Below are 57671 nucleotides of genomic sequence, written 5' to 3'. Positions count from 1 at the left end.
TCCAGTACTTGCTCGCCTTCGTTAAGGCGTAGCAGGCCGTTATCCACAAATACGCACGTGAGCTTGTCGCCAATCGCGCGGTGAACCAGCATTGCCACTACTGAGGAATCAACGCCACCAGATAGGCCAAGGATCACTTCATCATCACCGACTTGCTCGCGAATACGCTCAACCGCATCTTCGATGATAGATGCAGGAGTCCATAGGCGCTCACAACCACAGATGTTCATCACAAACTGCTCTAGCATGCGTTTGCCTTGGCGAGTATGCGTGACTTCCGGGTGGAACTGTACGCCGTAGAAGCGCTTCTCTTCGTTAGCCATCGCCGCAAACGGACAGGTGTCGGTTTCAGCGATTTTGACGAAATCTTCTGGGATAGCGACCACTTTATCACCGTGGCTCATCCACACATCCAATAGCGCGGTGCCATCTTCGGCGATCGCATCTTCAATACCATCAAACAAAGCACTGTTGGCAACACGCTTAACTTGGGCATAACCAAATTCGCGGTGCTCAGAGCCGGCCACTTTACCGCCCAGTTGCTCAGCCATGGTTTGCATACCGTAGCATACGCCAAGCACCGGCACGCCAGCATTAAAGACATACTCAGGCGCACGCGGTGAGCCAGCTTCAGCGACACTTTCAGGGCCACCGGAAAGGATGATGCCATCAGGGGCAAAATCACGAATATCTTGCTCTTCTACATCCCAGCTCCACAACTCACAATACACACCGATTTCACGGACACGACGTGCGATCAGTTGCGTGTACTGGGAGCCAAAGTCGAGGATCAAAATACGTTGAGCATGAATGTTTTTGGTCATTATCTGGCTTTCTCAATTAAGTGGAACAAAGGGGCGTTGTCAGCCCTCTTGGACGAATAGAAAGCGGTGTGGCCCTTAAGCCACACCGCCATACATTATCCGAGGCGATAGTTAGGCGCTTCTTTGGTGATGGTCACATCGTGAGCGTGTGACTCTTTCATGCCCGCGCCAGTCACGCGAACAAATTGCGCCTTGGTGCGTAAATCGTTGATGGTGGCAGAGCCCGTCAGACCCATGCATGAACGCAAACCACCCATTTGTTGGTGGATGATTTCTTTCATCATGCCTTTGTAATCTACGCGGCCTTCAATGCCTTCTGGGACCAATTTGTCGGCAGCATTGTCGCTTTGGAAATAACGGTCAGATGAGCCTTTTGACATCGCGCCCACCGATCCCATACCACGGTACGATTTGTACGCGCGGCCTTGGTAAAGCTCAACTTCACCCGGTGATTCTTCCGTCCCTGCCAGCATGGAGCCAACCATCACGCAGGATGCGCCAGCGGCAATCGCTTTACACATATCGCCCGAGAAGCGAATGCCACCGTCAGCAATGACCGGAATGCCATATTCTTGCGCGACGGCTGCTGCATCACTGATGGCTGTGATTTGTGGTACGCCAACCCCGGTCACAATACGGGTGGTACAAATCGACCCTGGGCCAATTCCCACTTTAACGGCATCAACACCAGCTTCAATCAGAGCACGAGCACCGTCTGCCGTGGCAACGTTACCCCCTACGATTTGCAGGTTTGGATACGCGGCGCGTGTATCACGAATGCGTTGCAGCACACCTTCAGAATGGCCGTGTGATGAGTCAATCAAAAGAACGTCGACACCGGCTTCCACCAAGGCGGCAACACGCTCTTCATTACCTGCGCCAGCACCGACGGCGGCACCCACGCGCAGACGGCCTTGCTCGTCTTTACAGGCGTTTGGTTTGCTTTCTGCTTTCTGGAAGTCTTTTGCGGTGATCATGCCGCTTAGGTGGTGGTCTTGATTGACGACCAAGATTTTTTCCACGCGGTGCTGCTGCATCATTTGCTGAACTTGCTCTCGATCCGCACCTTCTTGCACCGTGGCTAAGCGCGACTTCGGCGTCATCACTTCATCAACACGCTTGCTCAAATCAGACACAAAACGCACATCACGACCGGTGATAATACCGACAAGCTCTTTTTGCGCGTTAACCACTGGATAGCCGGCGAAACCGTTGCGTTCGGTGAGTGCTTTCACATCCGCAATGGTCATTTCTGGCGTCACTGTCACAGGATTTGTGACCATGCCCGCTTCGTAAATTTTAACCAAGCGAACTTGCTCAGCTTGCTGTTCAATGGTCATGTTTTTGTGGATAAAACCAAGGCCACCTTCTTGCGCAAGTGCAATCGCCAGACGGGCTTCTGTCACCGTATCCATCGCCGCTGATAAAACAGGGATGTTCAGGCTAATAGAGCGAGTCAGTTGGGTTCGCAGATCCGCAGTGTTCGGAAGAACAGTGGAATGGGCAGGGACGAGGAGTACATCGTCAAAGGTTAGCGCTTCTTTCGCGATTCTCAGCATTGCAATATCTCACACCAAAATTTGTGAAGGGGAACAAAATATTGCCGCAGCATTATACGTATAGCGCAAACGTTTGGCTACAGGTTTTTACTGAGAATTTTCATTTATTGGTGTCTTTGATTTTAGGCGCTTAATATTCAATCACTTCGGGTGAAAACGCCCGCTCACACACGGCATACGCTTAGCAATTGGCATCCTCAAAGCAGACAGGTAGTATGCGTGCAGGTGAATGAAAAAGGTTGGCGACGTGAGCACAAACAATCGCAACATTTTGACGGTATCTCGGCTGAATGCCGAAGTTCGGCTGTGTCTTGAGCGCGATATCGGCATTGTCTGGTTAAGCGGGGAAATTTCCAATTTTACCGCCGCAGTCTCAGGGCATTGGTATTTATCGCTGAAAGATAACCAAAGCCAAGTGAAATGTGCCATGTTCCGCGGTAACAACCGTCGTGTTACCTTCAAACCGAAAAATGGCGACCAAGTGTTAGTCCGCGCCCGAGTGTCCTTGTATGAGCCACGCGGTGACTATCAGTTGATCCTCGAAAGTATGCAACCTGAAGGGGATGGCCGGTTACAGCAAGAGTTTGAGCAACGTAAGCAGGCGCTTGCAGCCGAAGGGCTTTTTGCTCAAAGCGAGAAAAAGCCGTTACCCGCTCAACCACGCCGTATTGGTATTATTACCTCCAAAACCGGCGCTGCCTTGCATGATATTCTGCATGTACTCAAGCGACGCGATCCTAGCCTGCCCGTGGTCATTTATCCTACGCTGGTGCAAGGGCGCGATGCCGCGGTCAGCATCGCGCAAGCCATTGGTCGTGCCAATAGCCGTGCAGAGTGCGATGTTTTGATTGTCGGTCGTGGCGGGGGGTCGCTAGAAGATCTCTGGTGTTTTAATGAGGAAATCGTCGCCCGTACTATCGCTGCCAGCACGATTCCTATCGTCAGTGCGGTGGGTCATGAAGTGGATGTAACCATTGCTGATTTTGTCGCTGACATGCGCGCTCCAACCCCTTCAGCCGCTGCGGAGCTGGTTAGCCGCGATCTGAGTTATCGGCTTCAGCAATATCAGCAACGCGAGCAAGCACTCAGTCGCGCGATGGCCGATGTGCTTTATCGTCAGCAACGGCATCTCACTCAATTGTCGCACCGTTTGTCCCACCAGCATCCGCGCACACGCTTACAACAGCAAAGCCAGCGATTGGATGAGCTACAACGGCGCATGCAACAAGCGATGATGACTAAAATTCGTCGTGCTCAGGCGCAATGTAGCCAGTTGGACGGCCGATTGCAGCGTGCAACGCCAATCCACACCATTCATCGCCAGCAAGGGCATGTGAGCCAGCTTGAGCAGCGTCTTAATCACGCCATGGACGCTCACTTGCAGCACGCACAACAGCGGCTGCATACCCTGATGGCAACTTTAGATGCCGTTAGCCCACTGGCTACCCTAACCCGAGGTTATTCCATCACGCGTACGGGCGATGGCAAGGTGGTGACCCAGACCGATCAGCTTAGCGTGGGTCAAACATTACATACCCATCTGCGTGAGGGTGACATCACAAGTACGGTCACCGCGCTGACACCGGCTTCTGTCTCCCCCGCACAGGATTAACCTCTGTACAACCGACTTCTCTCTGATCTGATTGTGATCGCCTGATCGAGGGGTTAATGCCCCTTGATCAGCTTCCTACCCTAAAAAGAATATTTATCAATACACTTCCCGAAAGCATAAGTTACATGTTCTGCATTTGGATTTTAAGCGATATAAAAAACTATTTAGGTGCATATTTTGGACGTGATCCAGAATTAATGAAAAGAGAATAGCGTCAGGTGATGGTTGAATTCTCACCGCTCAAAAACCCGCCTAGCGCGGTATGACAGCGGATCGTTTCACTGACTGTAACCTGCATTTTAATGTGATTTAGATCACTTTATTTCCGCAAAAGATCATGAAAAGGATCATAGAGCGGTAAGAAAGATCAAAAAAAGCCCAGCGCGATGGCTGGGCAAGTGATTACTTTTTGTTTCGGTTTTTCACCATGTCCATCAAGCGCTTGCGCTGTCTGGACTGAGAAAGCGTCAGCTTCTCTTTCTTCCCTTCATACGGGTTTTCACTATTCTGGAACTGGATCTTAATCGGAGTGCCCATAATATCGAGCGTCCGGCGATAGTAGTTCATTAAATAGCGCTTGTAGGAGTCCGGAAGTTCATTGACCAAGTTACCGTGAATTACCACAATCGGCGGGTTATAGCCCCCGGCGTGTGCATATTTCAGCTTCACTCGGCGTCCTCGAATCATCGGCGGTTGGTGGTCGTCCTGCGCCATCTTCATAATACGCGTCAGCATCGACGTGCCTACACGCTTGGTCGCTGACTCATAGGCTTCTTGAATCGACTCAAACAAGTGACCCACACCCGTACCGTGCAGGGCAGATATAAAGTGAACACGCGCAAAGTCGACAAAACCCAGACGGCGGTCGAGCTCTGATTTGACACGCTCTTTCACTTCGCTATCCAATCCATCCCACTTGTTGACCGCTAGCACAATAGAGCGTCCGGCATTCAAGGCAAAACCCAGCAGGCTTAAGTCTTGGTCAGAGATGTTTTCGCGCGCATCAATCACCAGCAACACCACATTGGCGTCTTCAATCGCTTTAAGGGTTTGGATAACCGAGAACTTCTCGACTTTATCCGTCACGCGCTTACGACGTCGTACACCGGCGGTGTCAATCATCACGTATTCGCGTCCATCACGCTCCATAGGAATGTAGATAGAGTCGCGTGTGGTGCCTGGCATATCGTAAACCACCACGCGCTCCTCGCCGAGCATGCGGTTGGTTAGGGTCGATTTACCCACATTTGGACGGCCAATAATCCCGATTTTAATCGGCTGGGCTTGGAGGCGGGCGTACTCGTTTTCCGCTTCCTCTTCGGTCATGGTGGTTTCGTCTACCGGCTCGATATCATCCTCACCGGTGAGATCAACCAAACCAGCTTCTTGGTCTTCTTTGGCTTGTTCCGCGAACGGCATCAGCGCACGGTTGATCAAGGTACTTACACCGCGACCATGTGCGGCCGCAATTTGGTACATGTTGTCCATGCCTAGTTGCCAAAAGTCAGATGCGGCGGTGTCCGGATCCATCCCGTCGACCTTATTAACCACCAAGAAAGATGTTTTTTCACGGGTGCGAATATGCTGCGCAATCTCTTGGTCGGCCGGGGTTAAACCCACACGACCATCAACCATAAACAGGACAACGTCCGCTTCTTCAATGGCGGCCAAAGACTGCTCGGCCATTTTGGTTTCTACGCCTTCCTCGGTGCCATCAATACCGCCGGTATCGATAACGATGAACTCGTGTTCACCTAGCATCGCTTTACCGTATTTTCGATCCCTGGTCAGTCCCGGAAAGTCCGCTACTAGCGCATCACGCGTGCGGGTTAGACGATTAAAGAGCGTCGATTTCCCTACGTTCGGGCGCCCTACAAGGGCAATAACAGGAATCATGTAGACCTCTTCTCTTTCATTCTCTTATCAATGAACAAGGCTCCTCACTGTCAGAGCAGTCAGGAGCCCAAAATAATTATGTTGGCTAATTCTACTCGATGGTCAGTTTTCTCATTTGACCATCACGTGTGATCACAATATAGCCGTTATCCGTTTGTACTGGCGCAACAGCGATGCCATTACCTTCCAGTGACTGCTGAGCAACAAACTCGCCGGTTTGTGGATCAAGCCAGTGCAAATAACCTTGGCTGTCACCTACCATGATGTAACCGCTGCTCGCCGAAGGTGGCGTGAGAATCCGGTATTCCAGCTCAGTGTTACGCCATTTTTCTAGGCCGTTGCGTGCATCCAATGCCACGACATCGTCTTTATCATCAATCAGATAAACGGTGTTGCCCGCAACCATAAAGTCTGTCGCTGTCGAAAAATCACGCTTCCACGCCGCTTGGCCAGAGCGCAAATCAATCGACACCAATTGACCATTATACCCCACCGCGTACAGGCGGTCGCCTTCAATCACCGGAGTGGCATCCACATCGACCAGACGATCAATTTCGGTCGCCCCTTTCGGCGTGGCAATCGGAATTTGCCAGAGCGAGCGACCATCTTGGATCATCGCCGCGCCCAATCGACCATTGGCCATGCCCCAGAATAAACCGCCAGAGATAGTGACGGGCGCACTGTCACCACGCAAGCTGAGATTGGGTACATCGTTGGTGTTGTTCCATTGCACTTCACCCGATTCGGCATCCAACGCAACTAGCTCACCGCGGCTGGTGTTAACTACCACCAGTCCAGCTTCAACCAAAGGTTTTGACAGGATCTCACCGTTGACGTTTTGTTGCCAAACGAGTTCCCCGTTTTCGGCATCCAGTGCATAAAGCACTCCGGTTTCTGCACCAACATAGACTTTGCCGTAAGACGCACTCAAACCGCCCGAGAGCAAAGCAGGTACATCGGTTTGCACTGATTGTTCCCATACCGACTGGCCGGTCTGTAAATCATACGCGCCGATAAGGCCGTTACGATCTGCGGCAAAGACTTTGTCATAGGCCACGACCGGACGCAGTGCAGAGTAATAATGACCAACGCCATCACCGACTTGTGCTTTCCATTGCAAGCTTGGGGTAAATTGGCTATTCACCGTCGGCAATGGTGCCATTTGCACCACATCTTCTTCACCGGCACAACCGGCGAGCAACGCCAAGGCAGCTGCCATCGCCGCCCCACGCCATAATCCTTTTGTCATACCGCGACCTTACTGACTGAGGTTGTTAAGCTTCATGTTGACGGTTGGGCTCTCTGCCGCTGCAAGTGACGCCGCATAGGCGCTACGTGCCGCATCTTTGTCGCCTTTAAGCAGCATGATATCACCACGGATCTCTTCCACTTTTGCGCGCCAGCTTGGTGCCGTCACGCTATCGAGCTCAGTCACTGCGGTGTCATAATTACCTAACTCCGCCTCAATCCGCGCAAGACGTGTGGCAATTAAGCCATGAATGGCATCGTCTTTAACCCAAGCACTGGCTTGACGAAGCTGTTCGCTCGCTTGCGCAAGCTCCCCTTGTTCAACCAGTTTTTTCGCCAACTGCATGGCAGCTAACGCGCGATAGCCTTCGTGGTCTTCGCTTTTAACCACGTTCTCAAGGGCGGCGGTTTCGCCTTTGTCCAGACCACTAAGCGCTTGAACATATTGCTGTGAGGCTTGTTCCTTGCTCTCAGTCACGTGTGCTTGGTAGTAACGCCATCCATATAGCACACCCAATCCGACTACAGCGCCAATAACAACGGCTTTGCCGTTATCTCGCCACCACTTTTTAATCGCTTCAACTTGCTGTTCTTCTGTGGTGTAGACGTCCACGATCTGTCCTCTCTAAATCAAATCTGCGAGTGTCGCGGCGACCTCGTCTTGTTTCAAGGTTTGCTGCTCGCCGCCTTTCAAATCTTTTACTGCCACGGTGCCATTGGCGACTTCATCTTCGCCAAGCACCAGTGCCACAGACGCACCGACTTTGTCCGCACGTTTAAATTGTTTTTTGAAGTTACCCCCGCCAAAGTGCGACATAACACGTAGGCCCGGGACTTGCTCACGTAAGCGCTCAGCCAGCTGCATACCGGCAACGAGGCTGCCTTCTCCAACCGTGACAACATACACATCCACTGCAGGACGCACATCGTCTTGGTTCAGGGTTTCGAGCATCAGAACGAGACGCTCGAGGCCCATTGCGAATCCAACCGCAGGCGTCGCTTTACCGCCGAGTTGTTCAACCAAACCATCATAGCGACCGCCGCCACATACTGTGCCTTGGGCGCCAAGGCTGTCTGTGATCCACTCGAACACGGTGCGGTTGTAGTAATCAAGGCCACGGACCAAACGGTGGTTAACCTCGTATTGGATGCCTGCTGCGTCCAAGAGTTCACATAAGCCGGCAAAATGCTGCTTCGATTCCTCATCGAGGTAGTCGCTCAGCTTAGGTGCATCCACCAGAATGGCTTGGATGTCGGCATTTTTGGTATCCAACACACGTAATGGGTTGGTTTTCATGCGGCGTTTGCTGTCTTCATCCAAAACAGATTCATGCTGCATCAAAAAATCCACCAAGGCTTGGCGATAGTCAGCTCGCGCTTGTGGCGAGCCAATTGAATTAAGCTCTAAACGGACGTGATCGGCAATGCCTAGCTCACGCCAGAGACGCGCCGTCATCATGATCAGTTCAGCGTCGACGTCTGGGCCATCAATACCGAACACTTCCACGCCAAATTGGTGGAATTGACGATAGCGACCTTTTTGAGGACGCTCGTGACGGAACATTGGGCCCGTGTACCAAAGGCGATGCTCTTGGTTATACAGCAAGCCATTTTCAATGCCGGCACGCACACAGCCCGCCGTCCCTTCCGGACGCAGTGTGAGGCTGTCACCATTGCGATCATCAAAGGTGTACATTTCTTTTTCGACAACGTCGGTGACTTCACCGATGGCGCGACTAAAAAGGTGTGTCGCTTCCACGATAGGCATGCGTACTTCGCTATAGCCGTAAGCACTGACCACCTGCTTGACCGTGTTCTCTAGTTTTTGCCATAGGGGAGACTGAGACGGGAGGCAATCGTTCATGCCTCGAATTGCTTGAATTGTTTTAGCCACGTTAACTTCCGTTACCGATTAAAGAGTGAGAATGGAGAAGGCGGCCGTTAGGCTTCGCCTTCCTTTTCAATTTGTGAGACGTCGATGCGGTTTTTTTCATCCATCATCGCCGCTTTCGCGCGAATTTTTGCCTCAAGTGCGTCGACAAGGTTCTCGTTATCGAAACGCTCTTTCTGACGCTTGCCATCGAGGTAATAGGCGCTGCGTTTGTTGCCTCCTGCCAAACCTAGGTGAGAGACTTCGGCTTCACCGGGTCCATTCACCACACAGCCAATCACAGAAACATCCATCGGCGTGGTGATGTCTTCAAGGCGCTGTTCGAGCGCATTCACGGTTCCTATCACATCAAATTCTTGACGCGAACAGCTTGGGCAGGCAATAAAGTTCACCCCGCGTGAACGAATCCGCAGTGATTTTAAAATATCAAAACCGACTTTGATTTCTTCTACCGGATCGGCGGCAAGAGATACGCGCAAGGTATCACCAATGCCTTCCGCTAATAGCATCCCTAGGCCCACCGCAGATTTAACCGCACCCGCACGGGCGCCACCCGCTTCGGTAATGCCAAGGTGCAGCGGTTGATCGATTTGCTGCGCCAATTTTCGATATGACTCAACAGCTAAGAATACGTCTGAGGCTTTCACGCTGACTTTAAATTGATCAAAGTTGAGCCGATCCAGGATATCGACATGGCGCATCGCTGACTCAACTAGCGCGTCTGGGGTCGGTTCGCCATATTTTTCTTGTAAATCACGCTCCAGTGATCCGCCATTCACGCCAATACGGATCGGGATATTCTTATCTCGTGCAGCATCCACCACGGCACGAATGCGTTCTTCACGGCCAATGTTACCTGGGTTGATGCGCAAGCAATCCACACCGTATTCTGCGACTTTTAAGGCAATACGGTAGTCAAAGTGGATATCCGCGACCAACGGGATCGCGGTCTGCGCCTTGATCAGTTTAAAAGCTTCAGCCGCATCCATCGTCGGTACCGAGACACGTACAATGTCGGCGCCCACTTTTTCTAGCGCTTTAATTTGCGCCACCGTGGCATCTACATCTGTGGTGCGCGTATTGGTCATCGATTGCACCGCTATCGGCGCACCATCACCAATGGGAACATTACCGACGTAAATACGTTTAGACGGACGGCGTTTAATCGGGGATTCGGTATGCATGTCGACGTTCTCTGATTACTGCGGAAGGCGCAACCGTGCCACTTGGCCGGTTGGATAGCCATCAAGATCAATATTATCGCCATTAAAAGTAATGGTCACCGCACTTGGGGCGCCCAATACCAGTTGATAAGGCGGCTCACCGTTTAAAGTCAGTGCATCGCCGTTGGTTTTAATGCCCGTGGCCAAGCGCGCACCGGTGGCATCACGGACGTCAATCCAGCAATCGCTGCTAAAGCGCATGACCAATGTGTTGTCCGCAGCGACCGGCGCTTCGTTATCATTGCCGACACTGTCATTGGCAACGCGCTGGGCTTCATCGATTTGTTCGCTGATGCTCGGTTCGCTGGTCGTTGACTCTGGCGCCACGGCTTGTGTCGCTTGTTGTCTTTCGCTAGAGGCCGGCACCGATGGCTCTGATTCAGCGTCCGAGATAGGTGCTTGTGCAGGCTCATCGCTTTGTGTTTCTTGCAGTGCGGCTTCTGGAAGTGGCTCAGCCACCGGCATGGTATCGGTGTCATTCGGCGTGGTCACCAACTCGTCCGCTGCTTGCTGTGGCACTATGGGTTCAACGGTTTGTTGATTTTGCCAGTACCAAGCACCCGTGATCCCAACTAAGATCAGCGCAATCACACCCGAGAGCATCATCAAGCGACTCTCGCTTTTCTGACGCCGTGTTTTGCGTGAAAAGCTCTGCATTTTTTGCACCGTTTCAGCACTATTGGCTTCCATATCGCTGGTACCAATCAGACTATCGGCGTCAATTTGCATCAGTTTGGCGTAGGATCGCAAATAGCCACGTGTAAACGTGGCCAATTGTTCGGTATCTGGATTGTTGTTTTCGAGATCTTCAATCACGCTCACGCGCAATCTCAGCCTGTCGGCAACATCGCGAACACTCCAGCCCATTTTTTCACGCGCTTGCTTTAATACTTCCCCGGGCGCAGGTTGAGTATGCGTTTGCGCTTGTTCTTCCGTCTGTTCAGTATTCATTCGCTAGGTACAATTGATATTCTTTGGATTCTGGAAACTGTTGCGCCAATCGTTGTGCATCATGGGCAGCTTGCTCCGCGTTGCCTTGTTGTTGATGTGCCTTCACTAAAAGCAGCAACCCCGCAGGGCGCTCGCCGATCTGTCTTTGCAGACGTTGAATTCGTGCGATAGCACGCGTCTCTTGCCCATCCTCGATTTCAAGTTTGGCAAGTTGCAATCCTGACCGCACTCGAAGTGGGTCATGATCGACGGCTTTTTCAAACAAGGCTTTTGCACTTTGCCTTTCCCCAGCGGTTAGCTGACAAAAAGCGGCATTTTCATAACTGTCTGACACCCGATGATAATACGGTTGCGCAATGGCTTGCAAAAATGCTTGCTTCGCCGCAGCAAAACGCCGCTGCTCACACAAAAATACACCATAATTGTTATATACATCGCCATTATCGGGCGCCTGGCGCAATGCTTGTTGATAAAAACGGTCGGCTTTTTCACTTTCTCCGACACGTTGTTGATAATACGCCATCGACAGCAAGGCACGATAGTAGTCTGGCGCATATCGTAGCGCTTGTTGTAAGTTTTGCTGCGCTTGTTGATAGCGATCACTGTTTAGGTAGCCTAATCCCAGTGATATTCGGGCATCTGCTGCCCGAATACTATCAAATTCTGAACTTTTTTGCTTTTCTACTGGCGTGGCACATCCAGCCAACGTCATGATGAGTAAGAGTACACAGCCAGTACGGTGCATGTCCCTATCCTTTTTCTGAGCCTAACGGTCAGACTGGACGAACAGGGATAACCTCCTGTGCACCCAGTCGCTTCTCGGCGCGTTTGGTTCGATCAATGATATCGCCAGCTAATTGTCCACAAGCGGCATCAATATCATCTCCACGCGTCTTGCGTACCGTCACGGTAAAATCGTATTCCATCAAGGTTTTCATAAACCTATCGATACGAGAATTACTCGGTTTCTTGTACGGAGACTCAGGATACGGGTTAAATGGAATAAGGTTAATCTTCGCTGGCGTATCTTTCAGTAGCTCTGCGAGCTGACGCGCATGCTCCATATAATCATTGACATGATCGAGCAAAATATACTCAACCGTGACACGACCACGGTTCGCGTTCGATGTCGCAATATAGCGGCGTACGGCATCAAGGAATGCCTCAATGTCCCAGCGGTCATTGATTGGCATGATCTGGCTGCGAAGCTCATCGTTCGGCGCATGCAGAGAAATCGCCAACGCAACGTCGATTTTACCGATCATTTGCTCAAGGCCAGATACAACCCCTGAGGTTGAGACCGTCACGCGACGCTTCGATAGGCCATAGGCGTTATCGTCTAGCATCAGGTTCAACGCTGGGATCAGGTTTTTCATGTTCAGTAACGGCTCGCCCATGCCCATCATCACCACGTTAGTGATCGGACGGCGACCGGTTTCTTTTTCAATCCCAATTTCTTTCGCCGCACGCCATACCTGACCGATGATCTCAGACACGCGCAAGTTGCGGTTAAAGCCTTGGGCACCGGTCGAGCAGAATTTACAATCCAGTGCACAACCAACCTGCGAAGAAACACACAAGGTAGCCCGGTCATCTTCTGGGATATAGACGGTTTCAACATTTTGGCCAGCCACACGCATGGCCCATTTAATGGTGCCATCTTTTGAGTACTGGGCCGATGCCACTTCTGGTGCGCGGATCTCAGCCACACGCTTGAGTTTCTCACGCAACTTCTTGTTGATGTTGTTCATCTCATCGAAGTCGTCGCAACCGAAGTGATAGATCCACTTCATGACTTGGTCGGCACGGAATGCCTTTTCGCCGAGCTCGTCAGCAAAATATGCACGGAGTGCCTGCCTGTCAAAATCAAGCAGATTAACTTTCTCTGTTGTCATTGGGGGTTGCCTCGTAAGAACTAGCTGTGTGGTAAAGACAAGTATATTCGCCATTGCGTCACGCTGCTTGTCCGCCCTGTCATGCCGACAAGGGGCTGGCGTGCGCGCTCAAGGCGCGAAATTGTACAGGCTTTAGATCACAGTTTCCACTCTCAGCGAGCAGGGTTATTTGCACTTAAGACGTAAAAAAAGAGGCCAACGCCTCTTTTTAAAACACCCGTGCGCTAAAAGCGGGATTAGCAACGAGGATGGATCTCATCAGCCGTGAAGAAGTAAGCAATTTCACGCTCAGCAGACGCGGGGCTATCCGAGCCATGCACTGAGTTGTATTGCATGCTTTCTGCAAAATCGGCGCGCAAGGTGCCACAGGCCGCTTCTTCTGGGTTGGTTTTCCCCATTAGCTCGCGATAACGGCTAATCGCGCCCTCACCTTCTAGCACTTGGACCATAATGGGACCCGAGGTCATAAACTCAACCAGTGACGCAAAGAACGGTTTGCCTTGGTGTTCGGCATAAAACCCTTCTGCTTGCTCCTTGGTCAGATGCAGCATTTTCGCTGCGACAATACGCAAACCAGCACTTTCGATACGCTGATAGATAGCACCAATGAGGTTACGCTCTACGGCATCAGGCTTGACGATAGAAAAAGTGCGTTCAATGGTCATTCGCTTTTCCTTTCACTCTCTGTAATGGGCCTCAAGGGACGATACGGGCCTACCCTAGCAGACTTTATCCGTGCGCCCTATGGCTAATCAGGCGAAGCGTTAACTGGCACAAAAAAATCAGTGACATGCTTCGCCTATTTTCAGTCAATGAGCAATTATTTCGCCTCATCCAGCAACACACGGGCAAGGGTTTTCACGCCCATACCGGTTGCGCCCACCGCCCATTTGTCATTCGCGGCTTTTCGGTAGGTGCCGGAGCAATCAACGTGCATCCAACCTTTTTGATAATCCTCCACGAAGTAGGACAAGAACGCAGCCGCGGTGCTCGCGCCTGGCATGTATGCACCAGAAGACGCATTGGCAATGTCCGCGAACGATGAAGGCAAGAGTTTCCGGTGGAATTCTGCCAGTGGCAGCGGCCACATACCTTCACCTTCTTGCTGCGCCGCCTCAAGGGTGCGATGCGCCAGCGAGTCGTCAAAACTGAATAAAGCGTGATAGTCATTACCCAACGCGGCTTTCGCTGCACCGGTTAGGGTCGCGCAATCAATCAAGAGTTCAGGCTTGTGTTCACTGGCGTACATCAGACCATCGGCTAAGACTAATCGGCCTTCCGCATCAGTGTTGAGCACTTCGACCGTCACACCGTTTTTGTAGGTAATGATATCCCCAAGCTTATAGGCGCTGCTTGAGATCATGTTTTCTGCGCAGCATAGGATCAGTTTGACGCGCTTATTCAGCCCTTTAGCAATCGCCATTGCTAATGCGCCGGTCGCGGTGGCAGCCCCCCCCATATCGGCTTTCATCGACGCCATAAAGTCAGACGGCTTAATGCTGTAACCGCCCGAGTCGAAGGTGATCCCTTTCCCCACTAAACACGCATAGACAGGGGCAGATTCATCACCAGTTGGGTTGAAGTCAAGCTGCAGCATGGTCGGTTTACGCGCCGAACCACGTCCAACGGTGTAAATGCCGTTCCAACCTTGCTCAAGCAAATCGGTGCCAGAAATAATTTTATAACTGACCGCCTCCGGGGCCATGGATTTGACAAACTCCCCCGCGCGGGCAGCTAGTTGATGAGGGCCCACTTCTTCGGCAGTTTGGTTGATAATGTCGCGCACCCAATCGCCCACTTGCTGGCGCAGGGCGAACTCATCGGCATCGGCGCCACTGAGCACCGCCTGTTCAAATGCGACGGCATTTTTCGGGCCGCGCAAACCTTGATAGAACGCCCACGCCAGTTCCAAGTCCCACTGGTCACCACCAAGCGTTAATGCGGGTACGCCTTGCCCTTCAAGCTTGCGAGCGGCTTGCTGTACTCTATCACGTTGCGTCTCGCCTTTTGGCGCGTGTACAACCGCTTTATCCGCCTCAAATGAGACCAAGGCGTTCTCGCCCCAATGCGCGGCTGCCGGTTCATACGACAAAGTAACCATTAATGTTTCAGACATAGTTGCACTCCTTGTACTATCGCGCTGCTTTTTGCTGCGCAGCGTCATCCGGCTATCTTAATCGAGGTCGATGACAGCCAGTTGAATGTAAAAAAGCGAGCCGATTGGCCCGCTTTTAATAATGTGTTAGATATTTGGCCACAGATACTGTGCCGAGGCAGTGGCTAAAATACAAGTATTATCAGCCACTCACGAGAGTTAACCCTCAGTCTAGCTCATCCATCCAACACATGATGATCGCTTCTAGGATACGCTCATTGGAGCGCTCCGGATCGTCATCAAAATCCTCTAACTCAGTGATCCAACGGTGTAAATCCGTAAAGCGTACCGCTTTAGGATCTACATCTGGGTAAATATCACTCAGTTCAATCGCGATATCGCGTGAATCTGTCCATTTCAAGCTCATCTTGCTTCTCCGTCCTTAGCGGCTTGGATTAATGGTTTTCTGCCGCATGGTTGAGGGTATAACGTGGGATCTCGACCACGAGATCTTCATCCGTGATTTTTGCCTGACAGCCGAGACGCGATTCAGGCTCCAGCCCCCACGCTTTATCCAGCATATCGTCTTCTAGCTCGTCACTTTCGTCGAGTGAGTCGAAGCCTTCACGAACAATGATGTGACATGTGGTACAGGCACAGGACTTTTCACAGGCATGTTCAATCCCAATACCGTTTTTTAGTGCCACGTCGAGAACCGTTTCACCTTCTTTGGCCTCTAATTCTGCGCCTTCTGGACACAAATCTTGGTGTGGCAGAACAATAATCTTAGGCATGATTACACCTCATCAATGGATTGGCCGGCCAACGCATGACGAATCGATTGGTCCATGCGACGTGCCGCAAAAGTCTGGCTTGCTTTATCCAGCGCTTTGATTCCGGCTTCTATCGCAGCGCCATCATCACCGTTGCGCAGAGCGATCAGTTTTTCTATTTCATTCACCAGTGCTTGTTGCTCATCGGCATCAAGCAAGGTATCGCCATCTTGTTGCATCGCAACAAGCAGCCCTTCAATCACGCGGTCAGCTTCAACACGCTGCTCTGCTAAGTAGCGCGCGTCTTTGTCTTCCGCCGCATGGGTAAACGATGATTTGATCATCGTAGCGATCTCGTCATCGCTGAGGCCGTAAGACGGCTTCACTTGGATGGACGCTTCAACCTCGGTCGATTTTTCCATCGCGGTGACAGACAGCAAACCGTCAGCATCCACTTGATAGGTGACGCGCACATGTGCCGCGCCAGCCGTCATAGGTGGAATGCCTTTCAGGCTAAACTGGGCCAGTGAGCGACAGTCGTCGACCATCTCACGCTCGCCTTGTACTACATGCACTTTCATGCCGGTTTGGCCGTCTTTGAAGGTCGTAAACTCTTGCGCTTTGGCGACAGGAATCGTGGTATTACGTGGAATGATTTTTTCCACCAAGCCACCCATGGTCTCAATACCGAGTGACAAGGGGATCACATCCAACAACAACATGTCAGAGTCTGGCTTGTTGCCGACTAAAATATCCGCTTGAGTGGCCGCGCCCATGGCAACCACTTTATCTGGGTCAATGCTGGTGAGGGGCTCACGACCGAAGAATTGGCCAACCTGCTCACGAACCGCAGGCACACGGGTTGAACCGCCCACCATAACCACTTCCAGCACTTCATCAGCACTGACACTGGCATCTTTCAGTGCACGACGGCACGACATCAAGGTTTTCTTGATCAGTGGCGCCACCAGCTGATCGAAGGTTTCTCGCGTCAGCACGCCCTGCCAACCAAGCACATCAATGGCAGTGGTGTCCGCCGACGATAGCGCAATTTTGGCTTGTGTCGCCGCGTGAAGCACCGTACGACGCTCATCACCACTCAGGGTTTCAAATCCGGCTTGCTCGCAGATCCACTGTTCAACCAAGTGGTCAAAATCGTCGCCACCCAGTGCCGAGTCACCGCCCGTGGCCATGACCTCAAACACCCCTTTCGAAAGGCGCAAAATAGAAATATCAAAGGTACCGCCGCCAAGGTCGTACACGGCAATCACGCCTTCTTGACCAGAGTCGAGGCCGTAGGCAATCGCCGCTGCAGTTGGCTCATTAAGCAGGCGCAAGACATTAAGGCCTGCAAGTTTGGCCGCATCTTTGGTCCCTGCGCGCTGCGCATCGTCAAAGTAAGCGGGCACCGTAATGACCACGCCTTCTAAGGCGTCGCCCAGGCTGTCCTCAGCACGCTCACGAACAGCACGTAAAATATCAGCCGAACCTTGAACTGGGTTAATCGCCCCTCGACGCGTCTCGACTTGTGGAAGGCCGTTTTCGGTTTTAGAAAACTGATAAGGCAAATTAGGGTAGCGAGCTTGGACATCTTCCAATGAGCGCCCCATCATACGCTTCACGGACACCAAGGTGTTCGCGCTGTCTGTCTGCACTTTGTCTAGTGCATCGTAACCGACAGAAACAGTCTCTTCACCGTAGTGGACGACGGAGGGGATTAAAGGTCGGTCTTGATGGTCGTTCAAGGTGGTCGCCTTGCCACTTCTCACCGACGCTACCAAGGTGTTGGTGGTCCCTAAATCAATGCCCACCGCGTGTTTGTGCTCGTGCGGCGCAGCACTTTGACCGGGTTCTGAAATCTGTAACAGTGCCATGTCGGATCCTTAAACTTTACTGCGTTGACAGGCGAATAAGTGCAACATCAGCCCATGAGCTGATCTTCAACGCGTTCCACTTCTTGACGAAGTTTGACCGCAAACTTGAGCTTACGAACGATCACCGCAGCATCTTGCCACTGCGATTGTGCTAGCGCAGTTTTAACGTCCGCGATCAAGCTGTCGTAAAGCGCTTGGGCTTTCTCACCAAAATCAAACAATGCCGCGTCGTCATGACTGTCGGTGATTGACTCAAGTTCTTCGCGCAGCATCATTTGCTGCATTAAAAACTCCGGATCCTGCATGGTCTGTTGCTCGTCTTTCAAGTCAATACCCTGCAGGAGCAGCATGTATTCTGCGCGACTCACCGGATCTTTTAAGGTCTGGAACGCATCGTTTATTTGGGATGCTTTCTGTACCGCCTGAAGACGGGTCTTATCGTCTTGGCTAGCCACATTGTCGGGGTGGTACTGACGTTGCAGTTCCCGGAATGTGGAAGAAAGCGAGCTACCGTCCAGCTCAAACTGGTACGGTAGCTCGAAGAGTTCAAAATGATTCATGTGCTCTCACGAATTACACGTTAAAGCTTTCGCCACAACCACACTCGCTGCTCACGTTAGGGTTGTTGAACTGGAAGCCCTCATTAAGGCCTTCTTTCACAAAGTCCAGCTCTGTCCCTTCGAGATAAAGCAGGCTTTTGCTGTCGACAATCACCTTTACACCGTCACGTTCGAACACCTGATCGCCTTCTTGCAGCTCATCAGCAAACTCAAGGACATAAGCCATGCCCGAGCAACCTGACGTTCTGACACCCAGTCGCAGGCCGATGCCTTTGCCTCGGTTATCCAAAAAAGCTCTGACGCGATCAGATGCCGCTTGTGTCATGGTAATCGCCATAGTTACAACAACCCCTTGGTTTTACTGCTGGTGTTTTTTCTTGTAGTCACTCACTGCCGCTTTGATAGCGTCTTCTGCCAAGATAGAGCAGTGCACTTTTACCGGCGGAAGTTCTAGCTCTTCGGCGATCTCTGAGTTTTTGATCGCGGCGGCATCATCAATTGAGCGGCCTTTTACCCACTCAGTCACTAGCGAGCTTGATGCAATCGCTGACCCACAACCGTAGGTTTTAAATTTGGCGTCTTCGATGATGCCTTGGTCGTTCACCTTGATTTGTAGCTTCATAACGTCACCACAAGCCGGCGCACCTACCATGCCGCTACCGACAGACGGATCATCTTTTTCAAACGCACCGACGTTACGTGGGTTTTCGTAGTGGTCAATTACTTTATCGCTGTAAGCCATAATCGTTTCCTCAAATATGATTGCTCACTGTTGCCAGCTGGCGCGTTTTTTGAATTAGTGGTGCGCCCATTCAACGGTACTTAGGTCGATACCGTCTTTGTACATATCCCACAATGGAGACATTTCACGCAGTTTGTTCACCGCTTCGCGGACTTTTTCAACCGCGTAGTCCACTTCTTCCTCTGTGGTGAAGCGGCCAAATGAGAAACGCAGTGAGCTGTGTGCAAGCTCATCGTCACGTCCCAGTGCACGCAATACGTAAGAAGGCTCAAGGCTTGCTGACGTACAGGCTGAGCCTGAAGAAACGGCAAGGTCTTTCAATGCCATCAGCAAAGATTCGCCTTCAACAAACGCAAAGCTCACGTTTAGGTTGTGTGGAACACGCTGTTCCATATCACCGTTGACGTAGACTTCTTCCAGATCTTTGACGCCTTCGTAGAAGCGGTTACGCAATGCCAGTGCATGTTGGTAATCTTTTTCACGCTCTTCTTTGGCAATACGGAAAGCTTCACCCATGCCCACGATTTGGTGGGTAGGGAGTGTACCTGAACGCATACCGCGTTCGTGGCCACCACCGTGCATTTGCGCTTCGATACGTACGCGTGGTTTACGGCGTACATACAGTGCCCCGATACCTTTAGGTCCGTAAGCTTTGTGGGCGCTGAATGAAATCAGGTCCACTTTCATTTCTTGCACATCGATAGGCAGTTTACCGACAGATTGCGCCGCATCGACATGGAACATGATCTTGCGCTCACGACACAGTTCGCCAATGGCCGCGATATCTTGAATCACACCGATCTCGTTGTTCACGTGCATAATGGACACCAAGATGGTGTCGTCACGCATCGCAGCTTCGAGCTTTTTCATGTCTACCAAGCCATTTTCTTCTGGCTCAAGGTAGGTAACTTCAAAGCCCTCACGCTCGAGTTGACGGCATGGGTCCAACACCGCTTTATGCTCGGTTTTACAAGTAATGACGTGCTTGCCTTTCTTCGCGTAGAAGTGAGCGATGCCTTTAATTGCCAAGTTGTCAGACTCGGTCGCACCAGAGGTAAAGACGATTTCACGAGGATCAGCGTTACAGTAGTTCGCGATGTGCTCACGAGCGGTATCTACCGCTTCTTCTGCCTGCCAGCCAAAACGGTGCGAGCGAGAGGCCGGGTTACCAAAGAACCCGTCCATAGTCAGGTACTGACTCATTTTTTCAGCCACACGCGGATCAACCGGACACGTGGCTGAGTAATCAAAATAAATGGGCAATTTCATGTTTTTCTCCAATTACACCGACATGGTCATCAGGAGCGAACATTGACACCAATGGTGACACTGTCTTGCTTTACTTGTGAGCTAAAAGAATGTCTGGGCGCCAAGGTGGCATCCAGTTTAGCGTCCTGACGATCTGCTACTTGCTTCACTTCGTTATCTTGCATCAGCTCACCGAGCGTGATGTCATTTAGAAAACCGCTTATACGGGCACTTAAATCGCGCCACAAGGTATGCGTCAAACAGCGAGTACCGCCTTGACAGTCAGCTTTACCTTGGCACTTAGTGGCGTCTACGGATTCGTCAACCGCCGCGATCACGGCACCTACCGCGATATCAGTGGCTTCTACACCAAGACGATAACCACCGCCTGGGCCACGAACACTGCTCACTAGCCCCGCCTTACGCAGGCGAGAAAAAAGTTGCTCAAGGTAAGACAATGAAATGCCTTGACGCTCAGAAATGTCTGCCAGTGGCACCGGGCCCTGCTCAGAATGAAGGGCGACATCGAGCATCGCGGTTACCGCATAACGGCCTTTCGAAGTCAGTCTCATAACACGCTACCTGTGGTGAATAGATGGTCAAATGGTTACATACTTGAGTGTTTTGGTCAAGTATTTACCTGAGTAATTTAGTCAGGTTTTATTTGCCCTATTACGTCGTGCCAATGAGATCGATCAATGCCGTTATGAATTCTCTTTATTGGATGGTGATGCCTCTGCTGGCTGGGTCCCTTTTTCAACCGACGACAAGACGCCTCGCAGAATATTAAGCTCTTGGCTCTCCAGCCTTGCGCGATTAAACAGACGACGCAATTTGGTCATCACCATGCCAGGATGCTGTTTACGAATAAAACCAGTTTGGGTTAACACCTTTTCAAGGTGTTGGTAAAAACGGCTCAGCTCTTCATTAAGCGGATAGTCTTGAACCTGACTCTCGCCTTGATACGCCTGGCTTTCTAACCATGCCATACGTAGCTCATAGCAGAGTGTTTGCACCGCCATGGCCAAATTCAACGAGCTGTAATCTGGGTTGGCAGGAATAGCGACATGATAATGACAAGTTTGCAACTCCTCATTTGTGAGTCCTGTGCGCTCACGGCCGAACACAATCGCAACCGGATGAGACGGTGCTTCAGACAAGGCCTTTTTCCCACACTCGCGGGCATCTAGCATCGGCCATTCTAGCGTTCGGCTACGTGCACTGGTCCCAATCACCAAGCCACAATCGGCCACGGCTTCTTCAAGCGTGTCCACCACTCGCGCGTTATTGGCGATATCACTGGCACCGGCAGCCAGTGCAATGGCTTGCCCATCAACGTCACATTGAGGTGCCACTAGGGTCATACGGCTTAAGCCCATTACTTTCATGGCTCGTGCCGCCGAGCCGATATTGCCGGAGTGGGAAGTGCCCACTAGCACTACGCGAATTTGATCTAGCATGGTGTTATCGTCGTCTCTTGCACTACTGGGGTAATTATTGGCTTTGACTACCCGCAAGCAGAGGTCTGAAAGATCTGCGCAGTTTATCACAGTGCAATCGATAATACTTCTCAGCTAGGACAAGAGCGACTATTAACGAAAAACATGTTACCGCGCTAATTGTCTGACTCGTGGCGATGAAAAAATAACCACTTTCCTTTTCATCCAGCTCTGTTATACTCGCGCCCGCTTTCGTTCTTTAACATCCGTTGGGAAAATCGTATGCATCCGATGCTAAACATCGCCGTCCGTGCTGCACGGAAGGCTGGCGACTTTATCGCTAAATCTGCAGAACACAGAGACAACATCGAAACCGCGCAAAAAGGCACCAATGACTTTGTCACCAATGTGGACAAAGGTGCTGAGCAAATCATCATCGACATCATCAAAAAGTCCTACCCTGACCACACCATCGTTGGTGAAGAATCTGGCGTTGCGGAAGGTAAAGATAGCGACTATCAATGGATCATCGACCCACTGGATGGCACCACTAACTTCGTTAATGGCTTACCTCACTTCAGCGTTTCTATTGCTGTGCGCATTAAAGGCCGCACCGAAATCGGCTGCGTGTATGACCCAATGCGTAACGAGCTATTCACCGCACAACGCGGTGCTGGCGCGCAACTTAATAACAAACGTATCCGTACCGGCAGCGCAAAAGATCTGAACGGCACCATCCTCGCGACGGGGTTCCCCTTCAAAGCGAAGCAACATGCTGAAGGCTTTATGGCCGTGATCAGTGCTTTGTTTGTTGATTGTGCAGACTTCCGTCGTACCGGTTCAGCAGCCTTGGATCTGTGCTACGTGGCCGCTGGCCGTGTGGACGGTTTCTTTGAGCTTGGCCTTAAGCCGTGGGACCTTGCGGCCGGTGAGCTGATTGCTCGTGAAGCGGGTGCGATTTGTACCGACTTTAGTGGCGGCACCGATTACATGCACTCAGGCAACATTGTCAGTGGTAACCCACGTATCGTGAAAGGTATGCTGGCAAAAGTGCGTGAGAATGCGCCTGAGTCGATGAAGAAATAATCGACACGACAGACGAAACAAGAAAAAAGCGGTGCTCATCGAGCGCCGCTTTTTTTATTACCAAATGGAGTGGTAAAGCAGCGGCCACCGAGTCGGTAGCCGACAGCATTAAGGCATAGAGTCGAACTCTTGACCTTCTTTTTCCACCTCGGGTACCAGCAAGTGCTCGCGAGTAATCCCCAATTTCAGCGCCAACGCTGACGCAACGTAAATCGAAGAATACGTACCTACCGTGATACCAATCAGCAATGCCATGGCAAACCCGTGGATCATTGAACCGCCCAAGGTGAATAGAGCGATAACCACAAACAAGGTGGTCCCGGATGTAATCGTGGTCCGGCTTAAGGTTTGTGAGATAGAGGCGTTGATAATCTCATCCGACTCGCCTTTACGCAGCTTACGGAAGTTTTCACGAATCCGGTCAAATACCACGATGGTATCGTTCAACGAGTAACCCACCACCGTTAGCAACGCGGCAACAATGGTCAAGTCTACTTCAACTTGGAACAGTGAGAAGATCCCTAAGGTGATGATCACATCATGCGCCAACGCCATAACTGCACCGGCAGCCAGACGCCACTCAAAGCGGAATGAGACGTAGATCAAAATACAAACCAAGGCAATGATGATCGCCAGACCACCCGCTTCGGTCAGTTCGTCCCCGACGTTTGGACCCACAAACTCAATCCGGCGCATTTCGACTGCTTCACCCGTGCCTTCTTTGATCGCACGGAGCACTTCGTTACCCAGATTTTCGCCCTGCATATCATCGCGCGGACGCAAACGGACCATCACATCCGTAGCGCTGCCGAAGTTTTGCACCACCGCATCGTCAAACCCATCAGCAGATAAGGCTTCACGAATTGCAGGCAAATCTGCCGGCTGCTCGAAGCCGACTTCAATCAGGGTTCCGCCAGTAAAGTCCAGCCCCCAATTCAACCATTTGGTTGACAGGGTGACCACAGACGCGGCAATCATGACAAGCGAAAAAACGAAGGCCAACTTGGACCAACGCATAAAGTTGATCGACATGTCTGGTTTAAAAATTTGAAACATGCTTGGCTCCCTTAAATCGACAGTTTCTTGACGCGTTTACCGCCGTACACCAGGTTAACCAGCGCACGTGTACCGATAATGGCCGTAAACATTGAGGTCAAAATACCGATCGACAGCGTCACAGCAAAGCCTTTGATTGCCCCTGTACCCACTGCAAACAAGATGATGGCAGTGATCAATGTGGTGATATTGGCATCAGCAATGGTACTGAAGGCATTGGAGTAACCCCGATCAATCGCATGTTGTGGATTACGCCCTTCAATCAGCTCCTCGCGGATACGCTCAAAGATAAGTACGTTCGCATCCACGGCCATCCCCACGGTGAGGACAATACCGGCAATGCCGGGTAGCGTCATGGTCGCCCCAGGAATCAAAGACATGATACCGATGATCAGCACGATATTCGCAAACAGCGCACAGTTAGCAAAAAGGCCAAAGCGACGGTAGTAAATCAAGGTGAAGATCATCACCGCAACCAATCCCCAGATACAGGCTTGCACACCCATATTGATGTTTTGCTGCCCCATAGATGGACCAATGGTGCGCTCTTCAACAATAGAGATGGGAGCAATCAAGGCACCTGCACGTAACAGCAACGCGAGGTTGTGTGCTTCTGCAGGCGAGTCGATGCCAGTAATCCGGAAGTTACGCCCCAACGCCGATTGAATCGTCGCTTGGTTGATCACTTCTTCGTGCTTTTCCAAGATCACTTTGCCGTTTTCGTCGCGCTCTCCGCTGTCTTTGTACTCAGCGAAAACCGTTGCCATCAGTTCACCAATATGGCGTTTACTGAAGTCCGACATCTTGTCGCCACCTTCGCTATCTAGCGAGATATTGACTTGAGGACGGCTGTATTCGTCACGTGACGAGCTCGCATCGGTAATATGAGACCCGGTCAGGATCACGCGCTTTTTCAACACGGTTGGACGACCATCACGGGTCATCATCAGCTCGCTACCCGGCGGCACTCGGCCAGCCATGGCAGCAGACAAGTCGGCGTCTTGATCCACTTCGCGAAATTCCAAGGTCGCCGTCGCGCCAAGAATTTCTTTCGCACGCGCCGTATCTTGTACACCCGGAAGCTCAACCACAATGCGGCTCGCGCCTTGACGTTGCACCAATGGCTCGGCCACACCTAATTCATTCACACGGTTACGCAAAATGGTGATGTTTTGTGCCACCGCGTAGTTACGAATTTCTTTCAGGCGCTCTTCTTTGTAGACGGCGGTCAGTTTGCCTTGATCGCCATCTACCGAGAAGTTCATATCCAGATAGTTGTTCGACAGCAGCTCAAGTGCTTTGTCTGTGTCTTGCGCATTACGCAGAAGCACCACAACGCGGGTATTATCTTCAATTCGAATGCCGCGGTAGCGAATACGCGCTTCGCGCAGATCAGTACGGAAGCTGTCTTCCTGCTGCGTCATCAGCTTTTCGAGTGCCGCGTCCATGTCCACTTCCATGAGAAAGTGCACACCGCCACGCAAGTCAAGACCAAGCTTCATAGGCGTGGCACCCAGCGCGTCTAGCCAAGTCGGCGTCGCCGGAGCCAGGTTTAAAGCCACCACATAGTCGTTGCTATCAAAACGGGACATCAGAAGATCGCGAGCACTGATTTGGGTCTCAGTGTCTTTAAAGCGGGCCAACACGGTGCCGTCTTCGAGCGCGATAGATTGATAGGAGAGATCGTTGGATTCGAGGGTTTGTTTGATGGAGTCCAGCGCAGTCATATCTACCGAGGCGCCACGCGCCCCGGAAATTTGTACTGCTGGATCTTCACCGTATAAATTGGGAAGCGCATACACGATGCCGGTAACCAAGATTACCAGCAACATGATGTACTTCCACAAAGGATAACGGTTTAGCACAGCATGCATCCTTTATGGTTGCGAGAATTAAAGAGACTGGATGGTACCCTTAGGTAGAACAGCGGTCACGAAGTCTTTTTTAATCGTCACTTCGTTGTCGTCGTTCAGGGCGATGACAATAAAATCATTGTCTTCAGCGATTTGGGTGATTTTACCCACCAAACCACCACCGGTCAGTACTTCGTCCCCTTTGCTCATAGAAGCCATCAAGTTCTTGTGCTCTTTAACACGTTTGGCTTGCGGGCGGTAAATCATAAAGTAGAAAATCACCGCAAAAAGGCCAAGCATGATAAATAGCTGCATACCACCACCTTGTGGTCCGGCTTCAGCGGCTGCGTGAGCTTGTGAGATAAACATTCAATCACGTCCTCGTTCTAGTTGTTGAATTCGAAATCAGTCGAGCGGCGGCACTTCCTTGCCACGACGCGCGTAGAAATCCTCTACAAAGGCATCTAATCTACCTTCGTCAATCGCGTGACGCAAACCTTCCATCACTCGTTGATAGTAACGTAAGTTATGGATGGTATTGAGGCGCGCGCCAAGAATTTCGTTACAGCGGTCTAAATGGTGCAAGTAAGCACGGCTGTAATGGCGGCAAGTGTAACAGTCACACTCTGGATCCAGTGGCGAGGTATCACTTTTATGTTTCGCATTACGGATCTTGATCACACCGCCGGTAATAAAGAGGTGGCCGTTGCGGGCATTTCGGGTTGGCATCACACAATCAAACATGTCTACGCCACGACGAACGCCTTCCACCAAATCTTCAGGCTTACCCACGCCCATCAGATAGCGGGGCTTATCTTCTGGTAGTTGCGGACAGGTATGCTCCAAGATGCGGTGCATGTCTTCTTTTGGCTCACCCACGGCCAAACCACCGACAGCATAACCATCAAAGCCAATCTCAGTGAGCCCTTTGACCGATACATCGCGCAGATCTTCATATACACCACCTTGCACGATACCGAACAGCGCATTTTTGTTACCTAATTTGTCAAAGTGATTGCGGCTGCGCTTTGCCCAGCGTAATGACATCTCCATCGACTTTTTCGCTTCGGCGTGCGTCGCAGGGTAAGGGGTACACTCATCAAAAATCATTACGATGTCTGAACCAAGGTCATATTGGATCTCCATCGATTTTTCCGCATCCATAAAGATGCGATCACCATTCACAGGGTTACGGAAATGAACCCCTTCTTCGGTGATTTTACGGATATCGCCCAAGCTGAAGACTTGGAAGCCGCCAGAGTCGGTCAAGATGGGTCCTTGCCACTGCATAAAGTCATGCAAATCCCCGTGCAGTCGCATTACCTCTTGACCCGGACGTAGCCAAAGGTGGAAGGTGTTGCCAAGCAAGATTTCGGCACCGGTTCCTTTAACTTCTTCTGGGGTCATTCCTTTTACGGTCCCGTACGTTCCTACCGGCATAAATGCTGGGGTTTCTACAGTCCCGCGCTCAAAGATCAAACGGCCACGGCGGGCGCGTCCGTCGGTTTTCTTCAGTTCGTATTCCACGAATCCTCCTCAGTGCCAGAGAAACAGTCTGGCGTGTGTCTTATGCGTGCAAGGTTTATCATGCCGCAAGCATCGCACGAGCAGTTAATCTCGTGTCGTTGTCGATGAGTCAGCGTCTTGCTGACGGGTAATAAACATGGCATCGCCGTAGCTGAAAAAGCGATAGCGCTCTTCAACTGCCGCACGATAGGCGGCCATGGTATGTTCGTAACCGGCAAAAGAGCTCACCAGCATGATCAAGGTTGATTCCGGCAAGTGAAAATTGGTCACTAACACGTCCACCAGCTGCCATTGATAACCAGGATAGATAAAAATCTGAGTATCGTTGAAAAATGGCGCCAACGGCTCACCGTTTTGCTTCGCCGCTTGTGCCGCACTTTCCAGTGAACGCACCGAGGTGGTTCCCACCGCAATCACGCGTTTACCTTGCGCACGGGTGTGGTTCACCGCATCAACAACCTCTTGTGGCACTTCCGCATACTCTGCATGCATTACGTGCTCTTCGATATTATCAACGCGCACGGGTTGGAATGTTCCGGCGCCGACGTGCAAGGTAACAAACGCCATATTGACGCCTTTTTCTTTAAGCGCAGCCATAATGGCATCGTCAAAGTGTAACCCCGCCGTTGGCGCAGCAACTGCCCCGGGCTTTTGGTTATACACAGTTTGATAGCGTTCTTTATCGCTCTCTTCATCAGGGCGGTCGATGTATGGCGGCAACGGCATATGGCCGATGTCGTTAAGCGTATCTACCACGCCTTTATCGCCGTTTAGCTGGATTTCGAACAAAGCATCGTGGCGTGCCACCATCTCTGCAGGGATCTGTCCGTCATCGCCAAGGAATAATTCGGCACCGGGTTTGGGGGCTTTAGACGCGCGCACGTGGGCGAGGAAACGACGTTCGTCGAGCACGCGCTCCACCAGCACCTCTATTTTACCGCCCGACGCTTTGCGGCCATACACACGCGCAGGGATCACTCGTGTGTTGTTGAACACCATCAAATCCCCAGGCTCAACCAGCTCGAGGATATCTTTAAACTGACGATGTACCACCTCACCGCTTGTGCCATCGAGTGACAATAAGCGACTTGCACTGCGATCCGGCTGCGGATAGCGTGCAATTAACTCATCGGGAAGTTCAAAGTGAAAATCGGATAATTGCATGACATTTGCCTAGATAAAAAGCAGGCCGCTAGTATAGGTTCACCACGGTGAATATCAAGCAAGGTGGAGGATTAGTCGCCGCTTAAACTGTCACATCTTATTGCACTTCGCCTGCCTTTTATAACAACTATCCTTGATACGTATCACGTCGAATTAGTGCTAGGTAGACTAGAGTGTAAGTATAGCTTCCCTTCCCTGTCTTACTGTAAGGAGGTGCCATGTTTATCGTTGATGACATGATGACCCGGCATCCACATACGCTCTCCCCGGAACACACCTTGGCCGACGCTCATACGCTGATGAGTGCCGAACGCTTTCGTCATTTACCTGTGGTTGATGATGCGCAGCGACTGGTAGGACTCGTGACGCAACGCGACGTGCTATCCGCTCAAGCCTCTTCGTTAGGTAAAGCGACTAACGGGGACAACGAAATGAATACGCCCCTGTCGCATTTTGCTCATCGTCAACTAGTGACGGTGGATCCAGAAGCCTCTCTACGCGCAGCCGCCTTGACCATGCTAGAGCGCAAAATCGGTTGTTTGCCTGTGATTAAAAATCAGAAGTTGGTTGGCATTATTACCGACAGCGATTTTGTCGCCATAGCCTCAACTTTGTTGGAAATCCAAGAAGAAACTGAGCCCATGGAGGCCGACGAATAAAAAAGGGGAGTGTCGCCACTCCCCGTTTCGTCCCATCCGCATGGGTTAGAACTGATCTTCTTCGGTTGAGCCAGTCAACGCTGTCACCGACGATTGACCACCCTGAATGGTGTTGGTCATTTGGTCAAAGTAACCCGTGCCCACTTCTTGCTGGTGCGCCACAAAGGTGTAGCCCCGTTCAGCCGCTTCAAACTCTGGGCGCTGCACTTTTTCGACATAGTGACGCATCCCCTCACCTTGCGCATAAGCGTGGGCTAAATCAAACATGTTGTACCACATATTATGAATACCCGCTAAGGTGATGAACTGATACTTATAGCCCATGTCAGAAAGCGCTTGTTGGAAACGGGCAATCGTGTCTGCATCCAAGTTTTTCTCCCAGTTAAATGACGGAGAGCAGTTATAAGCCAGCAATTGATCGGGGTATTTGGCGTGAATGGCTTCGGCAAATTGACGCGCTTCTTCTAAATCAGGTTTGGCCGTTTCACACCAAACTAAATCGGCATACGGCGCGTAGGCCAAGCCGCGAGAAATGGCTTGCTCAATCCCCGCACGCACACGGTAAAAGCCTTCGGCCGTACGCTCGCCGACAATAAAGTCCTTATCGTAGGGGTCGCAATCCGACGTCAGCAAGTCTGCCGCATTGGCGTCGGTGCGCGCAATGACTAAGGTATCTGTCCCTGCAACGTCCGCTGCTAAACGCGCTGCCACCAGTTTTTGCACCGCTTCTTGGGTCGGCACCAATACCTTGCCCCCCATGTGGCCACATTTTTTCACCGACGCGAGCTGATCTTCGAAGTGCACCCCAGCGGCACCTGCATCAATCATGCTGCGCATCAACTCATACGCGTTGAGTACGCCGCCAAAGCCTGCTTCTGCATCGGCAACAATCGGCAAAAAGTAATCAATGCCATCTTCCGGGCTGCCCCCTTTCGACCATTGGATCTGGTCGGCACGGCGAAAAGCATTATTAATGCGCTTTACCACCGCAGGTACCGAGTCGACGGGATACAGTGATTGGTCTGGATACATGCTTGAGGCAGTGTTGTTATCCGCCGCCACTTGCCAGCCGGAGAGGTAAATGGCTTCAATTCCCGCTTTGGCCTGCTGGACAGCTTGCCCACCAGTGAGTGCACCAAGGCAATTCACATAGCCCTTTTTGGCCTCACCATTGACAAGATCCCAAAGCTTAGCGGCACCGCGCTTGGCAATGGTGTTTTCTGGGACAAAAGAGCCGCGTAGGTTCACCACCTCTTCCGCGCTGTAAGTCCGTTTTACGTTTTTCCAACGTGGATTTTCTGCCCACTCTTTTTCCAGTTGAGCGATTTGTTGTTGGCGAGTTAAAGTCATGTTCCATTCCTCTTATTTCTCGGGCGCAAGCCCAGTCCTGTCAATCCATTTTGTTGTGTTGCTTCCGTGCCACTATGGCAAATACTGATACCCAGGTAGGGTTAAGAAGTTGACCAACTCATCACTGGTCGTCAGCTGTGCCATCAAGGCGGCTGCTTGCTGATATTGCCCGCGGGCAAAGACATCGGCCCCTAACTCGTGTTCCAGTACTTTCATCTCTTCACTGAGGTATTGCTCAAACAATGCCTTGGTAACTACTTGGCCATTGCTCAATGGCTTTTGATGTTTGATCCATTGCCAAATCGACGCACGTGAAATCTCGGCAGTGGCGGCGTCTTCCATTAAGCCGTAAATCGGCACACACCCATTACCTGAGATCCATGCTTCGATGTATTGCACCGCGACCCGAATGTTGTGTCGCATTCCCGCTTCGGTGCGCTCTCCGTCACAAGGAGCAAGGAGATCGGCGGCGGTAATCGGCGCGTCTTGCTCGCGGGAGATATGTAACTGGTTAGGCTTGTCACCCAGTGCGCGGTCGAACACCGCTTTAGCGGTATCTGCCAGCCCCGGGTGCGCAATCCATGTACCGTCGTGGCCGTTATTGGCTTCGAGGGTTTTATCTTTTTCAATCTTATCCAGCACCTGCTGGTTTTCAGCCGGATCTTTACTGGGAATAAACGCGGCCATACCGCCCATCGCTAACGCACCGCGCTTGTGGCAAGTTTTTACCAACAAACGGGAGTAAGCATTGAGGAAAGGTTTATCCATGGTCACGACTTGGCGATCCGGCAAGACGCGATCCGGATGATTACGCAAGGTTTTGATGTAGCTAAAGATATAATCCCAGCGGCCGCAGTTTAGAGCCACAATGTGGTCGCGAAGATGGTAAAGAATTTCATCCATCTCAAACACGGCAGGTAGAGTCTCAATCAATACGGTGGCTTTAATGGTGCCACGGCTTAGACCAAATTCATCTTCAGCAAATGAGAAGACGTCACTCCACCATGCGGCTTCTTGATAGGCTTGTAACTTCGGCACATAAAAGTAAGGACCCGAGCCGGTCTCCAATAAGCGACGATAGTTGTGGAAAAAATACAAAGCGAAGTCGAATAAAGCGCCTGGAATAGGTTTGCCCTGCCACTCTACATGCTTTTCCGTGAGGTGAAGGCCACGCACGCGGCAGATCAGCCGAGCCGGATTATCATTGAGCTGATAACGCTTACCAGTGTCAGGGTGGGTATAACTGATGGTGCCGTTGACCGCATCACGCAAATTCCGCTGCCCCTCAACCACTTGCGGCCACGCCGGTGCAAATGAGTCTTCAAAGTCTGCCATGAAGACCTTCACATTCGCATTCAGTGCGTTAATCACCATTTTGCGATCGACAGGTCCGGTGATTTCTAACCGGCGATCTTGCAGATCGCTGGGGATCCCACGAATGGTCCAGTCCCCTTGGCGAATTGATTCGGTTTCGGGTAAAAAGTCTGGCAAGGTGCCTGCGTCAATGCGCTGCTGACGGACTTCTCGCGCCGCGAGCAGCTCAGGCACGCGTGATGCGAACTTATCAGCGAGACTCGCCACAAAACATAACGCATCATCGGTTAGTATTTCAGCTTGTTCCGGTGATAACGCTTCTGTCAGCACCAGCGATTCACGTAACGTTGAACACGCTTCAGTCATGTTGCCTCCCTGGCCTCAGTTGTAATCCAATCACAACAAAAATGATTATTCCGCCACACTGCAACTTTTCTAGACAATGTGGTCACTGTTTAATCAAGTTGGCGTAGTTTGGCGTAAAAATCAACTAGAGATTCATTTCAACCTCGCAACAAAAAACACATAAATACAAACAAAACAGAAAGTTAAATAAAATAGAGCATTAGCTCGAATTGATTTTTTTGTACGAATTATTAGGAGGATATAAACCTGCTACGCAGATCATATTTTTGTCACCTATTTGTAACTCATTACGTAATTTAATTACACATTAAGCGACAAAAGATGTGTGGGAGAGGTAATAAATTTATTATTATCAGCCAGTTAATCGAAACAGCAAGATGCGTTGATTATAAACCGACTCACTGGCGTGATAATAATCCAACGATTCTATTTCACTTAATGAGGTTTTATTGCAGAGGAATATGCTACTTAATCTGCTATTAATCGAGATAAAAACCTAAATAGCAGATGATCGCTAGCTAGTCAGTGCGATTAAGTAATGCTGCAACCAGATCAGCCAATTTATTAAAGGTATCAATGCGACTCGATGATGGACGCCACACCATGCCAATTTCACGATACGCGGCGCGTCCGGGTGGCGTTTCTAGATGCACGTCGAGATTATCGATTAAGCCATGATCAATCGCCATTTGCGGAATAAATGTGACGCCATTGCCGTTGGCGACCATCTGAATCAAGGTATGTAAGCTGGTCGCCATAAACGGGTTAATCTTCTGTGAGGCTGTCATTTGGCAGGCAGATACCGCATGGTCCGTGAGACAGTGCTCGCGCTCGAGCAAAAACACCGACTCATCGGGCAAGGCACCGTAATCCACCGGCAGCGTTAATTGCGCGGCTTGCTTGCGGCTCATCACCATCTTGAAAGGATCACGGCCAACAATGCGGCTAGTCATGGCGCCGATATCCATCGGTAAGGCCAAAATCAGCACATCCATTTCGCCGTGTTTGAGCGCGGTAAGCAAATTCGCGGTGGTATCTTCTCGTAACAAGAGATCTAAATTGGGATAGCGCTGGTTTACCTGCTGGACCACGTCGGAGAGTAAAAACGGAGCGATAGTCGGAATACAGCCCAAACGGACTTTGCCATGCATAGGATCAGACTGGACGTGAGTGAGCTCCATTAAATCTTGGCTTCGGGCAAGGATTTCGCGGCTGCGGCGTACCACTTCCTCTCCCATACCAGTCAGTACCAAGGTTTTATTGTCTCTTTCAATGAGCTGGGCACCAATCAACTCTTCTAGATTTTGGATCCCGGCACTGAGGGTCGATTGGCTAACAAAACACAGTTTCGCCGCCTCGCCAAAATGGCGAGTTTCTGACAAGGTAACCAGATAGTGTAGCTGCTTAAGTGATGGATATTTGTTCATTCTGTCAAACTTTATACAATCGTTTTTTTCGATTATAACAATCTATTAATTCCACTTTTTTCAATGTAGCAAGTCAGCTATAGTTTGTCTCGCTTATATAGGAACCTGATCTTCAGGCAAACTTTTTAATTAGGAGCTGAGTTATGGTACTCGTAGGTCGTCAAGCACCAGATTTTACTGCCGCAGCCGTACTAGGTAATGGCGAAATCGTTGAAAACTTCAACCTGAAAGAGTTCACCAAAGGCAAAAAAGCTGTTGTCTTTTTCTACCCACTCGACTTCACTTTCGTGTGCCCATCAGAGCTGATTGCATTCGATAAGCGTTTCCAAGACTTCCAAGCGAAGGGCGTTGAGGTTATCGGTGTGTCTATCGACTCTCAGTTCTCACACAACGCATGGCGCAAAACTGCCATCGAAGACGGTGGTATCGGTGCGGTTAAATACCCACTGGTTGCAGACGTTAAACACGAAATCTGCAAAGCGTACGACGTAGAGCATCCAGAAGCAGGTGTTGCTTTCCGTGGTTCTTTCCTCATCGATGAGGAAGGCGTTGTACGTCACCAAGTCGTAAACGATCTGCCACTTGGCCGTAACATCGACGAGATGCTGCGCATGGTTGATGCACTGAGCTTCCACCAGAAGAACGGTGAAGTATGCCCAGCACAGTGGGAAGAAGGTAAAGCAGGTATGAAAGACTCACCAGAAGGTGTTGCTGCATACCTGTCTGAGCACTCTGCTGACCTGTAATTATTAACTGTCAAAAGGTGACGTGCCCTACGCACTGGACAATGTGAGATAATAATGAGGCCCGGTTAAACCGGGCCCTTTTTGTATCTAGTCCCCCATGACACGTTACTTGCATCGTCACGATCCCCCTCGCTTTCTACCGCTTCTACTAGGTAATTCTTCAGCCTGCTGTCACAATACAGCCTCTATTATTGACACTGTGTTGCTCACTAAGGGGTGGTATGTCTGTCTTGGTCGAAGTTTGTATTGATAGTATTGGCTCTTTAAAGGTGGCAGAGCGCGCTGGCGCTGACCGCATCGAGCTGTGTAGTGCACTGCGCCTTGGTGGACTCACGGCCAGTTACGGCTATATGCAACTTGCCGCCCAACAAGCGAATATCCCCATTTATGCCATTATCCGGCCACGTGAGGGAGACTTTTTATACAGCAGTGACGAAGCAGAAGTCATGCTCAAGGATATTGCGATGGCACGCCAAGCTGGATGTGCAGGTGTGGTGATCGGCGCACTGACAGCCCAAGGACAGCTCGACTTACCGCTTATCGATGACATGTTGGCAGAAGCCAAAGGCATGGGCGTGACGTTTCATCGCGCGTTTGACCACTGCGCCGATCCTGAATCAGCACTGGAAGCGCTTTTAGCGCGTCCCGCGATTGAGCGGGTACTTACTTCGGGCCAAGCCAGCAGCGCAGAGCAAGGTAAAGAGGCACTGAAACGCTGGGTAGAAATGACCCGACAGGCTGCTTTACAGATCATGCCTGGCGCGGGGGTCACGCCTGATAATGCTGCGGCGATCCTCTCCCACTGCGGCGCGCGTGAAATTCATTTATCTGCCCGTATGGATCAGTCCAGTGCCATGCAACACCGGGCAATGGCCACCATGGGCGAAGGTGATGATGCCTGCTACCCAATGACCAACCCCGCCATTATCCGGCAAATAAAAGCCCTTTCCGCACGCTTGTGAGTGCGTGCAACAGGCTATGGCACAACACTGAACTGTGACTGACTCGGATATTTTGATGCGCGATCGCCGTCCTCGAGGCGGTAGCGTTGCATCGTAAAGGCGAGTTTTCTACCGTAAAAGCACAATGGTGTGAAAAGGAGTTTCCCTTGTCGGATAAAACATCAAGTAAAATCGGCAAAAAGCACTACGAAAAGAAACTGACGGAGCTACAAACCGAGCTAGTCAAACTGCAAGAGTGGGTCAAGCAAGAGCGCCTCAAAGTGGTGGTGTTATTCGAAGGGCGAGACGCCGCGGGCAAAGGTGGCGTGATCAAACGTATTACCGAAAAACTCAACCCACGTGTATGTCGCGTCGTCGCGCTAGATAAGCCCACCGAGCGCGAGCGTACCCAATGGTATTTCCAACGTTATGTTGAGCACCTGCCTGCCGGTGGTGAAATCGTTCTGTTTGACCGCAGCTGGTACAACCGAGCGGGGGTTGAGCGGGTGATGGGATTTTGCTCCGACGAAGAATACGAAGAGTTTCTACGTACCTGTCCCGAGTTTGAACGCATGTTAATGCGTGCTGGCATCATCTTGATTAAATATTGGTTTTCAGTTTCTGACGACGAGCAAGAAAAACGCTTTGCCGAACGTATTAGCACCCCCATTAAGCGCTGGAAGTTCAGCCCGATGGACTTAGAGTCTCGCAGCCGCTGGGTGCAATATAGCGAGGCCAAAGATCGTATGTTTGCTTACACAGACACCAAAGACAGTCCGTGGTGGGTGGTCGAAGCGGACAATAAAAAGCACGCACGGCTCAATTGCATTGCGCACTTGTTATCGCAGATCCCGTATCAAGAAATCACCTACCCCGAGGTCGATCTACCTGAAATCAATAAAGAAGGCTACGTACGCATGCCACTTGAAGAGCAAAGTTTTGTGCCCGATCAAGTCAGCGAGTGGCTCAATAATGAGCCAGACGATTAACCCTTATTTAAGCAGTTTTTCCAGCTCTTCTTTTTGAATATGGCGAACATCTTTTCCTTTCACAAAGTAAATGATGTATTCGCAAATATTCTGACAGCGGTCGCCAACACGCTCAATGGCGCGTGCTGACCACATCACTTTCAGCACGTTAGGAATTGAGCGTGGGTCTTCCATCATGTAGGTCATCAGTTGACGCAAGATCCCTTCGTATTCACGATCTAAGGAGTCATCTTTTCGATACACCCGCATCGCCGCCTCAATATCCATACGGGCAAACGCATCCAGTACCTCGTGCAGCATTTTCGCCGCACGTTGCCCTAGCGCTTCCAGCGAGACGAGAAAAGGCTGCTGAGAGTGACTGGAGTTATCCAATGCCATTTTCGCGATGCTGTCCGCCACATCACCAATACGTTCAAGATCGGTAATGGTTTTGATGATCGCCATCACCAGTCGCAAGTCACTGGCGGTCGGCTGACGTTTGGCAATAATTCGCGTGCACGCCTCATCGATCGCTACTTCCATGCCATTGACTTTGTGATCTTCACGAATAACATGACGCGCCAGATCGACATCTTGGTTATGCATGGCACGTAGTGCATCGGTCAGTTGGCGTTCGACCAACCCCCCCATGGTTAAAACATGGGTTCGAATGGCTTCAAGCTCGGCATTAAACTGTCCTGAAATGTGGCGACTGATGTTATGGTTGTCCAAGGCCTGCTCCTTATCCGTAGCGACCAGTTATATAGTCTTCAGTTTGTTTATTTTTCGGCGTCGTAAACAAGGTGTCCGTGTCCGCGTATTCCACCAAACGCCCCATATTGATAAATGCGGTTTGATCCGAGACACGCGCGGCTTGTTGCATATTATGGGTGACGATCACCACGGTGTATTGGCTTTTCAAATCATTAATCAACTCTTCAATCGTCAACGTTGAAATCGGATCCAACGCTGATGAAGGCTCATCGAGCAACAATACCTCTGGTTCAATCGCGATCGCACGGGCGATAACCAAACGCTGCTGCTGACCGCCTGACAAGCCAAATGCATTATCATTGAGTCTGTCTTTTACCTCATTCCACAAAGCCGCCCCTCGCAGCGCTCGCTCTACCGCATCATCGAGCACCCGGGGATCATTGATACCCTGCAGGCGTAATCCGAACACCACATTTTCATAAACAGATTTAGGAAAAGGGTTGGGCCGCTGAAACACCATACCAACTTGGCGGCGTAATGCAGGCACATCAACGTCGCGATCGTAAATATTCTGCCCATGCAGGGTCACTTCCCCGCGAACACGACAGCCATCAACCAGATCATTCATCCGATTAATACAGCGTAGCAAGGTCGACTTACCACAGCCGGACGGGCCGATAAACGCCGTGACCTTTCCCTTTGGGATCCGCATATTAATATCAAACAAAGCTTGTGTTTGCTGATAGTACAAATTGAGATGACGGATCGACAGCGCGGTTTGCTCTTCAGGCAAATTTGCCAAATCGAGCTCGGGAGTCAGGCCAATTCGGGAGTTTATCGAAAACATAGCTTGTCGAGCCTCATCATTATTGTTCCAAATCGCGATACTTTTCACGCAAGTAATGGCGGATCCCGATAGCGGCAAGGTTTAACGCCACAATCACAGACACCAGTAAAAACGAGGTGGCATATACCAGAGGGCGTGCCGATTCAATATGGGTACTCTGAAAGCCAAGATCATAAATATGATATCCCAGATGCATAAACTTACGTTCGAGGTGCAAAAAGGGGAAGTTACCATCCACCGGCAAAGCTGGTGCCACTTTCACTACCCCCACCAGCATCAAAGGCGCAACCTCACCGGCTGCACGTGCAACGGCGAGGATCAGCCCAGTCATCATCGCCGGACTTGCCATCGGCAGCACGACTCGCCACAGTGTCTCGGCTTGGGTCGCACCTAATGCAAACGCACCATGACGAACACTGGTCGGGATGCGTGCCAACCCTTCCTCCGTCGATACAATGACCACGGGCAGCGTCAAAATCGCCAATGTTAACGCTGACCAAAGTACGCCCGGCGTTCCAAAGACAGGGGCCGGTTGAGCGGCTTGATAAAAGAGCTCATCAATCGAACCACCAATGAAATAGACAAAAAAGCCCAAACCAAACACGCCATAGACGATCGAAGGTACCCCGGCCAAATTGACAACTGCAATCCTAATCATCCGTGTAAACGCGGTTTTTGGCGCATATTCATGAAGATACACCGCGGCAATCACCCCAAGCGGCGTTACAATCACAGCCATCAACAGCACCAAAAATACAGTGCCAAAAATGGCCGGGAACACGCCGCCAGAAGCATTACCATCCCGTGGTGGCTCTGAGACAAACGCACCAATTTGATGACCCCAAAAGAGCAGCTTCTCAACCCCGCTCATTGCGTTGGGGTACCATACCGCCAAGACGTTACGAAGTGGCAGTAGCACTTCTTCATGATGGCTATCTTTGACCACCAACATGGCATCATCTTGGTGATGGCGTAAACTTTCCAGCTTCTTCTCGAGCTGGGAATATTGGTCCAATAGCTGCGCGCGCTGCTCTGAAATATGGGCCGGGGGCTCACGATTTGCGGCATGGGCCAAGGCCCAGCGTTTTTCCTCTAAACGCAGCTGTTCCAGTTGATAATTGACACTGGCGAGGTGGACACGTTCAATATCATCAATCACATCACGTCGCGCGGACAAGTCGTCAAGGCGCGCTTCAAGATCTGCCTCATCTAGGCGATGGCGCGTACCTTTCTCATCTACCAGCGCAACAGGCCATCCATAGAACATCCCATTCTCGACCCGCTCTATCATGGCTAACGATGCCGGAGTAAATTGGCTGCGAATGTTAAACGCCAACAACTGCCGGAAGTCCACCCCGTCACGCTCGCGATTACCGATTTTGACCACTAAACGGGCATAATCTGGGTTAGCATCTTCCGGTAATGTGATGCCTGCATCTTGCAGTTGCGTCGCGTCGACACGGTCCGTTTGGTAAATCTGCCCAATCACCGTTTCTTGGCCTTCGGGTGTATTGAGCGTGAACTGGGTGATGGGCGTAGGCCAAAAATAGCCCAACCCGCGCGCACCAATAAGAAGCAACACACCAAGGATCGCAATCAAGCTGACACTGACCATGCCTGCGCTTATCCACACCCAAGGGGTTCCTGATTTCATCCATGCGCGCATACGAGCTCTCATCCCCACCTATAAGTTACTGTACTTGTCGCGCAAGCGTTGGCGTACGAGTTCAGCTAAGGTGTTAAACACAAAGGTAAATACAAACAAAATAAATGCGGTTAAAAATAACACGCGATAATGGGAACTCCCCACCTCAGACTCGGGCATTTCAACCGCGATATTGGCGGACAAGGTGCGCAACCCCTCTAACAGATTCCAATCCATGATAGGCGTATTCCCGGTCGCCATCAGTACAATCATGGTTTCGCCCACCGCACGTCCGAGTCCCATCATCACCGCCGAAAAAATACCCGGGCTTGCGGTGAGCAATACCACACGTGTCAATGTCTGCCAATGAGTGGCCCCCAAGGCCAACGCGCCGCTTTTTAAATGCGGCGGTACAGAGAAAATGGCATCTTCCGCAATCGAGAAAATGGTTGGCACTACCGCAAAGCCCATCGCAATACCGACCACTAGCGCGTTACGCTGGTCATAGCCTATCCCTAATTCATGGGTGATAAAGCGACGCGCATCGCCGTCAAAGCATAGGTGTTCTAACCAAGGCCCTAATTGCCAAGCCACCAACGCAATCAGTAACAGGGCCGGAATGATCACCAAGATTTGTGCATTGTCCGGTAAGCGGCGGCGTACATAGCGCGGGATCATTCGCCAAATCATGCTAAGACCCAGCAAACAAAGTGGCACCATCAGCAACAGTAAAAATACCGTGGGCAGGTGTTGCTCAACCCAAGGTGCTAACCAGAGCCCGGCTAAAAAGCCGATGATCACGGTTGGCAGTGCCTCAATGGTTTCAACCGTCGGCTTCACGACTTTACGTAACCCCGAAGACATAAAATAGGCAGTATAAATCGCCGCACCAATCGCCATCGGGACGGCAAATACAAGCGCAAAGAGTGCCACTTTCAGGGTGCCAAAAATCACCGGAACCACGCTTAATTTAGCTTCAAACGTGTCATCCGCAGAAGTGGATTGCCACACATATTGGGGCTCTGCGTACCCTTCATACCAGACCTTCTCCCAAAGTGAGTGAACACTAACTTCTGGGTGTGGGTTATCGATAGCAAACCATTGCCATACACCATCGGTGACGGTAATCAGTGCCTGTGCACGAGGAGAAAACGCCATTGCTTGCGGCAAGGTATCGAGCATGGCCGCAAAATAACGTTGCTTTTCGCTGGTCGCATGCAGCAAGCTCAGCCCCCCTTGCTCATCCGCAACCGCAATACTTTTACGATGCAACTCCGGTGAGGCCACAAACTTCCCTTTAGCTGGCTGAAATAACCGCACTTCGGTCAGCGATGGCTGGCCACTTTTCACCACATCAAACCACTGACTCAAGCCGCCATCTTGATGGTGTAACATTAACGAACGCCCACCTGCGAGCAAGGTCATCGCCTGAACCGGACTTTCCACCACATTGGCAAGATTAATGGTTTCACGTATGGCCATCTGTTGCCCGTGAATTCGCCACACCGTCAGTGTGCTGCCTTGACGCACAAAGAGGCGCTGTCCGTCAGGCGAGAGCGCTATATTATCAACCGGCTCACTCAGCGAGTGCCGTTCAATCCGTCCACTGCGATAAAGCACCAGATCCTGCGTGTGTGTCACCGCCACCAAAACAGGGGCTATATTTTCCCCGTGTAAACTGTCTGGGACAGCGAGCGCTAATTGGCGTAGCGCCGACGAGTCCAGTATCACAGGTAAAGGAAATGCCGCCATACGGCGCAGCTTGGGTAATACCGAGGTATTGTCGCCATATTCAGCGCGAAAACGTAGCTGCCAAACGCCTACTTGTCCCGGTTTTATTTCTACAGCCATAAAGGGCGCGGTGGCAGGCACTGTCGCCATCGCAGGACGAGGAATATCTGATAAGTTACGCGCCAACATCACAGTGGCAACTTGGTCGACCTGTAAAGGACGACGAGCTACGGTTAAGGTGCCACTATCATCAAGCGCATAAACCAGCTGCTCACGATTGTCAGCGCCAATAAAGTGCGGCGTAGCTGGTGTTGGCACACTAAAACGGCCGGTCGGCGTCATACTCGCTTGATGAAAAAGCGGTAACACGACGGTCAGCAAATAAAAGAACAAGAGCAGTAAAGTGACCAATACCATCACGCCACCAAGACGTACTGTATGCCGTGTAAACGTGTCTTTTAAACGTCTTACTCGATTGGCATCTTTGAGTGATGGTGAAGTGTGGGTCATTCGTGCCTCTTGTTTTAGATCAAGCCCTTAATTGTATGTCATTACAATGACATTTTTATGACACCCCCACTCTGAACAGGGATACCACCGAAGGCTGTACGCAATAAAAATGAAACAAACGGGCTTTAGGCTGGCGCAGGTTGATATTGGGCACAGTTTAGCGACTTTACTGCAAAGCAGCATAGACAACACCTTGACCGGCCTCAATAATTGACCCGACAATCGCCGTAAGGATCACGCATGAAGCATTTTGTTATCACACTGATGGGTCCCGATCGCGCTGGGCTGGTTGATCAAATCTCACAGACCATTTTTACGCATCACGGAAGCTGGCAAGCCAGCCGCCTTAGCCAACTCGCCGGACAATTCGCAGGGATCATCCATCTATCTGTGTCTGATACCCATGCGGATGCGCTAGTCCATGCGCTTCGCGAATTGGATGGCTTACAGCTGCTGATCACCGACGCTAAGCCAGTCACCCCTAACCCGACCACACATACCTTGTCGGTCACGGGCAACGATCGCCGCGGCATTGTTCAAACACTCAGCCAATTACTGGCCGCTCACGGTATCACTATTAATAAACTCAATGCGCAAACACAAAGCGCAGCCAATACCGGTGGGCAAATATTTACTGCTGATTTTTATCTGGATATTCCGCCGGATGCGGATGTCTCCATGTTACACGAAGCCCTTGAAGCACTGTCCGACGATTTGATCGTCGAGTTTGACAGTAATTTCACCCAGTAGAACAGGATTTTCTCACGCTTTATGACACTAGATACTTACCACGTCGACAAAGAATTAAGTTGGCTATCTTTTAACGAACGCGTCCTCCAAGAAGCCGCCGATAAGAGCGTCCCCATTATCGAACGTGTTCGTTTTTTGGGGATTTTCTCCTCCAACCTTGATGAGTTTTATCAAGTGCGTTTCGCGGACGTTAAACGCCGTATCATCATTGACGAAGAGCGTGGAGTCGATAGTCATGCCAAAGAACTTTTAAGTAAAATTCAAGCGAAAGTCGTCAAACTAAACCAAGATTTCGACCATCTCTACAACGATATCTTGCTAGAGATGGCACGCCGCAATATCTTTCTCGTTAACGAACGTCAGCTCACCGATAACCAATCCCAATGGCTAAAGCGCTATTTTCGTAGCAATATTCTGCCCTACATTACGCCTATTATGCTGACCAAAGACGTCGATGTATTGAGCTTTCTGAAAGATGCCTACTCGTACCTCGCCGTACAGCTTAAAAAAGAAGGGGAAGAGCCCAAGTATGCGTTGATTGAGATCCCAACAGATGATCTTGACCGTTTTATTAAAGTCCCTGAGCCCAAGGGTAAACGGCAGCGCAAAACCATCATCTTGCTCGACAACATCATTCGACTATGTCTTGACCAAATTTTCAGCGGCTTCTTCGACTACGACACGGTCGATGCCTATGCCATGAAAATGACCCGAGATGCAGAGTACGATCTTACTAATGAGGTAGAGCACAGCCTGCTCGAGAACATGTCGGAAAGCTTGGACCAACGCCTCACCGCTCTCCCGGTGCGCTTTGTCTACCAACGGGATATGCCGCCGGAAATGGTGAGTAAACTCATCCAAGTGCTGAAAATTTCTGATTATGACAGCGTCCTACCCGGTGCGCGTTATCATAACTTTCGTGACTTTATCGGCTTTCCTAACGTCGGGCGAAAATATCTGGAAAACCCACCACTGCCGCCATTCGAATCGGCCGATTTTCAATTACATAACAATGCTTTCGATGCCATTCGTGAGCGCGACATCCTGCTTTACTATCCGTACCACACCTTCCGCCATATGACGGAGCTGGTTCGCCAGGCTTCTTTTGATCCGTCCGTGCGCAGCATTCGCATTAACGTATACCGAGTGGCAAAGAACTCGCGGATCATTAACTCCATGATTGATGCGGCCAATAACGGCAAGCGCGTGACCGTGGTGGTCGAGCTACAAGCCCGTTTTGATGAAGAAGCCAATATCGAATGGTCGCGCGTGCTCACCGATGCGGGCGTCAAGGTCGTGTTTGGTACTCCAGGGCTTAAAATTCACTCCAAGCTTTGCCTGATCTCACGGCGAGAAAATGGCGAATTACGTGATTATGGCCACATTGGCACCGGTAACTTCCACGAAAAAACGGCCCGTATTTATACCGACTTTGCACTCTTTACCGCCGATCAGCAGATCACGTCTGAAATTCGTAAGGTCTTCGAGTTTATCGAAAACCCTTATCGTCCGGTCAAGTTCAATCATTTGATCGTGTCACCACGTAACTCTCGACGCCGCATTCAAAAGCTGATTGAGCGCGAAATCGAACACGCGAAAGCCAAGCGTAAGGCCGGGATCACCTTAAAAGTGAATAATCTGGTCGATAAAAGCCTGGTCAATCTACTTTACCGGGCCAGCAGCGAAGGGGTGAAAATTCGCATGATTGTACGCGGCATGTGCTCTTTAGTGCCGGGCGTGAAAGGCGTGAGTCAAAATATCAAGGCGATCAGTATCGTCGATAGGTTTTTAGAACACCCGCGTGTATTTGCGTTTGAAAATGGTGGGGAGCGTGATGTCTATATCTCTTCCGCCGACTGGATGACCCGCAATATCGATAACCGTATCGAAGTCGGTGCGCCCATCCGCGATCCGCGTTTAAAAGAACGTATCATGGACATCCTTGAGATCCAATTTTCCGATCGGACCAAGGCGCGTATCATCGACAAGGAGATGTCGAATACCTATGTTAAACGAGGGAACAAGAAAAAAATTCGCTCGCAAATCGAAACTTACGATTTCCTCAAGCAGTTAGAGAGACAGGAACTCAAACACGCGGAAAAGTTGCAGCATGACACACCCCAAAGCAAGTAATGATAAGCCGAGAGAGATTGCGGCCGTCGATCTTGGCTCTAATAGCTTTCATATGGTGGTTGCCCGCGTGGTCGGGCAAGGCCTACAAATTATCAGTCGTCACAAGCAGCGGGTGCGATTAGCCGCAGGATTGGATAAAAAGCAGCGCCTAAGCGACGAGGCCATTCAACGTGGTGTCGACTGTTTAGCCATGTTTGCCGAACGCCTCAATGGCATCGAGATAGACAACGTTCGGATCGCAGCAACCCATACCTTACGCCAAGCCAAAAACGCACATGAATTTATTGAACGGGCGAATCAAGTCTTCCCTTACCCGATTGAAATTATTGCGGGTGAAGAAGAAGCACGCCTGATTTATCTGGGGGTCTCTCACACCCAGCAAAATCTGGGTCGCCGTTTAGTCATTGATATCGGTGGAGGCTCAACCGAGCTGGTGATTGGTGAAGACTTTCAGCCCCTGCTCGTTAATAGCAAACGCATGGGGTGTGTCAGCTATAACGAACGCTTTTTCCCACAAGGCGCGCTGAGTGAAAAGCAATTTCTCGCAGCCCAAACGGCTACCCAACAAAAATTGGAAAGTCTGGCGAGTCAATATCGCAAAGCAGGATGGCAAGTCGCGTTAGGCGCATCGGGCACCATTAAAGCCATTCGCGAGGTGGTGATTGGGTTGGGCGATGAGGATGGCATTATCACGCGCAAGCGCTTGGATAATGTGATTGAAAAGCTATTAAAGTTCAAACACAGTGACAGCATCGATTTACCGGGATTGACCGAAGACAGGCAGCCGGTCTTTGCCGCTGGGGTGGCGATTTTATCCGGTGTTCTCGACGCGCTCAAAATTGATGAATTGCGCTTCTCAGATGGTGCCCTGCGTGAGGGCTTACTGTATGAGATGGAAGAGCGCTTCCAACGCACCGACATCCGTGGCCGAACTACAGATGATATGGCCGCACGCTACAATGTCGACCTTGCCCATGCACGGCGAGTCCAGCAAACCGCCGCCCACTTCTACGCACAAGCGGAGCCCGAACAAGGCAGTAAAAAAGCGGAATTGGCTGGATTACTCAATTGGGCCGCTTTATTGCACGAAGTGGGGTTAAGCATTGGTTATCCGGGCTATCACAAACATTCAGCATATATTCTCAGCAATACTAACCTACCCGGGTTTAACCAAGAGCAACAAACCGTCTTGGCAACCCTTGCGCGCTTTCATCGTAAAGCGTTAAAGCTGGGAGAAATGCCCAAATTCACCTTGTTTAAACCCAAACTGATCGAAACGCTTATCTGCGCACTGCGGCTCGCCTGTGTGTTGCACTCACAGCGCAATGACGAAGCTCTCCCCGAGATTACGGTGACTATCGATAAAAACGGCGGTTGGCAGCTGCAGTTTCCCAAAGGCTGGCTGGATGATAATCGCTTACTTGCGGCCGACCTGACCGCAGAGCAAGACTACTGGAAAGCGGCGGGTTGGTCGCTTTGTTTTAGCGACTAATCCAATCCAAGTGCATGGCGCTGCGCATGCACCACTTGCGCCGGGAGGGGAATATATCCTTCTCGGCTTACTTCCTTTTGCCCTTGTGCAGAGAGGATATACCCCATAAACGCCGCCTCAAGCGGAGCTAGCGGCGCGTTGGGTGCTTTATTGATATAGAGGTATAAATACCGTGTAAGTGGGTACTCACCATCGCGAATTGACTGCTGAGTCGGCAGAACAGCAGGCTTACCGGGATGACCGACGGCGAGCATTTTCGCCCCCGACGCTTGGTGACCCATCCCCGCGTATCCAATCGCATTTAATGAGGAGGCCACAGATTGCACCACAGATGCCGATCCCGGTTGCTCGTTGACATTGGCGCGAAAGTCACCACGACACAATGCCGCCTGTTTAAAGTAGCCATAGGTACCGGATACCGAGTTACGCCCAAATAATTGTAGATCGCGATGTTGCCAACGTCCGGTAAGTCCTAACTGCCCCCAGCGAGTAATAGACTCACTCGCCCCACACCAGAGCGTTCGCGAAAAGATAGCATCCAGCTGATTGAAGCTAATTCTCTGTAGTGGGTTATCTTGGTGGACATAAACCGCCATGGCATCAATCGCCACCGGCACAGCGGTGGGTGGATAACCGAATCGCGCTTGGAACGCATTTTCTTCACTGACCCGCATCGGACGGCTCATTGGGCCAAGTTGTGCTGTACCTTCCACCAGCGCGGGGGCCGCCGAGGCAGAGCCGGGGGTTTGCAGCTGAACATTTACCCCCGGGTACAAACGCTTAAACCCGTCGGACCACGCCGCCATCATGTTGCCTAAAGTATCGGAACCTACGGAATTTAAGTTCCCCGAAACGCCGCTGATACGCTGATATTCAGGCAGCATTGGCTGGGTCGTATGGCTCTGGGCCAGTGCGCTCCAAAGAAGGCTGACACAGAGTATGCCCCACCTTAACATGCCAATCGCTCCGGCAGCGTAAATGCAAAGGTACTGCCCATCCCTACCTCACTTTGGATCTCGAGCTCCGCATCATGATGGCTCAGGGCGTGCTTGACGATTGCCAAACCCAGACCGCTGCCACCGGTTTCACGAGAGCGTGCCTTATCGACACGATAAAAGCGTTCAGTCAAGCGATCGAGGTGTTGCGGAGGAATGCCTTCGCCGCTGTCAGTGACCTCTAAACGCGGACCTTTGTCGGTGCGATACCATTTGACGGAAATCGCCGCCTGAGCTGGGGTATGCTTCACCGCGTTATAGACTAAATTGGAAATCGCGCTGCGGAGTTGGTCGTCATTGCCTTTTACTTTTAGGCTCTTATCAACATCAAACGTCAGCACATGCTCACGATCACCACTCAAGGTTTGCGCCTCTTTTTGCAACACATCCAGCATCGCTGGCACATCAACATCGTGATCTAATTCTGGTTTTGCGGCCGCCTCAATTTTGGATAACGTCAGGAGCTGCTCAACCAGTGATTCCATGCGCGATAGCTGTTCAGTCATAACACCATGCGCTTTCGGCCACATCGGCCCTATCACCATGTCAGGATCTTCTGTCATCTCGAGATAACCGCGCAACACCGTCATTGGCGTACGCAGTTCATGTGAGACATTGGCGAAGAAGTTGCGTCGCATTCCTTCCAGCTGTTTGAGTTGGGTGATATCACGTACCACCATCAAGAACTCTCCCTCGGCATAGGGCATGGTACGAAATTCTAAGGTGCGCGCACTGTTGATGTGGGAGCGCATTTCTAACGGTATATCGTAATTTGCCTCGGCGATGTAGCTGACAAACTCGGGCGCGCGAATAAGATTGCTGATATGTTGGCCATTATCATCTGGCATTCTCAAGCCAAGGAGTTCTTGTGCCAGCTTGTTACACCACACAATCGAGCCATCACTTTCAAAGACTACCACCGCATCGGGCAAGGATTCGGCCCCGTTGCGGAAACGACGGATCAGGTTTGCTAACTCTTTGCGACGGCGGCGATTACGTTTTTGAAGCCGATAAATGCCATTAAACAATGGCTCCCAGGAGCCTGTGCCTGAAGGCGGGGTCAGGCTTTTATCTTTCCATAGCCAGTCGGACAGTTTGATTTGTTGATGCAGATGCCAAAGCAACATGGCAACCGTTGCACCCAATAGCAACCAAGGCAGGCCACCGAACAGCCAGCCAATAATAAACCAAGGCAAATAAAAAAAAGCCAGCTCCCAAGCTAGCTTCTTCCAAGACAGTCGTTCGACCATTTACTCTCCATCCACCCCAACGTATGTGGAGCGCTTTCTATCTTTTTAGTTGCGTGTCGAGAAGCGATATCCTGCGCCACGTACGGTTTGCACTAACTTATCATGGCCACCCGCTTCAAGCGCTTTGCGCAAACGCCGGATATGCACATCAACGGTACGATCTTCAACATACACATTGGTACCCCAAACGTTATTCAAAAGCTGCTCACGGCTGTAGACACGCTCTTGGTGCGTCATAAAAAAGTGCAACATTTTAAATTCGGTTGGCCCCATATCGAGCGGTTCATCATTGGCCGTCACACGGTGCGAGACAGGGTCTAACTTGAGGCCTTGTACATCAATCACATCGTCCAGTGTGGTCGGTGATACGCGACGCATCACCGCTTTTAAGCGTGCCATGAGCTCTTTCGGTGAGAAAGGTTTGGTGATGTAATCATCCGCGCCAACTTCTAGGCCTCGGACTTTATCTTCCTCTTCCCCACGCGCGGTCAGCATCACTACAGGAATTTGTCGGGTCAATTCGTCGCGCTTGAGGTGCTTGATCAAGTTAATCCCCGATCCGCCCGGTAACATCCAATCCATGAGGATCATTTCCGGATAAGGCTCGCAAATTTGCGCCAGCGCTGAGTCGTAGTCTTCGGCCTCTACCGTTTGGTAGCCTTTTTGCTCCAGCACAAAGCACAGCATCTCTCGGATCGGCGCTTCGTCCTCAACAACTAGAATCCTTCTAACCATGATAATTACCTAGTGTTATCATTTAACTGGCGCCATTATGTGGATTTATTATGACATTTTTGTGACCCAGCGCGAGCAAATTCCCCGCACTTTGTGCATGCTGTGACCTAGCCAACACCTTGTTGTGTGACCAACACGCGACTTGCACCTCCGCCCTGACTGTCTACGCGAACTTGGGCACCAATCCGCTCGACTAAAGTACTCACATGAGAGATCACACCAATTTGGCGTCCATCCGCTTGCAGGGTATCGAGACACGACAGTGCCATCTCAAGGCTGTCGGGGTCCAAGGTGCCAAAGCCTTCATCGATAAACAGCGATCCTAACTGACGGGTATCTGCCGCTAATGAGGCGAGCGCCAGTGCCAGCGACAAAGAAACCAAGAAACTCTCTCCTCCAGAGAGGGATTCCACGCTGCGCACTTCATCTCCCATATCATGATCCACCACCTGCAATGCTAACAAACTGTCGGGTACGGTTTGCAGCGCGTAGCGAGGAGAAAGCGAAGCAAGGTGCTCGTTGGCAATCTCCACCAGCTGGGCGAGTGTGAGTGATTGGGCAAGGTTACGAAATTTGGCACCGCTGGCCGAGCCAATTAAATCGGCCAGTTTTAGCCATTGTTCCGTTTTACTACGTTGGGTATCGATTTTGTCCGTTAAACTCCCCGCTTGCTGACGTGCCTGCTCGGCTTGCGTCAGCCGATGACGAATATCGAACACACGCTGTTCAGCCTGCTCTTGCGCGTGTTGCCACTCGGCTTGCTGCGTCTCCAAGACTGTCTCGTCATCTGTCAGCGCTTGCTCATCAAACCACGCTTTGGCGGTCGCAATGGCCTGATGACAATGGTTTAGCTGCTGTTCACGTTCTTCAAAGCGTGTTTTCGCTTCCTGATAGCGCGCCTCAATCTGGTTTAAAGCTTGGCGTTCATCCGCCCGCCAAGCCTCGCTCAATGACAAATGCGCCATCAAAGTATACTGACTCATTCCCAGCGCAGGTTGCCACTGGATCCAACGCCTAACGGCGGTACGATAGTGCTGGTTAGCATCTTGCCGTTGCTGCTGTAAGGTTTGCTGGCGGGCTTGCAAGCCGGCGCGTTGCTCACTGGCTTGCGTATACGCCTTTTCCGCCTCAGCTCGACGCTGGCGCTGCGCGTCTATGCGTGACTTGTACTCAGTTTCTAAGCTCGCAAGATCCTGATCCCCCACCAGCGCCTGTCGCGCCGCCATACGCTGCTGATGTTGTTGCGCCAAGTTCACCAACTGCGTCTGACGTGACTGAATGGCATCCGACAAGCTCTGACACTGCTGTGTGAGCGTGGCAAGCTCGGTGTCGGTACGCTGCTTTTCTGCCGCCATCCCCTCACGCTCCGCTTGCAAAGCGCGGTATTGCTGGATTTTTTGCTCCATTTGGCGAATGTAACGCGCGGATCCCACTTGTTGTAAGCTCGCCTGCCATTGGCCTTTGCCTAGCTGTTTATCGAGTGCTTCGCAGCGACTATCACGCTGAGCTTGTTGCTGGTGCCATTGTTCGTCGATGGCGGTAAGGCGTGTTTCACATTCGGTTAGCGCTTGGTCTAAGTGATGACGACGGGCAACAAGCTGCTCTCGAGCTTGTTGCAACTCACTGAGTGCCGCATCAATCTGCTGAATATGGGCAAGCTGTTGCTGACGTTCGGTCATGGCTTGATAACAAGCCACATAGTCCGCTTGCGTCTGTTGGGCTCGAGCTTCAATATCGATGAGTGCATCGCGCAGTGGCGTCTGACTGTCGATGTCACTATCCAATTCAGCAATAGCGACACGTAGCCCTTTTTCGTACTGATCACGCTCCGCTTGCCACACTTGCCCTTGCTCACGCAATTCAGCACATGCGTGTTCACTTTGTTGATGTTGCTTTTGCCAGTAGTAGTATTCTGCCTGGCTTTGATTGAGTGTCGCTTGCAGCTCAGCGAGACGCGTTTGCTGCTGATCAATCAAACTTTCCACAACGGGCGCATGGTGTAAGTAAGGATGCTCAGTCGCCCCACAAAGCGGGCAAGGGTCTCCCTCGTTAAGCGCTTGACGCAAGTCTTCCAACTCCATCACGGCCATCGCTTGCTGCAAACTGTGGTGTGCTTCGTCAACCTGTGCTTGTTGGCGCGTTACCGTGTCTTTCAAACGCGCTAGGTGGGTTTGGCTATCGCGGAAAATGGCATCAAACTTTTCGAATTCCGTCTGATTATGGCGGCAGCGTTCGTCCCAGTATTGCCAGTTATGCGCCTCATTTAAGACCGCCTCTTGTAAACGGCGGGTAGACTGTAATTGGCTGTAGCGCGCTTGATCGGTCTCTTGCTCCGCAATCAAACGCTCAGGTTCCGCAGCCGCGCGTTTTGTTTTTAACTGGTCACTGCTGGCATCCACTTGCGCAATATCCTGCTCAAGCTTATCGCGCTGAGGACGCCATTGCTGGGCTTGCTGCTGTCGCTGTCTGTGCTCATCACTCAGTGCGGCTAGCGCATCTTGGCAATCTAGAAATTGCTTGAGGTTGTCAAACACCGGCTGATAGTGCTCAGCCACGTGACCGAAATCGCCAAACGCTGCCAGTTGCTCAGCAATGATCGTTTCACGATGCACCAAATGCTGTGCATGGGCACGGGTTTGTTCAAGGGTCTGTTGCGCTTGACGCCATTTTTGCTGTTCTTCATTGAGGGTAATGTTTTGCTCGCGCATTTGCTCATCAAGACTGGCTAATTGGGTCTCAATTTGCTGAGCCTCACGCACCTTCGGCTCCATATCAGCCCACGCTTGCTCGGCGTCGGTCAATGCGCGATTGGCTTCTCGCCAACGATCCGCTTGTCGCTCATAGTCGGCTGCAACAGCCTGTTCATCACGGGCTAACGCAGCAAGATCTTCCCCCAAAGATAGGGACTGCCACTGGTGACGCTGCAGCGCATTGAGATCCTCTCGCGCCGCTTGGGCACGTTCAATCTGCGCCAATGTCTCTCGACGTGCTTCCACACCCGCTTTTTCTTGTTCCGCCTCATCCAGTGCCACTTGCGCGTCATCAAGCGCTTGTTGCGCCTGCGCTAAGTGGGTGTGTTGCTGGCGATAGTCGTTCAGCATTTTGAGCTGGTGTTGATGATGCTTGACCGTCTGTTGGCATTGGGCTTGCTCATCCACCAATTGCTGCTCTTCATCTTCGCTCAGTAGCTGAATGTCACCGAGCTGTTGCATGAGCTGATCCAGTGCTTGTTTTTCATCACGGGCACGCTCATGGGCCATTTGGGATAAACGGCTGTAAATTTCGGTACCAGTCATCCGCTCCAGCAGTGCAGCGCGGTCATCTGCTGACGCTTTCAAAAAAGCCGCGAAATCTCCTTGAGGGAGCATCACCGCTCGACGGAACTGTTCATAGCTAAGCCCGACCAGACGCTCAATTTCACTGAGCACTTCCTGTTTCTTTCCTGCAAAACGTTGGCCGGTGGTGAGGTTTTCGAGCCAATGCTCACTGGCTTGGATCCGACCGTCGGCTTTTCCTCGCGCGCGACGTACCGACCAATGGGCACGCCAGCGACTGCCGTCATGGGCAAAGAAGTCGACTTCTGCGTACCCTTCACCTTTTCCTCGCGACAAAATACTGCGCACATCGTTGGCTTTGACTCGGGTTGCAGGATCGCCGAGACCAATATCTGCATCGTTCTTTTTGTTGGCTTGAAAGCGCGGGATTTTGTCGTATAACGCAAGACAGATAGCATCTAACAACGTGGATTTACCGGCGCCCGTTTTGCCAGTGATCGCAAACAAACCGCTATCACCCAAAGGGCCCTTCGAAAAGTCCAACTCAAACGGGTGTTGAATACTGGCCAGGTTCTCGCCACGTAATGCCAGAATTTTCATCGTTTATTGGTCCTCATCCTGTTCCAGTTGTTCAAGCAAATGTGAAAAAGTCGCTGCGATAGCCGGATCCGGCTCACCTTGATATTTTTGCTGCCAGCCGTGTCGGAAAACTTGAAACGGCTCAACATCAGACAAGCGCTGCTCACGAAATTGGCGCTCGTGGGTGCGGTCACGATAGTGCGGCGTTATTTTCGCCAAACGGATAGGCTGTCCCTCTAGCGCCACGAGGATCTTCTCACGCAACATCGGTTGCGGGGCATCCAATAGAACAGGCACCTCCAATAACGGCTGCATATCCAGCGATAGTGGGGAAAGGGTCATCGCCTGCAGCGCTTCTATCACTTCATCAAGCGGAGCAGGCTTGTCAGGCACACGCAATAGGTCGACCCGTCGCGGCACTTCAAGAGAGCGAATATCGGCAAGCTGCTCCCCCTCTAAAGTGACAGCGAGCACTTGATGACGATAGTGTCGCTCTGACAGAGACAGCGGGATCGGCGAACCACAATAGCGAATTCGGTCTTGCTTCGCGACCCGCTGGGCAAGGTGCAAATGTCCCAGTGCCACATAGGCAACATCCTTGGCAAAAATATCAGCTGGCAGCGCATGCTGGTTGCCGCCGAGAATGCGTCGCTCAGACATTTCTGATAGCTGCCCACTCGCCATATAAACATGCCCCATCGCAATCAGCGCTTGGCTCCCCGTGCATTTGGCGCGCGCCGCTTGTTCTGTTTGCTGATAAATCTGTCGCACCCCTTCGATGAGACGATCATCGTATTCCCCCAATCCTTCCGTGCGTAAATCACTGCTACGTAAGAAAGGTACAGCCATCACCCAAGCGGCGGTTTGCCCCTCTTTGTCCGTCACTGGCACCATCATACGCTCGGTATCTAAACTGCCATCGCTGTGCCGTGAGATAGCACCAATTAAGTGTAAATCAAAGGCTTTGAGTAGCTCGTGTGGCGCATCGAGTTTGCTAGGTGAGTCATGGTTCCCACCGGTAATAATCACATTCAGTTGGGGCAACGCCTTCGCGACATCCGCTAAGAAGCGGTATAGCATACGCCAAGCGCTCGCAGGCGGATTGGCACTATCGAAGATGTCTCCGGCAACCAACAAGGCATCCGCCTCTTCATCTATCAATTGCTGCTGTAGCCAATCAAGAAACGCCTGGTGCTCTTGCTGACGATCATAGCCATGCAATTGGTGGCCAAGATGCCAATCTGAGGTATGAATGATTTTTAACACTGCTGGGGTTATCCGTTGGTTGAAAAAAGACGAGGTCATAGACACTCGCCAATGTCGCGAGCCGGGTAAAATTCTACGCTAATTGCAGCGACATTCGAGTATGAATGCAATACCATGTTGGCTTTCTCACAACTGGATGGATAAAGCCTCGCCATGATTTGGTTTAAGAACTTACTCGTCTACCGCCTCACCCGCGACATTCCTCTCGATCCCGAACAGCTCGAAAGCCAACTCAAAGAGTTCGATTTTACCCCTTGCGGCAGCCAGGACATGCAGAAATTCGGCTGGGACAAAGCATTGGGTAAGCACGGCGACATGCTGACCCATGTCAGCGGTGGCAATATTTTGATCCGGGCACGCAAAGAAGAAAAGCTGCTCCCTGCCTCTGTGATCAAAGATGCGCTAGAAGAAAAAGTTGATGCTATGGAGCAAGCCCAAGGCCAGCGTTTGAAAAAACGTGAGAAAGATAGCCTAAAAGATGATGTTGTCATGGAGTTGCTCCCGCGCGCTTTTACCCGCCAAAGCCAAATGTGCGCCCTTCTCATGCCGGCAAAAGGGCTGGTTCTGGTCGATGCGGCCAGTATTAAAAAAGCCGAAGAGCTACTTGCCTTACTCCGTAAATCTATCGGCAGCTTACCGGTTGTGCCCGTCGAAACCCAAACACCGGTGGAACATGCCATGACAGAATGGGTTAAACAAGGCAGCGCGCCTCAGGGCTTCCACCTTGGTGATGAGGCTGAACTCAAAGCACTGCTTGAAGAAGGTGGGGTGATTAAATGCAAACAGCAAGATCTCACCAGTGAAGAAATTCACGCCCACCTCGATGCCGACAAACAAGTCACCAAACTCGCCATGGACTGGCAAGAACAAATCCATTTTGTGTTGGGCGATGATCTCAGCCTTAAGCGCCTGAAGTTTTCGGAAGAGTTACGCGATCAAAACGCGGATATCGACCGCGAAGATATCGCGGCCCGACTGGATGCTGATTTATCGTTGATGTGCGGTGAGCTCGACGTATTGCTTGATGGATTATTCACGACCCTCGGCGGTTTACAAACCGATTAGTCACTCGAGTGAGCCTTTGTATACTGATGCAACTGGCTTAATCCACACAAAGACTAGGTAATTCCTGCTGGTAGTGTGGGCACTGTCACAGTAAAATAGCGCCCACACTCACCTTCACGATGAAGGTGCCTGACTTACACTCAGACTTTAGCTAGGAATTATGTTTACTCCAGAACTACTCTCACCCGCCGGTAGCCTTAAAAACATGCGCTACGCATTCGCCTATGGGGCTGATGCCGTTTACGCCGGACAACCGCGTTACAGCTTACGTGTGCGCAATAACGAATTTAACCACGAGAACTTGAAAATCGGGATCGATGAAGCCCACGCACAGGGCAAAAAGTTCTATGTGGTCTGTAACATTCAACCGCACAACGCCAAGCTCAAAACCTTTATCCGCGATTTGCAACCTATCATCGATATGGGTCCTGATGCACTGATCATGTCAGACCCAGGCCTTATCATGATGGTGCGTGAGCATTTCCCCGATATGGCAATTCACTTGTCGGTACAAGCCAACGCGGTGAACTGGGCGACGGTGAAGTTCTGGTATTCGCAAGGCGTTGAACGCGTCATCCTTTCACGTGAGCTGTCGCTTGAAGAGATCGAAGAGATCCGCAAACAATGCCCAGAGATGGAGCTTGAAGTATTTGTGCACGGCGCTCTGTGTATGGCTTACTCGGGTCGTTGTCTGCTCTCCGGCTACATCAACAAGCGCGACCCTAACCAAGGCACCTGCACCAATGCGTGCCGCTGGGACTATAAGGTTCACGAAGCCAAAGAAGACGATGCCGGCCAAGTGGTACAAGTACAGGAAGTCACACCAACATTGGGTGAAGGCCAGCCTGTCGACGATGTCGTTTTGCTTGAAGAAGGCCGTCGCCCCGGTGAATTAATGGCCGCTTATGAAGATGAGCACGGCACTTACATTATGAACTCAAAAGACCTCCGTGCCATTCAGCACGTTGAACGCTTGACCCAAATGGGTGTTCACTCGCTGAAAATCGAAGGTCGGACGAAGTCCTTCTACTACTGTGCTCGAACAGCCCAAGTTTATCGTCAGGCGATTGATGATGCTGTTGCCGGTAAGCCTTTCGATGAAAGCCTCATGAGCACACTGGAAAACCTCGCGCACCGCGGTTATACCGAAGGCTTCTTACGTCGCCATACACACGATAGCTACCAAAACTATGATTACGGCTATTCGGTCTCTGACCAACAGCAATTTGTCGGTGAATTTACCGGTAAACGCCGTGGCGATTTAGCGGAAGTTGCCGTGAAGAACAAGTTTGTTTTAGGTGATAGCCTTGAGCTCATGACGCCGAAGGGTAACGTCCACTTCACTCTTGAAGTCATGGAAAACCGCAAATCAGAGTCTATCGACGATGCCAAAGGTAATGGTCACTTTGTGTTTATTCCTGTGCCAGAAGATATGGATTTGGAATACGCACTACTGATGCGTAACCTACAATCAGGTCAAGATACGCGTAATCCATCAGGAAAGTAGTATGGCATTACTCATCACGGATAAATGCATAAACTGCGATATGTGTGAGCCCGAGTGTCCCAATGGGGCTATCTCGATGGGGTCCGAGATCTTTGAGATCGAGCCAGATTTATGCACCGAGTGTAAAGGCCATTACGACAAGCCAACGTGCCAGTCAGTCTGCCCGATCTCCAAATGCATTATCACCGATCCCGATAATGTCGAGACAGAGGATCAGCTCCTAGAAAAATTTGTGGTCATCCAAGGGATGGCCTAAACCATTCAAAGCGCCGCAAGGCGCTTTTTTTATATCTGTATCACCCAAAATAGTAAACTAATGCTACGTGCTTTACAGTCATGCATGACAGCCCAGAGTAACGAAGGTACATTGAGACACTCAGGCTCACACATATCGCAGTTTATGCATTCATAAAGTCATGACTAAGCAAGCGTTAGTAAAAACCTATAGTGAGGAAAGAGAGTGAAGCACTCCACTCCGTGCACTTCTCAAACATGAATAAGCTCTTGATTTAGGGACGCCTTAAACGCAAAAACCCCAGCATTTCAGCTAGGGTTTCTAAGTAGTGGCGGAGTGGACGGGACTCGAACCCGCGACCCCCGGCGTGACAGGCCGGTATTCTAACCAACTGAACTACCACTCCGCAACAATTCTGTATGACTAAAGACTTATATCTCTTGGCTTTAATCAATTGTAATCAAAGCCTGGCGATGTCCTACTCTCACATGGGGAGACCCCACACTACCATCGGCGCTGCTTCGTTTCACTACTGAGTTCGGCATGGAGTCAGGTGGGTCCAAAGCGCTATGGTCGCCAAGCAAAATTTTGTAATCTAGAAAGCTGTTTGTTCTCGCCACAATCAACTGGCTTATTTTAAGTCCAACCCAAAACC

50 protein-coding genes, 1 tRNA gene and 1 rRNA gene (1 of these 52 running past the window's edge) are annotated in these 57671 nt (G+C 51.1%); 12 read left to right on the top strand and 40 right to left on the bottom strand.

What is annotated here, in order from left to right:
• Both guaA and guaB read right to left on the bottom strand, forming a co-directional pair.
• Positions 1-824, bottom strand: the 5' portion of a protein-coding gene (gene guaA, locus BZG84_RS08450) for a glutamine-hydrolyzing GMP synthase (protein WP_077458366.1). 754 nt of this gene lie to the left of the window's left edge; 824 of the gene's 1578 nt are visible here — the first part of the coding sequence; the start codon lies at positions 822-824; the stop codon falls past the left edge of the window.
• Positions 825-919: 95 nt separating this feature from the next.
• On the bottom strand, positions 920-2383 hold the full coding sequence (gene guaB / locus BZG84_RS08445; RefSeq protein WP_069590671.1) for an IMP dehydrogenase: 1464 nt from the start codon (positions 2381-2383) through the stop codon (positions 920-922).
• A gap of 247 nt (positions 2384-2630) precedes the next feature.
• Here guaB and xseA point away from each other — a divergent pair, with 247 nt between their 5' ends.
• Positions 2631-3995: an exodeoxyribonuclease VII large subunit gene (gene xseA, locus BZG84_RS08440; RefSeq protein WP_077478937.1), complete on the top strand. Its 1365-nt coding sequence runs from the start codon at positions 2631-2633 to the stop codon at positions 3993-3995.
• Positions 3996-4397: 402 nt separating this feature from the next.
• On the opposite strand, the gene der is transcribed toward xseA, so the two are convergent.
• The 19 genes from der to trmJ all read right to left on the bottom strand — a co-directional run bounded on the left by der (position 4398) and on the right by trmJ (position 21851).
• Positions 4398-5891: a ribosome biogenesis GTPase Der gene (der, locus tag BZG84_RS08435; protein WP_069590670.1), complete on the bottom strand. Its 1494-nt coding sequence runs from the start codon at positions 5889-5891 to the stop codon at positions 4398-4400.
• 91 nt (positions 5892-5982) lie between these two features.
• On the bottom strand, positions 5983-7140 hold the full coding sequence (gene bamB, locus BZG84_RS08430; protein ID WP_069590668.1) for an outer membrane protein assembly factor BamB: 1158 nt from the start codon (positions 7138-7140) through the stop codon (positions 5983-5985).
• Positions 7141-7149: 9 nt separating this feature from the next.
• On the bottom strand, positions 7150-7752 hold the full coding sequence (locus BZG84_RS08425) for a YfgM family protein (RefSeq protein ID WP_077478913.1): 603 nt from the start codon (positions 7750-7752) through the stop codon (positions 7150-7152).
• Positions 7753-7764: 12 nt separating this feature from the next.
• Positions 7765-9033, bottom strand: a complete 1269-nt coding sequence (gene hisS, locus BZG84_RS08420; protein ID WP_069590664.1) for a histidine--tRNA ligase — start codon at positions 9031-9033, stop codon at positions 7765-7767.
• Positions 9034-9080: 47 nt separating this feature from the next.
• On the bottom strand, positions 9081-10214 hold the full coding sequence (gene ispG / locus BZG84_RS08415) for a flavodoxin-dependent (E)-4-hydroxy-3-methylbut-2-enyl-diphosphate synthase (protein WP_077478912.1): 1134 nt from the start codon (positions 10212-10214) through the stop codon (positions 9081-9083).
• Between the two features lie 15 nt (positions 10215-10229).
• Positions 10230-11204 (bottom strand): cytoskeleton protein RodZ, encoded by a 975-nt coding sequence (gene rodZ, locus BZG84_RS08410; protein WP_077478911.1) that lies wholly within the window; start codon positions 11202-11204, stop codon positions 10230-10232.
• Positions 11194-11949 (bottom strand): type IV pilus biogenesis/stability protein PilW, encoded by a 756-nt coding sequence (gene pilW, locus BZG84_RS08405; RefSeq protein WP_069590658.1) that lies wholly within the window; start codon positions 11947-11949, stop codon positions 11194-11196. The genes rodZ and pilW overlap by 11 nt, the downstream gene beginning before the upstream one ends.
• 28 nt (positions 11950-11977) lie before the next feature.
• Complete coding sequence (locus BZG84_RS08400; protein WP_077478910.1) at positions 11978-13099, bottom strand: bifunctional tRNA (adenosine(37)-C2)-methyltransferase TrmG/ribosomal RNA large subunit methyltransferase RlmN; 1122 nt, start codon at positions 13097-13099, stop codon at positions 11978-11980.
• 236 nt (positions 13100-13335) lie between these two features.
• Complete coding sequence (ndk, locus tag BZG84_RS08395; protein ID WP_077456448.1) at positions 13336-13764, bottom strand: nucleoside-diphosphate kinase; 429 nt, start codon at positions 13762-13764, stop codon at positions 13336-13338.
• Between the two features lie 155 nt (positions 13765-13919).
• Entirely contained in the window at positions 13920-15215 is a 1296-nt protein-coding gene (gene pepB / locus BZG84_RS08390) for an aminopeptidase PepB (RefSeq protein WP_077478908.1), read from the bottom strand.
• Positions 15216-15420: 205 nt separating this feature from the next.
• Complete coding sequence (gene iscX, locus BZG84_RS08385) at positions 15421-15621, bottom strand: Fe-S cluster assembly protein IscX (RefSeq protein ID WP_077478907.1); 201 nt, start codon at positions 15619-15621, stop codon at positions 15421-15423.
• 28 nt (positions 15622-15649) lie between these two features.
• Positions 15650-15988, bottom strand: coding sequence for an ISC system 2Fe-2S type ferredoxin (gene fdx, locus BZG84_RS08380; protein WP_069590648.1), 339 nt, complete (start codon positions 15986-15988; stop codon positions 15650-15652).
• 2 nt (positions 15989-15990) lie between these two features.
• On the bottom strand, positions 15991-17841 hold the full coding sequence (gene hscA / locus BZG84_RS08375; RefSeq protein WP_069590647.1) for a Fe-S protein assembly chaperone HscA: 1851 nt from the start codon (positions 17839-17841) through the stop codon (positions 15991-15993).
• Between the two features lie 47 nt (positions 17842-17888).
• Positions 17889-18401: a co-chaperone HscB gene (gene hscB, locus BZG84_RS08370; protein WP_069590645.1), complete on the bottom strand. Its 513-nt coding sequence runs from the start codon at positions 18399-18401 to the stop codon at positions 17889-17891.
• Between the two features lie 13 nt (positions 18402-18414).
• Positions 18415-18738: an iron-sulfur cluster assembly protein IscA gene (gene iscA, locus BZG84_RS08365; RefSeq protein WP_069590643.1), complete on the bottom strand. Its 324-nt coding sequence runs from the start codon at positions 18736-18738 to the stop codon at positions 18415-18417.
• Between the two features lie 21 nt (positions 18739-18759).
• Positions 18760-19143 (bottom strand): Fe-S cluster assembly scaffold IscU, encoded by a 384-nt coding sequence (gene iscU, locus BZG84_RS08360; RefSeq protein ID WP_069590641.1) that lies wholly within the window; start codon positions 19141-19143, stop codon positions 18760-18762.
• A gap of 54 nt (positions 19144-19197) precedes the next feature.
• Positions 19198-20412, bottom strand: a complete 1215-nt coding sequence (locus tag BZG84_RS08355; protein WP_069590640.1) for an IscS subfamily cysteine desulfurase — start codon at positions 20410-20412, stop codon at positions 19198-19200.
• Between the two features lie 29 nt (positions 20413-20441).
• Complete coding sequence (iscR, locus tag BZG84_RS08350) at positions 20442-20963, bottom strand: Fe-S cluster assembly transcriptional regulator IscR (RefSeq protein WP_077478905.1); 522 nt, start codon at positions 20961-20963, stop codon at positions 20442-20444.
• Between the two features lie 132 nt (positions 20964-21095).
• Positions 21096-21851: a tRNA (cytosine(32)/uridine(32)-2'-O)-methyltransferase TrmJ gene (gene trmJ / locus BZG84_RS08345; protein ID WP_077478904.1), complete on the bottom strand. Its 756-nt coding sequence runs from the start codon at positions 21849-21851 to the stop codon at positions 21096-21098.
• A 261-nt stretch (positions 21852-22112) separates the two neighbouring features.
• Between trmJ and suhB the strand changes: the two genes are divergently transcribed.
• Positions 22113-22916 carry an inositol-1-monophosphatase gene (gene suhB / locus BZG84_RS08340; RefSeq protein ID WP_069590632.1) on the top strand — a complete coding sequence of 268 codons (804 nt, stop codon included), beginning with the start codon at positions 22113-22115 and terminating at the stop codon, positions 22914-22916.
• Between the two features lie 108 nt (positions 22917-23024).
• Here suhB and secF read toward each other — a convergent pair whose 3' ends face one another.
• The 5 genes from secF to queA form a co-directional block, all read right to left on the bottom strand.
• A complete protein-coding gene (secF, locus tag BZG84_RS08335) occupies positions 23025-23972 on the bottom strand; it encodes a protein translocase subunit SecF (protein WP_077678135.1) in 948 nt (315 codons plus the stop codon).
• A gap of 11 nt (positions 23973-23983) precedes the next feature.
• Positions 23984-25837 carry a protein translocase subunit SecD gene (secD, locus tag BZG84_RS08330; protein WP_077678134.1) on the bottom strand — a complete coding sequence of 618 codons (1854 nt, stop codon included), beginning with the start codon at positions 25835-25837 and terminating at the stop codon, positions 23984-23986.
• A 27-nt stretch (positions 25838-25864) separates the two neighbouring features.
• The gene (gene yajC, locus BZG84_RS08325) at positions 25865-26194 is read right to left on the bottom strand and encodes a preprotein translocase subunit YajC (protein ID WP_069590628.1); all 330 of its coding nucleotides are present in this window, start codon (positions 26192-26194) and stop codon (positions 25865-25867) included.
• Between the two features lie 36 nt (positions 26195-26230).
• Positions 26231-27352 (bottom strand): tRNA guanosine(34) transglycosylase Tgt, encoded by a 1122-nt coding sequence (gene tgt / locus BZG84_RS08320; protein ID WP_069590626.1) that lies wholly within the window; start codon positions 27350-27352, stop codon positions 26231-26233.
• Positions 27353-27436: 84 nt separating this feature from the next.
• Positions 27437-28516 carry a tRNA preQ1(34) S-adenosylmethionine ribosyltransferase-isomerase QueA gene (gene queA / locus BZG84_RS08315; RefSeq protein WP_077478901.1) on the bottom strand — a complete coding sequence of 360 codons (1080 nt, stop codon included), beginning with the start codon at positions 28514-28516 and terminating at the stop codon, positions 27437-27439.
• Positions 28517-28734: 218 nt separating this feature from the next.
• On the opposite strand from queA, the gene BZG84_RS08310 reads away from it, so the two are divergent.
• A complete protein-coding gene (locus BZG84_RS08310; protein ID WP_069590622.1) occupies positions 28735-29175 on the top strand; it encodes a CBS domain-containing protein in 441 nt (146 codons plus the stop codon).
• Between the two features lie 45 nt (positions 29176-29220).
• On the opposite strand, the gene aceA is transcribed toward BZG84_RS08310, so the two are convergent.
• The 3 genes from aceA to BZG84_RS08295 form a co-directional block, all read right to left on the bottom strand.
• The gene (gene aceA, locus BZG84_RS08305) at positions 29221-30525 is read right to left on the bottom strand and encodes an isocitrate lyase (RefSeq protein ID WP_069590620.1); all 1305 of its coding nucleotides are present in this window, start codon (positions 30523-30525) and stop codon (positions 29221-29223) included.
• Positions 30526-30597: 72 nt separating this feature from the next.
• On the bottom strand, positions 30598-32205 hold the full coding sequence (gene aceB / locus BZG84_RS08300; RefSeq protein WP_069590619.1) for a malate synthase A: 1608 nt from the start codon (positions 32203-32205) through the stop codon (positions 30598-30600).
• Between the two features lie 518 nt (positions 32206-32723).
• The gene (locus BZG84_RS08295) at positions 32724-33632 is read right to left on the bottom strand and encodes a hydrogen peroxide-inducible genes activator (protein WP_077662901.1); all 909 of its coding nucleotides are present in this window, start codon (positions 33630-33632) and stop codon (positions 32724-32726) included.
• Between the two features lie 143 nt (positions 33633-33775).
• On the opposite strand from BZG84_RS08295, the gene BZG84_RS08290 reads away from it, so the two are divergent.
• The 3 genes from BZG84_RS08290 to ppk2 all read left to right on the top strand — a co-directional run bounded on the left by BZG84_RS08290 (position 33776) and on the right by ppk2 (position 36308).
• A complete protein-coding gene (locus BZG84_RS08290) occupies positions 33776-34378 on the top strand; it encodes a peroxiredoxin C (RefSeq protein ID WP_069590615.1) in 603 nt (200 codons plus the stop codon).
• Positions 34379-34599: 221 nt separating this feature from the next.
• The gene (locus BZG84_RS08285) at positions 34600-35340 is read left to right on the top strand and encodes a copper homeostasis protein CutC (RefSeq protein WP_077478899.1); all 741 of its coding nucleotides are present in this window, start codon (positions 34600-34602) and stop codon (positions 35338-35340) included.
• Between the two features lie 146 nt (positions 35341-35486).
• The gene (ppk2, locus tag BZG84_RS08280; protein ID WP_077478898.1) at positions 35487-36308 is read left to right on the top strand and encodes a polyphosphate kinase 2; all 822 of its coding nucleotides are present in this window, start codon (positions 35487-35489) and stop codon (positions 36306-36308) included.
• A gap of 3 nt (positions 36309-36311) precedes the next feature.
• On the opposite strand, the gene phoU is transcribed toward ppk2, so the two are convergent.
• From phoU to BZG84_RS08260, 4 genes are read right to left on the bottom strand one after another with little or no spacing between them, the layout of a single operon-like run.
• The gene (gene phoU / locus BZG84_RS08275; RefSeq protein ID WP_069590609.1) at positions 36312-37019 is read right to left on the bottom strand and encodes a phosphate signaling complex protein PhoU; all 708 of its coding nucleotides are present in this window, start codon (positions 37017-37019) and stop codon (positions 36312-36314) included.
• A gap of 10 nt (positions 37020-37029) precedes the next feature.
• Positions 37030-37848, bottom strand: coding sequence for a phosphate ABC transporter ATP-binding protein PstB (gene pstB / locus BZG84_RS08270; protein WP_077639624.1), 819 nt, complete (start codon positions 37846-37848; stop codon positions 37030-37032).
• Positions 37849-37867: 19 nt separating this feature from the next.
• Positions 37868-39514, bottom strand: a complete 1647-nt coding sequence (gene pstA / locus BZG84_RS08265) for a phosphate ABC transporter permease PstA (RefSeq protein WP_077678133.1) — start codon at positions 39512-39514, stop codon at positions 37868-37870.
• An 18-nt stretch (positions 39515-39532) separates the two neighbouring features.
• Positions 39533-41734, bottom strand: a complete 2202-nt coding sequence (locus BZG84_RS08260) for an ABC transporter permease subunit (RefSeq protein WP_077478895.1) — start codon at positions 41732-41734, stop codon at positions 39533-39535.
• Between the two features lie 240 nt (positions 41735-41974).
• Here BZG84_RS08260 and BZG84_RS08255 point away from each other — a divergent pair, with 240 nt between their 5' ends.
• Genes BZG84_RS08255 through ppx form a run of 3 tightly spaced genes read left to right on the top strand, consistent with a single transcriptional unit; the run spans position 41975 to position 46109 of the window.
• On the top strand, positions 41975-42484 hold the full coding sequence (locus tag BZG84_RS08255) for a glycine cleavage system protein R (protein ID WP_077478894.1): 510 nt from the start codon (positions 41975-41977) through the stop codon (positions 42482-42484).
• A 21-nt stretch (positions 42485-42505) separates the two neighbouring features.
• On the top strand, positions 42506-44617 hold the full coding sequence (gene ppk1, locus BZG84_RS08250; RefSeq protein WP_077478893.1) for a polyphosphate kinase 1: 2112 nt from the start codon (positions 42506-42508) through the stop codon (positions 44615-44617).
• Positions 44595-46109, top strand: a complete 1515-nt coding sequence (ppx, locus tag BZG84_RS08245; protein ID WP_077478892.1) for an exopolyphosphatase — start codon at positions 44595-44597, stop codon at positions 46107-46109. Before ppk1 ends, ppx begins: the two co-directional genes overlap by 23 nt.
• On the opposite strand, the gene BZG84_RS08240 is transcribed toward ppx, so the two are convergent.
• The 5 genes from BZG84_RS08240 to BZG84_RS08220 form a co-directional block, all read right to left on the bottom strand.
• Positions 46106-47065 (bottom strand): PstS family phosphate ABC transporter substrate-binding protein, encoded by a 960-nt coding sequence (locus BZG84_RS08240; RefSeq protein ID WP_077678132.1) that lies wholly within the window; start codon positions 47063-47065, stop codon positions 46106-46108. The two genes, ppx and BZG84_RS08240, sit on opposite strands and share 4 nt — an antisense overlap.
• The gene (gene phoR, locus BZG84_RS08235; protein WP_077481289.1) at positions 47059-48354 is read right to left on the bottom strand and encodes a phosphate regulon sensor histidine kinase PhoR; all 1296 of its coding nucleotides are present in this window, start codon (positions 48352-48354) and stop codon (positions 47059-47061) included. Before phoR ends, BZG84_RS08240 begins: the two co-directional genes overlap by 7 nt.
• A 45-nt stretch (positions 48355-48399) precedes the next feature.
• The gene (gene phoB / locus BZG84_RS08230) at positions 48400-49089 is read right to left on the bottom strand and encodes a phosphate regulon transcriptional regulator PhoB (RefSeq protein ID WP_069590589.1); all 690 of its coding nucleotides are present in this window, start codon (positions 49087-49089) and stop codon (positions 48400-48402) included.
• A 107-nt stretch (positions 49090-49196) separates the two neighbouring features.
• Entirely contained in the window at positions 49197-52964 is a 3768-nt protein-coding gene (locus tag BZG84_RS08225) for an AAA family ATPase (RefSeq protein WP_077481287.1), read from the bottom strand.
• A gap of 3 nt (positions 52965-52967) precedes the next feature.
• Complete coding sequence (locus BZG84_RS08220; protein WP_077481285.1) at positions 52968-54248, bottom strand: exonuclease SbcCD subunit D C-terminal domain-containing protein; 1281 nt, start codon at positions 54246-54248, stop codon at positions 52968-52970.
• 117 nt (positions 54249-54365) lie between these two features.
• Here BZG84_RS08220 and rdgC point away from each other — a divergent pair, with 117 nt between their 5' ends.
• The 3 genes from rdgC (at position 54366) to BZG84_RS08205 (ending at position 57037) form a co-directional block, all read left to right on the top strand.
• Positions 54366-55274 (top strand): recombination-associated protein RdgC, encoded by a 909-nt coding sequence (gene rdgC / locus BZG84_RS08215; RefSeq protein WP_198536719.1) that lies wholly within the window; start codon positions 54366-54368, stop codon positions 55272-55274.
• 160 nt (positions 55275-55434) lie between these two features.
• Entirely contained in the window at positions 55435-56781 is a 1347-nt protein-coding gene (gene trhP / locus BZG84_RS08210) for a prephenate-dependent tRNA uridine(34) hydroxylase TrhP (protein ID WP_069590581.1), read from the top strand.
• 1 nt (position 56782) lies between these two features.
• Positions 56783-57037 carry a YfhL family 4Fe-4S dicluster ferredoxin gene (locus tag BZG84_RS08205; protein WP_021022889.1) on the top strand — a complete coding sequence of 85 codons (255 nt, stop codon included), beginning with the start codon at positions 56783-56785 and terminating at the stop codon, positions 57035-57037.
• 308 nt (positions 57038-57345) lie between these two features.
• Here BZG84_RS08205 and BZG84_RS08200 read toward each other — a convergent pair.
• A tRNA-Asp gene (locus tag BZG84_RS08200) sits at positions 57346-57422 on the bottom strand.
• A 59-nt stretch (positions 57423-57481) separates the two neighbouring features.
• Positions 57482-57597: ribosomal RNA gene (gene rrf / locus BZG84_RS08195) — 5S ribosomal RNA — on the bottom strand.
• Between the last annotated feature and the right edge of the window lie 74 nt (positions 57598-57671).

It is taken from the genome of Salinivibrio sp. PR932 (assembly GCF_001996125.1).
Taxonomy (GTDB): Bacteria; Pseudomonadota; Gammaproteobacteria; order Enterobacterales; family Vibrionaceae; genus Salinivibrio; species Salinivibrio proteolyticus.
Note: the sequence above shows the minus strand (reverse complement) of the source record. Positions and strands in the feature narration are given on the sequence as shown.

What these genes read in the sequence shown, in the direction of transcription:
- guaB (WP_069590671.1), bottom strand. Translation starts at nt 2,383, where the DNA reads ATGCTGAGAATCGCGAAAGAAGCGCTAACCTTTGACGATGTACTCCTC.
- der (WP_069590670.1), bottom strand. Translation starts at nt 5,891, where the DNA reads ATGATTCCTGTTATTGCCCTTGTAGGGCGCCCGAACGTAGGGAAATCG.
- bamB (WP_069590668.1), bottom strand. Translation starts at nt 7,140, where the DNA reads ATGACAAAAGGATTATGGCGTGGGGCGGCGATGGCAGCTGCCTTGGCG.
- ispG (WP_077478912.1), bottom strand. Translation starts at nt 10,214, where the DNA reads ATGCATACCGAATCCCCGATTAAACGCCGTCCGTCTAAACGTATTTAC.
- rodZ (WP_077478911.1), bottom strand. Translation starts at nt 11,204, where the DNA reads ATGAATACTGAACAGACGGAAGAACAAGCGCAAACGCATACTCAACCT.
- pilW (WP_069590658.1), bottom strand. Translation starts at nt 11,949, where the DNA reads ATGCACCGTACTGGCTGTGTACTCTTACTCATCATGACGTTGGCTGGA.
- BZG84_RS08400 (WP_077478910.1), bottom strand. Translation starts at nt 13,099, where the DNA reads ATGACAACAGAGAAAGTTAATCTGCTTGATTTTGACAGGCAGGCACTC.
- ndk (WP_077456448.1), bottom strand. Translation starts at nt 13,764, where the DNA reads ATGACCATTGAACGCACTTTTTCTATCGTCAAGCCTGATGCCGTAGAG.
- pepB (WP_077478908.1), bottom strand. Translation starts at nt 15,215, where the DNA reads ATGTCTGAAACATTAATGGTTACTTTGTCGTATGAACCGGCAGCCGCG.
- iscX (WP_077478907.1), bottom strand. Translation starts at nt 15,621, where the DNA reads ATGAGCTTGAAATGGACAGATTCACGCGATATCGCGATTGAACTGAGT.
- fdx (WP_069590648.1), bottom strand. Translation starts at nt 15,988, where the DNA reads ATGCCTAAGATTATTGTTCTGCCACACCAAGATTTGTGTCCAGAAGGC.
- hscA (WP_069590647.1), bottom strand. Translation starts at nt 17,841, where the DNA reads ATGGCACTGTTACAGATTTCAGAACCCGGTCAAAGTGCTGCGCCGCAC.
- hscB (WP_069590645.1), bottom strand. Translation starts at nt 18,401, where the DNA reads ATGAATCATTTTGAACTCTTCGAGCTACCGTACCAGTTTGAGCTGGAC.
- iscA (WP_069590643.1), bottom strand. Translation starts at nt 18,738, where the DNA reads ATGGCGATTACCATGACACAAGCGGCATCTGATCGCGTCAGAGCTTTT.
- iscU (WP_069590641.1), bottom strand. Translation starts at nt 19,143, where the DNA reads ATGGCTTACAGCGATAAAGTAATTGACCACTACGAAAACCCACGTAAC.
- BZG84_RS08355 (WP_069590640.1), bottom strand. Translation starts at nt 20,412, where the DNA reads ATGAAATTGCCCATTTATTTTGATTACTCAGCCACGTGTCCGGTTGAT.
- iscR (WP_077478905.1), bottom strand. Translation starts at nt 20,963, where the DNA reads ATGAGACTGACTTCGAAAGGCCGTTATGCGGTAACCGCGATGCTCGAT.
- trmJ (WP_077478904.1), bottom strand. Translation starts at nt 21,851, where the DNA reads ATGCTAGATCAAATTCGCGTAGTGCTAGTGGGCACTTCCCACTCCGGC.
- suhB (WP_069590632.1), top strand. Translation starts at nt 22,113, where the DNA reads ATGCATCCGATGCTAAACATCGCCGTCCGTGCTGCACGGAAGGCTGGC.
- secF (WP_077678135.1), bottom strand. Translation starts at nt 23,972, where the DNA reads ATGTTTCAAATTTTTAAACCAGACATGTCGATCAACTTTATGCGTTGG.
- yajC (WP_069590628.1), bottom strand. Translation starts at nt 26,194, where the DNA reads ATGTTTATCTCACAAGCTCACGCAGCCGCTGAAGCCGGACCACAAGGT.
- queA (WP_077478901.1), bottom strand. Translation starts at nt 28,516, where the DNA reads ATGCAATTATCCGATTTTCACTTTGAACTTCCCGATGAGTTAATTGCA.
- BZG84_RS08310 (WP_069590622.1), top strand. Translation starts at nt 28,735, where the DNA reads ATGTTTATCGTTGATGACATGATGACCCGGCATCCACATACGCTCTCC.
- aceA (WP_069590620.1), bottom strand. Translation starts at nt 30,525, where the DNA reads ATGACTTTAACTCGCCAACAACAAATCGCTCAACTGGAAAAAGAGTGG.
- aceB (WP_069590619.1), bottom strand. Translation starts at nt 32,205, where the DNA reads ATGACTGAAGCGTGTTCAACGTTACGTGAATCGCTGGTGCTGACAGAA.
- BZG84_RS08295 (WP_077662901.1), bottom strand. Translation starts at nt 33,632, where the DNA reads ATGAACAAATATCCATCACTTAAGCAGCTACACTATCTGGTTACCTTG.
- BZG84_RS08290 (WP_069590615.1), top strand. Translation starts at nt 33,776, where the DNA reads ATGGTACTCGTAGGTCGTCAAGCACCAGATTTTACTGCCGCAGCCGTA.
- BZG84_RS08285 (WP_077478899.1), top strand. Translation starts at nt 34,600, where the DNA reads ATGTCTGTCTTGGTCGAAGTTTGTATTGATAGTATTGGCTCTTTAAAG.
- pstB (WP_077639624.1), bottom strand. Translation starts at nt 37,848, where the DNA reads ATGTTTTCGATAAACTCCCGAATTGGCCTGACTCCCGAGCTCGATTTG.
- pstA (WP_077678133.1), bottom strand. Translation starts at nt 39,514, where the DNA reads ATGCGCGCATGGATGAAATCAGGAACCCCTTGGGTGTGGATAAGCGCA.
- BZG84_RS08260 (WP_077478895.1), bottom strand. Translation starts at nt 41,734, where the DNA reads ATGACCCACACTTCACCATCACTCAAAGATGCCAATCGAGTAAGACGT.
- BZG84_RS08255 (WP_077478894.1), top strand. Translation starts at nt 41,975, where the DNA reads ATGAAGCATTTTGTTATCACACTGATGGGTCCCGATCGCGCTGGGCTG.
- ppk1 (WP_077478893.1), top strand. Translation starts at nt 42,506, where the DNA reads ATGACACTAGATACTTACCACGTCGACAAAGAATTAAGTTGGCTATCT.
- ppx (WP_077478892.1), top strand. Translation starts at nt 44,595, where the DNA reads ATGACACACCCCAAAGCAAGTAATGATAAGCCGAGAGAGATTGCGGCC.
- BZG84_RS08240 (WP_077678132.1), bottom strand. Translation starts at nt 47,065, where the DNA reads ATGTTAAGGTGGGGCATACTCTGTGTCAGCCTTCTTTGGAGCGCACTG.
- phoR (WP_077481289.1), bottom strand. Translation starts at nt 48,354, where the DNA reads ATGGTCGAACGACTGTCTTGGAAGAAGCTAGCTTGGGAGCTGGCTTTT.
- phoB (WP_069590589.1), bottom strand. Translation starts at nt 49,089, where the DNA reads ATGGTTAGAAGGATTCTAGTTGTTGAGGACGAAGCGCCGATCCGAGAG.
- BZG84_RS08225 (WP_077481287.1), bottom strand. Translation starts at nt 52,964, where the DNA reads ATGAAAATTCTGGCATTACGTGGCGAGAACCTGGCCAGTATTCAACAC.
- BZG84_RS08220 (WP_077481285.1), bottom strand. Translation starts at nt 54,248, where the DNA reads ATGACCTCGTCTTTTTTCAACCAACGGATAACCCCAGCAGTGTTAAAA.
- trhP (WP_069590581.1), top strand. Translation starts at nt 55,435, where the DNA reads ATGTTTACTCCAGAACTACTCTCACCCGCCGGTAGCCTTAAAAACATG.
- BZG84_RS08205 (WP_021022889.1), top strand. Translation starts at nt 56,783, where the DNA reads ATGGCATTACTCATCACGGATAAATGCATAAACTGCGATATGTGTGAG.